Origin of the sequence: Aquiflexum gelatinilyticum, from assembly GCF_024741135.1 — a bacterium.
Classification (GTDB): Bacteria; Bacteroidota; Bacteroidia; order Cytophagales; family Cyclobacteriaceae; genus Cognataquiflexum; species Cognataquiflexum gelatinilyticum.
This window is the reverse complement of sequence record NZ_JANSUY010000006.1, coordinates 1-55173: the sequence shown is the minus strand read 5'-3', so window position 1 is coordinate 55173 and position 55173 is coordinate 1. Positions and strand designations below refer to the sequence as shown.

At 40.7% G+C, this 55173-nt stretch carries 44 protein-coding genes; 37 read left to right on the top strand and 7 right to left on the bottom strand.

Annotated elements, in window-relative coordinates; all coding sequences use genetic code 11:
* Positions 1-139 precede the first annotated feature (139 nt).
* Positions 140-271, top strand: a complete 132-nt coding sequence (locus NU887_RS10365; protein ID WP_258423295.1) for a hypothetical protein — start codon at positions 140-142, stop codon at positions 269-271.
* A gap of 57 nt (positions 272-328) precedes the next feature.
* Here the strand turns inward: NU887_RS10365 and NU887_RS10360 are convergent, their stop codons facing one another.
* Both NU887_RS10360 and NU887_RS10355 read right to left on the bottom strand, forming a co-directional pair.
* Entirely contained in the window at positions 329-2314 is a 1986-nt protein-coding gene (locus tag NU887_RS10360) for a sensor histidine kinase (RefSeq protein WP_258423294.1), read from the bottom strand.
* A gap of 410 nt (positions 2315-2724) precedes the next feature.
* The gene (locus NU887_RS10355) at positions 2725-3672 is read right to left on the bottom strand and encodes an alpha/beta hydrolase (protein ID WP_258423293.1); all 948 of its coding nucleotides are present in this window, start codon (positions 3670-3672) and stop codon (positions 2725-2727) included.
* Positions 3673-4318: 646 nt separating this feature from the next.
* Here NU887_RS10355 and NU887_RS10350 point away from each other — a divergent pair.
* Entirely contained in the window at positions 4319-4660 is a 342-nt protein-coding gene (locus NU887_RS10350; protein WP_258423292.1) for a hypothetical protein, read from the top strand.
* Positions 4661-5433: 773 nt separating this feature from the next.
* Here NU887_RS10350 and NU887_RS10345 read toward each other — a convergent pair.
* Positions 5434-6051 (bottom strand): hypothetical protein, encoded by a 618-nt coding sequence (locus tag NU887_RS10345; protein ID WP_258423291.1) that lies wholly within the window; start codon positions 6049-6051, stop codon positions 5434-5436.
* A gap of 396 nt (positions 6052-6447) precedes the next feature.
* Entirely contained in the window at positions 6448-7752 is a 1305-nt protein-coding gene (locus NU887_RS10340) for a hypothetical protein (protein ID WP_258423290.1), read from the bottom strand.
* A 295-nt stretch (positions 7753-8047) separates the two neighbouring features.
* On the opposite strand from NU887_RS10340, the gene NU887_RS10335 reads away from it, so the two are divergent.
* From NU887_RS10335 to NU887_RS10285, 11 genes are all read left to right on the top strand, one after another.
* Complete coding sequence (locus NU887_RS10335) at positions 8048-8938, top strand: dioxygenase family protein (RefSeq protein ID WP_258423289.1); 891 nt, start codon at positions 8048-8050, stop codon at positions 8936-8938.
* Positions 8939-9035: 97 nt separating this feature from the next.
* Positions 9036-10103 carry a DUF3500 domain-containing protein gene (locus NU887_RS10330; RefSeq protein ID WP_258423288.1) on the top strand — a complete coding sequence of 356 codons (1068 nt, stop codon included), beginning with the start codon at positions 9036-9038 and terminating at the stop codon, positions 10101-10103.
* Positions 10104-10108: 5 nt separating this feature from the next.
* Positions 10109-11497 carry a sulfatase family protein gene (locus NU887_RS10325; RefSeq protein WP_258423287.1) on the top strand — a complete coding sequence of 463 codons (1389 nt, stop codon included), beginning with the start codon at positions 10109-10111 and terminating at the stop codon, positions 11495-11497.
* Between the two features lie 37 nt (positions 11498-11534).
* Positions 11535-12224, top strand: a complete 690-nt coding sequence (locus NU887_RS10320) for a hypothetical protein (RefSeq protein WP_258423286.1) — start codon at positions 11535-11537, stop codon at positions 12222-12224.
* 249 nt (positions 12225-12473) lie between these two features.
* Positions 12474-12635: a hypothetical protein gene (locus tag NU887_RS10315; RefSeq protein ID WP_258423285.1), complete on the top strand. Its 162-nt coding sequence runs from the start codon at positions 12474-12476 to the stop codon at positions 12633-12635.
* A 73-nt stretch (positions 12636-12708) separates the two neighbouring features.
* Positions 12709-13647 (top strand): NAD-dependent epimerase/dehydratase family protein, encoded by a 939-nt coding sequence (locus NU887_RS10310; RefSeq protein WP_258423284.1) that lies wholly within the window; start codon positions 12709-12711, stop codon positions 13645-13647.
* A 4-nt stretch (positions 13648-13651) separates the two neighbouring features.
* Positions 13652-14317, top strand: a complete 666-nt coding sequence (locus NU887_RS10305) for a DinB family protein (RefSeq protein ID WP_258423283.1) — start codon at positions 13652-13654, stop codon at positions 14315-14317.
* 52 nt (positions 14318-14369) lie between these two features.
* The gene (locus NU887_RS10300) at positions 14370-15545 is read left to right on the top strand and encodes an alpha-hydroxy acid oxidase (RefSeq protein WP_258423282.1); all 1176 of its coding nucleotides are present in this window, start codon (positions 14370-14372) and stop codon (positions 15543-15545) included.
* 68 nt (positions 15546-15613) lie between these two features.
* Positions 15614-16099 carry an ester cyclase gene (locus NU887_RS10295; protein WP_258423281.1) on the top strand — a complete coding sequence of 162 codons (486 nt, stop codon included), beginning with the start codon at positions 15614-15616 and terminating at the stop codon, positions 16097-16099.
* Complete coding sequence (locus NU887_RS10290; RefSeq protein WP_258423280.1) at positions 16096-16989, top strand: alpha/beta hydrolase; 894 nt, start codon at positions 16096-16098, stop codon at positions 16987-16989. Before NU887_RS10295 ends, NU887_RS10290 begins: the two co-directional genes overlap by 4 nt.
* Before the next feature lie 9 nt (positions 16990-16998).
* Positions 16999-18174 (top strand): DmpA family aminopeptidase, encoded by a 1176-nt coding sequence (locus NU887_RS10285; protein WP_258423279.1) that lies wholly within the window; start codon positions 16999-17001, stop codon positions 18172-18174.
* A 228-nt stretch (positions 18175-18402) separates the two neighbouring features.
* Here the strand turns inward: NU887_RS10285 and NU887_RS10280 are convergent, their stop codons facing one another.
* Positions 18403-20136 carry a hypothetical protein gene (locus tag NU887_RS10280; protein ID WP_258423278.1) on the bottom strand — a complete coding sequence of 578 codons (1734 nt, stop codon included), beginning with the start codon at positions 20134-20136 and terminating at the stop codon, positions 18403-18405.
* A 582-nt stretch (positions 20137-20718) separates the two neighbouring features.
* Positions 20719-24816 (bottom strand): hybrid sensor histidine kinase/response regulator transcription factor, encoded by a 4098-nt coding sequence (locus NU887_RS10275; protein WP_258423277.1) that lies wholly within the window; start codon positions 24814-24816, stop codon positions 20719-20721.
* Positions 24817-25353: 537 nt separating this feature from the next.
* Here NU887_RS10275 and NU887_RS10270 point away from each other — a divergent pair.
* The 20 genes from NU887_RS10270 to NU887_RS10175 all read left to right on the top strand — a co-directional run bounded on the left by NU887_RS10270 (position 25354) and on the right by NU887_RS10175 (position 45500).
* Complete coding sequence (locus tag NU887_RS10270) at positions 25354-26667, top strand: APC family permease (RefSeq protein ID WP_258423276.1); 1314 nt, start codon at positions 25354-25356, stop codon at positions 26665-26667.
* A gap of 495 nt (positions 26668-27162) precedes the next feature.
* Positions 27163-28416, top strand: a complete 1254-nt coding sequence (locus tag NU887_RS10265; RefSeq protein ID WP_258423275.1) for a LamG-like jellyroll fold domain-containing protein — start codon at positions 27163-27165, stop codon at positions 28414-28416.
* Positions 28417-28674: 258 nt separating this feature from the next.
* Entirely contained in the window at positions 28675-29730 is a 1056-nt protein-coding gene (locus tag NU887_RS10260; protein ID WP_258423274.1) for an Lcl C-terminal domain-containing protein, read from the top strand.
* A gap of 477 nt (positions 29731-30207) precedes the next feature.
* The gene (locus tag NU887_RS10255; protein ID WP_258423273.1) at positions 30208-31116 is read left to right on the top strand and encodes a hypothetical protein; all 909 of its coding nucleotides are present in this window, start codon (positions 30208-30210) and stop codon (positions 31114-31116) included.
* A gap of 519 nt (positions 31117-31635) precedes the next feature.
* Entirely contained in the window at positions 31636-33282 is a 1647-nt protein-coding gene (locus tag NU887_RS10250) for an arylsulfatase (RefSeq protein WP_258423272.1), read from the top strand.
* A gap of 15 nt (positions 33283-33297) precedes the next feature.
* Positions 33298-33735 carry a nuclear transport factor 2 family protein gene (locus NU887_RS10245; RefSeq protein ID WP_258423271.1) on the top strand — a complete coding sequence of 146 codons (438 nt, stop codon included), beginning with the start codon at positions 33298-33300 and terminating at the stop codon, positions 33733-33735.
* A gap of 4 nt (positions 33736-33739) precedes the next feature.
* Complete coding sequence (locus NU887_RS10240; RefSeq protein ID WP_258423270.1) at positions 33740-34513, top strand: hypothetical protein; 774 nt, start codon at positions 33740-33742, stop codon at positions 34511-34513.
* Positions 34514-34516: 3 nt separating this feature from the next.
* Positions 34517-35293, top strand: a complete 777-nt coding sequence (locus NU887_RS10235; protein WP_258423269.1) for a hypothetical protein — start codon at positions 34517-34519, stop codon at positions 35291-35293.
* A gap of 2 nt (positions 35294-35295) precedes the next feature.
* Positions 35296-36057 (top strand): hypothetical protein, encoded by a 762-nt coding sequence (locus tag NU887_RS10230; RefSeq protein WP_258423268.1) that lies wholly within the window; start codon positions 35296-35298, stop codon positions 36055-36057.
* A gap of 31 nt (positions 36058-36088) precedes the next feature.
* Positions 36089-36856, top strand: coding sequence for a hypothetical protein (locus NU887_RS10225; RefSeq protein WP_258423267.1), 768 nt, complete (start codon positions 36089-36091; stop codon positions 36854-36856).
* An 8-nt stretch (positions 36857-36864) separates the two neighbouring features.
* Entirely contained in the window at positions 36865-37623 is a 759-nt protein-coding gene (locus NU887_RS10220) for a DUF6090 family protein (RefSeq protein WP_258423266.1), read from the top strand.
* Positions 37620-38381, top strand: coding sequence for a DUF6090 family protein (locus NU887_RS10215; protein WP_258423265.1), 762 nt, complete (start codon positions 37620-37622; stop codon positions 38379-38381). The genes NU887_RS10220 and NU887_RS10215 overlap by 4 nt, the downstream gene beginning before the upstream one ends.
* A 2-nt stretch (positions 38382-38383) precedes the next feature.
* Positions 38384-39115, top strand: coding sequence for a DUF6090 family protein (locus tag NU887_RS10210; protein ID WP_258423264.1), 732 nt, complete (start codon positions 38384-38386; stop codon positions 39113-39115).
* Positions 39112-39891 (top strand): DUF6090 family protein, encoded by a 780-nt coding sequence (locus NU887_RS10205; protein ID WP_258423263.1) that lies wholly within the window; start codon positions 39112-39114, stop codon positions 39889-39891. The genes NU887_RS10210 and NU887_RS10205 overlap by 4 nt, the downstream gene beginning before the upstream one ends.
* The gene (locus NU887_RS10200; protein ID WP_258423262.1) at positions 39888-40631 is read left to right on the top strand and encodes a DUF6090 family protein; all 744 of its coding nucleotides are present in this window, start codon (positions 39888-39890) and stop codon (positions 40629-40631) included. The genes NU887_RS10205 and NU887_RS10200 overlap by 4 nt, the downstream gene beginning before the upstream one ends.
* A 90-nt stretch (positions 40632-40721) precedes the next feature.
* The gene (locus NU887_RS10195) at positions 40722-41444 is read left to right on the top strand and encodes a hypothetical protein (RefSeq protein WP_258423261.1); all 723 of its coding nucleotides are present in this window, start codon (positions 40722-40724) and stop codon (positions 41442-41444) included.
* 27 nt (positions 41445-41471) lie between these two features.
* Entirely contained in the window at positions 41472-42224 is a 753-nt protein-coding gene (locus tag NU887_RS10190; RefSeq protein ID WP_258423260.1) for a DUF6090 family protein, read from the top strand.
* A gap of 310 nt (positions 42225-42534) precedes the next feature.
* Positions 42535-43011 carry a (2Fe-2S)-binding protein gene (locus NU887_RS10185; RefSeq protein ID WP_258423259.1) on the top strand — a complete coding sequence of 159 codons (477 nt, stop codon included), beginning with the start codon at positions 42535-42537 and terminating at the stop codon, positions 43009-43011.
* An 11-nt stretch (positions 43012-43022) separates the two neighbouring features.
* Positions 43023-45248 carry a xanthine dehydrogenase family protein molybdopterin-binding subunit gene (locus NU887_RS10180; RefSeq protein ID WP_258423258.1) on the top strand — a complete coding sequence of 742 codons (2226 nt, stop codon included), beginning with the start codon at positions 43023-43025 and terminating at the stop codon, positions 45246-45248.
* 60 nt (positions 45249-45308) lie between these two features.
* Entirely contained in the window at positions 45309-45500 is a 192-nt protein-coding gene (locus tag NU887_RS10175) for a hypothetical protein (RefSeq protein WP_258423257.1), read from the top strand.
* A 330-nt stretch (positions 45501-45830) separates the two neighbouring features.
* On the opposite strand, the gene NU887_RS10170 is transcribed toward NU887_RS10175, so the two are convergent.
* Positions 45831-46934 carry a serine hydrolase domain-containing protein gene (locus NU887_RS10170; protein WP_258423256.1) on the bottom strand — a complete coding sequence of 368 codons (1104 nt, stop codon included), beginning with the start codon at positions 46932-46934 and terminating at the stop codon, positions 45831-45833.
* A gap of 104 nt (positions 46935-47038) precedes the next feature.
* Between NU887_RS10170 and cysQ the strand changes: the two genes are divergently transcribed.
* From cysQ to NU887_RS10150, 4 genes are all read left to right on the top strand, one after another.
* Entirely contained in the window at positions 47039-47824 is a 786-nt protein-coding gene (cysQ, locus tag NU887_RS10165) for a 3'(2'),5'-bisphosphate nucleotidase CysQ (RefSeq protein WP_338080992.1), read from the top strand.
* Positions 47825-48051: 227 nt separating this feature from the next.
* Positions 48052-48576 (top strand): nuclear transport factor 2 family protein, encoded by a 525-nt coding sequence (locus tag NU887_RS10160; RefSeq protein WP_258423255.1) that lies wholly within the window; start codon positions 48052-48054, stop codon positions 48574-48576.
* Between the two features lie 455 nt (positions 48577-49031).
* On the top strand, positions 49032-49415 hold the full coding sequence (locus NU887_RS10155) for a response regulator (protein WP_258423254.1): 384 nt from the start codon (positions 49032-49034) through the stop codon (positions 49413-49415).
* 109 nt (positions 49416-49524) lie between these two features.
* The coding region (locus tag NU887_RS10150) for a nuclear transport factor 2 family protein (protein ID WP_258423253.1) at positions 49525-55173 on the top strand (5649 nt) is incomplete at its 3' end.

Below are 55173 nucleotides of genomic sequence, written 5' to 3'. Positions count from 1 at the left end.
TTTTTGGTTACTTTTTGTTTCAAGACAAAAAGTGACACAAGAAATTAACGCGAGTCAATTAATCACAAGAATTGTAGAAAAAAAATAATAAGATTTTCCCAACCATTTCGGTTATGAGATTCTCTACTTTAGAAAATTCGTGACCGAAATACAGAACAAACCTCCTTCTTTACCATGGGCTGCGGTGCATGAAGATTATAGTGAGTACAAATATCAGAGCAGCACCTTGACCTTGGCGATTGTAGTTTCGCCTACTTCGGGGCTATACTAAAAATATTTGATCAAGTTGAAGGAATTACTGAATCCAAATAATGAACCATCCAACAATTTAGACCTTGGCCGTTGCCTGCCTTTCGAAATTAATTAAAATCAAAGTCCCGTTGCTGACATCCTGTATCAGTTTGCCATCAATCTGACGGGTCAGCAAATCCACCAACTGCGAGCCAAAACCTGTTCCTATCGCTTTTCCAAACAGTGGTTTCCCAACTCCGTTATCACTGATTTTAAGCTGGAAATTGTCATTGTCTACATTTTTCAGACTCAGTTCAATTTTACCTTTTACTCCTTTTGGAAAGGCGTATTTCAGAGAATTTGTCAAGAGCTCATTGACTATCAGACCCAAAGGCACAGCGGTGTCCACATCCAATTCAATTTCTTTCATTTCAATATCTACCTTGATCCTGTCAGTTTCATTATAGGAGTCAAGAATGTTTTCACAGAGGTTTTCAAAATAATTTTTCATCTCTATAAATGCCAATTGCTCACTTTGATAGAGTTTCTGATGCAATATGCCCATTGACTTCACCCTGTTTTGGCTGGACAACATGACTTCCTGCATATTGGGGTCATCGATCTTTGCAAACTGCAAAGCCAACAAACCTGAGACTACCTCGAGGTTGTTTTTGACACGGTGATGGATCTCTTTCAGCAACAATACATTTTCATCATTTTTTGTGGAAAGTTCCTTTTGGGTTTTGGTCAGGTTGAGTACCATGGCATTGAGTTGGTGGGTCCGTTCTTCCACTTCCTGTTCCATGGCTAAAAAGAGCCTGCCGTATTGGTTGGTGATGTAAATGTAAATTCCCAATGGATAACTGATATACAGCAATATCAGGTCCAGGTAATAAAGCGATGTGCTAAGCGAAATGATGTCAGCATTGACCATCCTATTGACCAACAGGAATACGGAAGTACCGACTGCCCCGAAAGTCACATAAAGCGCTCCTTTGTTTTTTTCCCGGATGGCAATCCGCATGATAACCACCATTAGAATGATGACCGCAAGGATAATGGTAGCATCAAAAAGAATAAAGTTGAATACATTGACAAAATAATTGGCTGTCCTCAATAGGGCTAACCAAACCAAATGTTTGGTCCAATAGAACTTTTTGATCCTAAACAAGGAGCTGAGAGAATAGGGCAAAAAGCTGTAGCCCAAACCAAAAGCAGTTGAATTTAAGATACCACTGAAAATTGGATTGGTGAAGCCATTCAGATCCACAAACAAAAGGATGTGGGCACAGATGGCGGCGCATAAAAAGAAAAAGGTAATGAGCGTAATCACCAGGTACGGCTCTTCTTTCCTGAATTTGATGTACAGTAAAACATGCAACAACAATAGGATAGAAAGCACGACCACAATCACGGAAAGAGTAGCAAAACTGTTGGCATACCGAAAGTCTGAATATTCTGCCCGGAGGGAATTCGAAAAGCCGATATTAAAGCCTAGGTTTTCAGAAAAGTACCTGAAGATCTGATGGTTTGTTTTGGCTTGATGGTTTGAAAACCTCACAGCAAGGGTGTGCAAATCATTTGGCGAGATTTTCAAAGGCCTGTCCCCGGCATAGTTGGGAGAATATGTTTTTTCATTTTTGCTGTCCGGTGAAAAATTTCCAAATGAAGCCACAAGCTCACCGTCCAGGTAAATTTCTGCTGCACCCCAAGAATAGAAATATAGCCTTTCTATTTCGGCAACTGTTTTTGGGTCGGCCGTGAAACTGATCCTCCACCATCCATATCCCGACCAAAGGCTGTCGGGCATTTGGTAGGCTTTCAGTTCGATCGGGTTTAAATTATACCAATTGCTATCATCAAAATCCGGCTTTGCCCATTCAATATTGTCACCGGGTTGGTACTTCCAATTTTCTTTGAATTTTAATTCCAGCAAACCTTCCTTAAACAGGCCACCTTCGATGTGAGGTTTTTGGGCATAGCAATCTAAAGTACTGAAATTGAAAATTATGAAGGCGAAAATAAAAAAGTATGGATATTTCGATATTGTAAGTTTCAATTGATTCAAGTGACCTATCAGCATATACCAAACATAAATTTATTTTTTGAGATTTGTAAAAAAAAGTAAACCATTTGGTAACGAAAAAATAAAATAGAGGCGAAAATACAAGGAGAAATTATGATTTGCGTAAAAGGAAATCAGAAATCAAACCATTTCCATGACTATTATAATTTAGCCCACTAAAGGGCTTAATTCCAAAATCCCCAACCTCTTGGTAAAAACTTCCTATGGTACCCCCGCGCAAAGGAAAATTCGCCGCCGCGGACCGTACTGTCGATGGGAGACCAGGAAATGGTCCAAAAAAAAATAACCACGGGTCTCAACCCGTGGCTTAGTGGATATCAAAATGTCTTTTCGACCCCGAAGGGTGTCTAACTTTTTTTCGGACTTGGTACTAGTCGATTGAAACCAGCCATTGAAATTTCCCGGCTTTATTTTGCAGCAAGAAACTTATTGACATCCAACCAATGGATAAAGGCATCAAACCATTTATTACTGGTCCTGCCGGGATTACCCAGACCAAATCCATGTCCTCCATTCTGATACAGATGCAATTCCACCGGGATACCTGCTTTGTACCAGGATTCAATCACCCCAAACTGTCCCTGAAACAGAAAATCATCCGTCGCAATCGCATTGAACATCGGAGGGGCATTTTTGGGAACGTCTACGGGACCCATGCCTCCATAAATAGGACCGATAAAGGCAAGCTTCATGGTTTTGGAGTGAAGGGTAGAATGCATCGTTAATCCAGCACCTGCAGAGAAACCGATCATTCCGATCCTGTCGGTATCCACTCCCCATTCCTTTGCCCTGTCAACGATCATGGCATAAGCTGCTTCTGCATCCTCGAGTTGGTTGGATAAGTCTCTTTGCGGTGGACGGGGAGGAGTGGCAGGTTGTGCGGAACCGGAAGCTGGTGCTGCAGGTGGTGCAGTTCTAGGACGGTTCATCCAAGCCGAAAAATCCTCTAAAGACTCCGGAGTAGGGTTGAGCCGGTACTTGAGAACGAAAGCCGCGATTCCCTGTTTCGCAAGTGCCTCTGCGACTTCCCAACCTTCATTGCCCATTGACAACCAACTGAATCCTCCTCCCGGTGCCACGATCACGGCAGTACCTTTTCCTTTTCCCGGTTCGGGGAGGAAAGGAGTAAGGGTGGCAACAGTGATGTTTCGGGCCATCGGATCGCCCCATTGTTTGAACCAACTTTCTTTTGCAGGTTGGTTTTCGACGCCTCCTGTACCAAGTAAAATGGCCCGCGGTTCTGCAGGTGCTTCAAGTGGGTAGATCGTCCCGTCCTGTGCCAAGGCTGCAGTGCCAAACGCAAGGAAACAGACCAAAAAGGCTTGAAAAGTCAAGGATTTAAAGTTGTAGTGCATGGTTTTTTAGGTTTATTGTATTTAGCTTAATAGGTTATCTATATTGTGAAACCTCCAACAGGAGGTAAAATGGCAGTTTTGAATGATGAATATAAGGAAAGATATTAAAAAAAATGTCAATTGTACACTTATTATATTTTGATCTGCTTTGAGATTACAAGAATGGTGTGAAATCATGTCCAATCTGCAACGTCATCCTCTATGGAAGACCCACCGTTAGACCCTTTAGGTCGGACGGTTCACCAAAAAGCCATGTGAGTTTACTTCAGAAGCGACTCAGTTCACCAAATTGGTGACTCAGTTAGGTAAAAAGTGTGACCCCATTTTTCAAACGCTACAACCCTTCTTCATTCCATCAATTCTAGTCAACAAACTGCTAACCGTTATACAAAACTATCTTTTTTTAAAATAATTTACCTAAACCCTTTTTTCTTAATCAAACAATAACTACATTTTGTTCTAAGTACATGGTACTTACAGTTTTTTATTATTCACCCCTGATTTTCAATGTATGGATAACAGAAACTCCATCGAGATCCCAGAAGCGGATTTCCAGGCCATCAAGGCCAACCTTCAGAATATACAGAGCCTCTTGGCTCCGTATGTCATTGCCCTCACGCCGGAACAGCGCAAGAAGCTTCCCAAAATGAGTGACGGCACAGAGCCTTTTGTCGACAAGGCCTTGGACTACTCCATCAACAGCCCGGAGTTTCTTCCGGCTTTTGTTGATCAGGCAGAGTTCCAAAAAGACTGGAACAACAGCAGCGGTCTGATGGCTTTGATCCGGATCATGGCGCAGATTCAGGACACCATGAGCGATACCGCCATGCAATCGGGATCATCTGCCTATGTCAGCGCCCTGAGCTATTACAATTCGGTCAAGCAAGCTGCGAAAGTCAATGCCCCTGAAGCCAAAGCCATCTATGAAGACATGCGGAAGCGGTTTGAAAAGAAGCCCCGAAGCACCAATGGCGGATCGGGTGTGTAAAAGAATTCCATTGATTTGAACTATTTAAGCATTAAAAGCCGGACCGTATGGTTCGGCCTTTTTTATGAAATATCAAAAATACCTAATCGAGAATTTACGGAGACCAACTTTGAATCTCAGAAGACCAAGTTTGATACTAAAAGATGCTCGCTTGATATAAAAAGACTCAACCTTGATATAAATAAATCCTCGCTTGATAAAAAAAGACCCAACCTTGATATAAATAAATCCTCGCTAGATACAAAAAGAGTCAAACTTGATACAAAAAGATCATCGCTTGATATGATTAGCATCACCGACGATATAAATAGAGTCAACTTTGATACTAAAAGACTCAACTTTGATACTAAAAGGTCCTAGCTTGATATAATAAGGTGCCTGCTAAATTAAAAGAACGAAAGGGTGGGTAAAAAGATAAGCGAGTTTGTACCTCGCTAGGCGTATTTGGAATTACGGCTTTCTATCAATTAGAATTTGTAATTCAATTTTTTAGGTGGAGCGCATTGTTTGTCGATAATGGTAGCCAATTAAAATTGGCAGAAATATAAGAGTGGAATTACAAATTCTACCTTGACCACGATAAAACGTTTAACTACACCCAGAGGGTAATATTCAGTTTCAAAACGGTTGTCAACGGTTTGCAGCTACCCGAAGGTGGCGATTTCGAAGCACTTCACGGTCAACCAAGCGCAAACTTTGATAGAAGCACAAAGCTTGATTTAACCACTTAACCGCCACTTTTGGGTAGGTGCTGTTATGTGTAGCCTTTCTTTTCATTCGTTTAGTACTAGTTTTCCCTTTAATTCTGCTTCTGTCGTTGTCCAACCGTCCTTGTATAATTTGTCCCAACCCCTTTTACCGTTGTCAATGAAAGTTTGTGCGGCAAACGGCTTTAAGTTGCTGTCAAACATTTCTATTTTGTCAAACCAAATTCTTATGTCAATTGTCTTTTTACTGTATTTGTCTTCTTGAAAAAGGTCAATTGTATGTTGCTTTTCAAAGGAGTCACTAAAAATTTCGTCAAAGCTCACATTGTCTTTCCATTGCTTGAAAATTAACTCTTCATCATTGTCTATAAACTCCCAACCATAAAGCGATTCATTTTTAAATTCACTCATTTTGTTAGAAAGTTCGTTTGTGTCAAATTTTATAGCTTTTGTTTCAGGTACAAGAGTCAATGAAGAAGCAAGACGTCCAACGTTTCTAAAAGCAAACAGAAATCTATTGTCATTGGGAATTGTCCCGTCTTGTTGAATGGCAATCGGATAGAAAGTAAGATAAACAGTTCTAACTTCCTTGTCAAAATCAAGTCCGACAATAATTGCTTCGTTTAAAGCAAGGTTAAGTCCGTCTTTTATGTCTTCGGTGATGTCTGTCATACGGTTACACATAACGATTGTATATCAACAACACTTGTTGATATCTACCTGATTTGGGCTGGTATCCACAATATTGTTGTTATTTTTCAATTACTTAAACATAAAACTAATTCTCTAAATAACCAATCCACCTGAAAAATATCCCCCACGCTAGGCTTAATTAGAAATAACGCCTTTCTATCATTTTGATCTTGTACAGCTTGTCGGGATGTAATTCAATTTAGAAAAATAAATTAAGAAAAATAGATTTGAAAATAAATTGCAAATTGGGAAAATAAAAGGGTGGAATTACAAATTCCACCCAGTCCCACGAGCAAACCTTTAACTACACCCAGAGGGGGGAGGAAGCTATCGGTGTTTAATCAGTTTAAGTATCAAATGGAGTAATACCCCGAAATTAATTTAAAATCATTTTTTTTCTTTTTGGGAGTTATTTTTAATAAAAGTTTCATTTAGATTAATTTTTTCAAAAGTTTCAAGTACTTTTTTATGAAGTTTTTTATCATTTCTTATTTCATTAAAAATCGGCCAATCCTCATATTTTTCTATTGTTAAATCGTCTGCAACAATAGCTTTTTCCACTAGTTCGACAGCTTCAAAATGTCTGTTATTTAAGGTTAAATGAGCGATTTTATATAGTGGTGTTAAAGCACCTGTTTTAATTGTTGATAAAATAAGGTTTAATTCTTCTAATTTATTTAGTCTCTTTAGTGCTATGCATTGATTAAATTTAATTTTATAAATTATATCGTCCTCTTCGTCATTTTTTGCTTTAATTCTTTTTTCAGTGTAAGAACAAATTTTCTCAACGAAAACATGATTTGAATTTTTTAAATTATTAAAACTTATATCTACTATTTCTTTAATAGCATTTGTAGTATCATTTTTGTCCCAATTTCCCCAACAATTTAAACATAAAAGAACTCCAGCAAGTTTAATTTCACTTAAAGCATTAAGAAAGTATTCTTTTTCGATTTTTACTTCATCATTTAAATTAAAGTTAAATGGATTTTTGGAACGAGAAATATATTTATTATTTACTAATGAATTGTTGTGAATAATTATGTTTCTTCTTTCTCTAATTTCAGTAATTAAATTCCAATTTATAATTTCAGTTTCTAGATTGATTTTTAATTTCTCGCTGAAATAAGTTTTTAATTCCTCAAAGTTCATTTCAATTAATAAAGATTCAACTTCTTTGTAAATTAAATCCTCATATGCTTCCTCAATTGAATTATATTTCTTTAAATCATCAAAAGAAATATTTAACTTTTTACTATCTATAGTTGTAGTATTTTTTTTAAAGTTATATGTCAGCAGATCAGAGAATAAAAACTCAAAATAATTATTTAGCATTATAAATGCTCCTTTTGTCAAGGTTCCATAATTCTTTGCAGGAATTTTTGGTGATTGTTTAATTTTATGAATTATTCTTTCAACCTCTTCTTTAGTTAGCTTTATTTCTAATTTTTCTGTTTTGTTTCGATTTTCAAAATCTTCACCAAAAATCTCTTTTAAAATATATTCCCTATATTCTATCCTTTCTTTTTCAATTACTTTGTCTTCATTCTCAGCTACCGGTGCAATTCTCATAAAAAAAACCTCAACACTTGTAAAATTATTTAAAAATGATTCATATATGTCTTTGATTCTTTTCATTTGATCTTTTTTTTGTATTTCATGCTTTACTGTATCTGAATTGCCCTTTTTCATATTAAATATTTATAATTTAATTTAAAATTTTAGATGATTTTATTTGAGGCTTAATCATTTTAAATTGATCACCATAAGTATAAACTTCAAGAACATAAACATAAAACTATTTTCCTAATTATCCAATCTTGCATCCTACCTTTCTTTAATACGCCCGAAAAATATTTCCCTTGTTTAGGGAAGTATCTTGGGATGTTGGTACTTGATTCTTTGGTCAGAATCGGATTTGCCCAAATATTTTTTTAGATTGGAATTGGATTGTCAAAGATGTTTTTCCAACCAAAACCCAAAGGCCATGAATAGAAGAGATTTTATCAAAACATCAGCCCTATGCGCCACTGCTGTGAGTGCATTCGGATTTATACGCTTTGACGGGACAAGGTATGTGGGAGATTGTGCTACGACTTCTGATATTTTGGGGCCATTTTACAGACCCGGCAGTCCCGAGCGCAGCAACTTGGTTGTAGCCGGTTCGAAGGGCCGCAAAGTACAACTCCTCGGGAAAATTCTTCATCAGGATTGTACTACGCCTTACCAAAACGCAAAGGTTGAGCTTTGGCATTGTGACGAAGCGGGTGTCTATGACAATGCCACTGCAGCCTTTAACTACCGAGGTACTGTTTATACAGACACCGAAGGCAATTATTCTTTTCAGACCATCATCCCTGTTCCCTATGATGCGGGTGGGGGCTTGATCCGTCCGGCACATTTTCACATGATGGTGACCGCGGAGGGCTATCAGTCTTTGGTGACGCAGCTGTATTTTACGGGGGATAAAAACATCCCCAAAGACCCTTGGGCCAAGGCTGCCAAAGACCGTCAGTTGAAAGTGGAGGACGATCCAAAGGGTGTCAGCAAAGTAGTCTTCAATGTGGGAATGGCAAGGACCTTGGCTGTAGAACCTGCTTCCCTCGACAAGCTGACAGGAACCTATGTCCATGAAAATGACCCAAAAAAAACTATCACCCTTTTTAATAACCAAAATACCCTTTGGCTCAAAAATGAGGTTTTTGGAGAAGAATATGTGTATGCAGGTAACAACCTCTTTGTCTATCCAAGCAATCCTGAGGGAAGTTTCGAAAAGCTTGAGTTTGACATCAGTCCCACCGGGGCCATCAAGCTGACGCGGTCTTTCCAATATGTTGATCTGGGAAAAGGTACCGAAGTGTATGTCAAAAATGCTTGATAAATAAAATACAGAAAGGACAGAAGACGGAAGTTCCCGAAATTTAAGCAATTAAGCAGTTAACCATTTAATCCAATTCATAACCTCCGATTCTCTAATGAAAAAAACCATTTTCCTTCTTGTCTTCATTTTAACATTTTCAATCGGACTCTTTGCCCAATCCAAAACAGACATGGTCAAAGTCACTGTGGATTTTATGGAAACCCTTTCTGCCAACCAAAAAGACAGTGTCCTCTTCTCGATGGATGACAGCCTCCGCACCAATTGGACTAACCTTCCGATAGGTTTGGCACCACGGAAAGGACTCCGATACGGGGATTTGTCTGAGGTCAGCAAGGAAAAATTCCACAAAATCCTCAGCACGATTTTCAGTTCACAGGGATACCTCAAGACCTTTGCCATCATGCAGGTGGATGATATTTTGCATGAGATCTTTGAGATTGCCCATCAACGAAAAGAAATTGACGACCGGACGATCGGGTTTATCAGGAAACTGGATTGGGATTACGGTAATTATTACCTCGCCATCCTCGGCAATCCCGGGATGGACACGGCTTGGGGTTTCAAGTTTGAAGGACACCACATCTCCATCAACCTGACGGTGACCAAGGATTCCTTTTCGATGACACCGTTGTTTTTTGGTTCTGATCCTGCTGTGGTGCAGGTTACCCAATATTCAGGTTTGCGGCCGCTGAGTAAGGAGGAGGATTATGGTTTTTGGTTTGTCAATACCTTGGATGAAAATCAAAAAGCCAAAGCGACCTTGAGTCAGGAAGTCCCTAAGGATATCCTGACTAATCCTGACCGACCACAGTGGTATGAAGAGTTTATGGGGATCAAAGGTTCAGAGCTCCGACCCGAGCAGCAGAAAGTGCTCCATTACCTCATCGAAGAGTATATGAACAATATGGAAAAGGAGAAGGCAGAAGAATACCTCGCCATCCTGCATGCAAGGGGAATGGATGAAGTGTATTTTGCCTGGATCGGAAGCTATGAACCCATGAAAGCGCATTACTACATGATCCACAGTCCGGATTTTATCATCGAGTATGACAATGTCGGTTTCCTTGACAATGCCAACCATATCCATTCGATTTTCAGAGAAAAGGGAAATGATTTTGGAGAGGATATCTTGAGAAAACATTTGATGGAGCATAAGCATTAAAAGAAATGAAAGGAAAAATTCAATTGATATTTTTGGCAATTCTGCTTTATTCCTGCGGAAATGAGGCAGAAAAAAAGAGCCAATCTCCACTACCAAACATCGTTTTCATCTTTGCTGATGATCTTGGATATGGGGATTTGGGCTGTTTTGGTGCTACGGATATTGCCACGCCAAACATTGACAGAATAGCAGCAGAGGGGATAAAATTCACCTCTTTTTTGTCCGCGTCGCCCGTTTGTAGTCCATCCCGTGCAGGACTTTTGACAGGACGGATGCCCCAACGTATGGGTATAAATTCAGTGTTTTTCCCTGAAAGCTTTACAGGGATGGATCCCGAGGAAATCACCATCGCTGAAATCTTAAAAGATAAAGGTTACCGCACTTCAGTAGTAGGAAAATGGCACTTGGGCCATATGGAGAAGTTTCTTCCCCTCAATCAGGGTTTTGATGAATACTTTGGAATTCCGTATTCCAATGACATGGAATCCGTCGTTTACCTAAGGGGAAATGATGTCGTCGATTTCAAGGTAGATCAACAATATACGACCAAAACCTATACTGAGGAATCTTTAAAATTCATTGATTCTGCAGTGGGTAATCCCTTTTTCCTTTATTTAGCCCACAATATGCCCCATGTCCCGATTTATGCCTCTCCGGATTTTCAGGGAACTTCCAACAGGGGACTTTATGGAGATGTCATTCAGGAATTGGATTGGAGTGTGGGAGAAGTTCTACGAAAATTGGAGGAAAAGGGAATTCTTGAAAACACACTGATTGTATTTTCATCAGACAATGGGCCTTGGCTGGTGATGGAAGACCATGGAGGTTCGGCCGGTCCACTCAGAGAAGGCAAGCAATTTACCTTCGAAGGAGGAGTACGCGTCCCGACCGTGGCGATGTGGAAAGGGAAAATCGAACCGGGTCAAGTCTATGAGGACTTGGCAACACAAATGGATTGGTTTCCTACTTTTTGTAAACTGGCCGGTGCTGAGATACCTCAAGACCGTGAGATCGATGGAAAGGACCTCAGTCCAGTGCTTTTTGAAAATGGCCGCAGGGAAGGGGATACTTTCCTATACTACATGCTTTCGAGTCAGGAAGGATATCGGGAGGGAGATTGGAAGATCAAACGTCCCTATGAGGGATTTGCCGGTACGAGAGGTATGAAAAAAGTGGATGCCCACGATACGCTATTATTTAACCTAAAAACCGACCCGGGAGAAACCACAAATCTACTGAGGGAAAACCCGGAGAAAACCGCCCAAATGATGCGGGCAATGGAATTGGCGGTAAAGCAATTGGGTCCTTTGCCGGATAATAAAGTAATCAGAACTCCTGCGGACAACAGTCATTATGAATATTTGGATCAAAAGCGGAAGCCCAAAGATAACTGATCATTTTATTTAATATTTCACATAAAAATCTGACAGGATGAAGTTTCAAAATACAGGATATTATTATCTAGCCTTTTTGGTTCTGGCCTTTGTTGGGTTTTGGCCCTCTTACTTCTCTAAGTTTTTTGATGGGTCAGCAGACTTTAACCAATACTTTCAGTTTCATGTGGTTACAGCCCTCTTGTGGGTGGCGATGTTGGTGATCCAACCGATTTTGATTCGTAAAAAGAAGTTTGCGCTGCATAGAACGATTGGGAAGTTTTCTTATTTCTTAGTTCCGTTTCTGTTTATTTCTGTTTTGCTTTTGGCCAATAACCGAATCAGCCCCGATTTGGAATTTGTTGGTCCTGAGTTCTGGATTCCGTTTAAGGATTTGGTGATATTCAGCTATGGCTTTGGAATTGCTATTTGGTATAGGCATTCCATGGCGATTCACGCCAGGGGGATGATAGTGGCCGGATTGGCATTGTTGGAGCCTGTGATGGTGCGTGTGATGTATAATGTTTTAGGCCTTCAGGGAACATATCCCTATATACTTGGGATATCGTTGGGCTATGTGGTCCTTATGGTCCTGATTTTTTTGGAACGAAATGAAAAACAGGGGAGATGGGTATTTCCAGTTGGATTAGGTGTTTTCCTTATCGTCCATATTATTCGAATCACTGGTTTTAACCCTGATTTTTGGGAGAGATTTTCGCATTGGTTTGTTTCTCTGCCTTTGACTTGAGATTGAATTAATGGAAGGTTGTCCAATAATGTTTTCTCTTTATTTCTTTACGACCTAAAGACCTTCCTCTGAAAAGAAATCCTACACTTTGGGGAAGAAATAAACAGGTTTCGTCCTAAGAGGGCATAAGGTAAGGATTGAGTTTTTTAGATTGTAAGATTGGCGAATCAAGGTCAAAACGCCACATACAATAATTCGATGAACCTGTTGGTATTTTATTTCACTTAATTTCCTTTTTTCCTATTTCCAATGATGAGAACTAAATCCCTCAAAAGTTTCCCTGACTTGTTTTTTTTCTTGCAGGTAGGAGATGAAAATGCATTTGTAAACGGGGCTTTTATTTTGAAAGATGGGGAGACCGTTCCCAATGTTTTTCCAGGGCAAGGGGTGTATGGGAAGTTTAAGAAGTGATTAGCAGGCATTCTTTAAAATAAATTACGGGAAAACCCAAAAAATATAAGACGAACTATAAAAATAACCAAATATGAAAAAAGTAGGCATCATCGGGGGTTCTGGCTTTATTGGAAGCTATAACACCCAAAAGTTTTTAAGCGAAGGATACAAGGTAAAAGTATCAACCACAGACCTTTCTAAAAAAGAAAAGTATGAACATTTGCTCAGTCTCAAAAATGCTGAGAACCTGGAGATCGCCCAATTGGATGTGGAAAACAAACAGGAGCTTATGGATTTTCTGAAGGACTGTGACATTGTGATTCACGGAGGAACTCCCTTCCAATTGGATGTGAAAGACCTTCAGAAAGAACTGTTTGACCCGACCATCAAGGGAACGGAAAACTTTCTCGAAGCAGTTCTCAAAACTCCAGGAATTGAAAAAGTCGTATTCATTGCATCCGTGGCAGCATACAACACAAGCTTTCCATTTTTACCTGCAGGAAAAAAGGAAGGTGATCAAATTACTGAGGAAGATGCACCATTTATGAGCGAAGAAGGCATTCCTTATGCCCAAGCCAAGTTTATCGCCAATCAGGCGGTCAATAAATTCATCGGAGAACACCCGAATCTGAGTTTTGAAATTACTTCTGTTTCACCGACGGGTGTAATGGGAAAATCTTTGTCAAACAGACAGGATTCCACTTCCACGGGTATTCAATTTCTGTTTAAAAATAAAATTGCTCCTAACCCTTTTATACAAATGATCTACGACATGGATGTATTATGGGCATTGGTAGATGTAGAAGATGTTGCCGATGCAATTTTCAAAGCAGCCACTGCCAAAAACATCCATGGAAAAAATTATCTCTTATCAGGGGAAAGTTATAGGGTATCAGATGTGACATTGATGCTCAACAATCAACCTCCATTAGGCAAGCCGGAAATTATTTACAGTTCTACGTTGGCAACAAAGGACTTGGGAATAGCATTTAAGCCTGTCAGCATTCCTTTGAATAACTATTCCTCGTAAGAAAATGAAAAATACCAAACCTTCTACACGCAGAGATTTCATGAAATCTGCTGCAGTCCTTACCTCGAGCACACTTGCACTCTCCTTGTTGCCGCAATTTAGCACAGCTATCCCTCTCCCGACAGAAAATCGGAACAATGTAATCGGACCCAGAGAAGGTTTTTCTCTTCATATAGGAACCTTGTTATCCATGATGACTTGGATGAGGGACGTGATTCTGATGCCGGTAAGAGGAATGACTGTGAAAGAATTGGATTTTCTATTGGATGAAAATTCTAACTCTATCGGTGCGATGTTGCTTCATTTGGCCGCTACGGAGCGGTTTTATCAGGTCCATACATTCGAGGGAAAGGCATGGGGAGATTTTAGCAAAGAAGATTTGAACCGATTTGAGGTGGCGATGAACCTAGGTGACGAAGCCCGAAAAACCATCAAAGGCAATAATCTGGATTACTACCTTGATATTATGACCGAAGTGAGGGAAAATACCATCAGGGAGTTTAAAAAAAGAGACGACAATTGGCTGTTGGCGGTCGACGAAGATTGGCCTTGGGGTCCGACCAACAATTACTGCAAGTGGTTTCATGTCTGTGAGCATGAATCCAACCACAACGGACAATTCAAATACATCAAAAGCAGGCTTCCGGGAGGTAAATTCAGTAGGGGGTAATCGGGCTACAAATCAAATATTTTATTTAAAAAATAACATCAAAATGGATAATATGGATCCCTTCCAAAATTCTGATCTTCAAAGGCGCAAATTCCTTGAATGGATCGGTTTATCGGGTTTGGCCTTGGCTTTTCCGGCGATATCGCTCTCTGGATGCCAATCTAGTCGATTCCATGAAGATGAAAAGCAGGAGTTTAAAAATGTCTTTGACTTGGAAGGTTTGTCCGAAAAAGTCATGGGAAAAGACGCCATTGATTATTTGAATGGAGGAGCTGATGATTCAAAAACCGTAAAGGCAAACGTTGTGGCTTATCAGAAAATTCAGATTAGAGCGCGCAGATTAATTGATGTCAGTACGATCTCCACAAAGGTTGAACTGTTTGGACAGACCTATGAAACTCCCATTATTTTAAGTCCCGTCGGATTTCAGAAATTCTTTCATCAAGACGGGGAAGTAGCAACAGCAAAAGCATCAGTCAAGAAACAGCATCAGATGATTGTTTCTTCAGTTTCCAACTATTCCGTGAATGAAATTGCAGCGCAATCCCAAGCCGATCTTTGGTTTCAGCTTTATCCTACGACAAATAGAGAGGTTACTAAAAAACTCCTTGAACGGGCAGAAAAGGCAGGATGTAAGGTTTGTGTATTGACTGTGGATACTCCTGTGATAGGAAACAGAGAAAGAGGTGGGACAACACTTACCAAATTGATATATTCCAAAGAACTCAAAATGGGGAATTATGAGGGAATATTAACTGAAGGAACCGGGATTGATGACCCGGGATTGACTTGGGAAATCATATCATGGTTAAGGGCAAACTGTGACATGAAAATTGTACTGAAAGGAATTGTTACCCGAGAGGACGCTACGCTCGCCCTTGAGTATGGTGTCGACGGAATTATTGTCTCCAATCATGGGGGAAGGCAATTGGAAAGCCTTCGGTCCACTATTGAATGCTTACCCGAGATAGTTGAGGAAATCAAAGGCAGAATTCCAGTTTTAATCGATGGAGGAATCAGAAGAGGGACAGATATATTCAAAGCATTGGCAATAGGCGCAAATGCAGTTTGTATCGGAAGACCGTTCTGCTGGGGACTTGGTGCCTTGGGTCAAGAAGGAGTAGAAATCGCGCTGGATATTCTTAAGGCTGAGTTAATCCGGGACATGCAACTCGCCGGGACGCCTTCTATTGAAAAAATTACGTGTGATTTTGTAATCGGATTCTAAATAGAATTTGAATTGGTCCATTTGAGTTGCATGTAAAAAAAGCCTCAGTACTTTAAACAAACACCAAAATGAAAAAATCTTTCTGTGCAGGTCTGATGCTTATAGTATGCATGTTTATTTACAGTTGTGGTTCAGAACCAAATCAAATAGACCTTGACGCCAACCGTGATGTTGTAAGAGATTTTCACCGGATTTGGAGCGACGGAAAAGTAATGGAATTGGAGAAAATAATATCTCCCGATTTTGTATGCCACTTTATCAACGAAATTGAGTGGAGGGGAATTGATGGAGCAAAACATTCAATTACAAGCCATAGAAAAATATTTCCGGATTGGAAAGAAGAGATAGTCGATATGGTAAGTGAAGGCGACAAAGTGGTGACAAGATATAGATCGACAGGTACCCAATTGGGAGCATTCGAAGGACTTGATGCTACGGGTATCAAAGTAACCATCTATGAAACCTCCATATACAGAATAGCGGATGGGAAAATTGTAGAGCAATGGGGTTTTCCCGACGCATTAAGTTTGAAAAACCAACTTACCAAAAAATGAAAAAAGCCAGCTTAAACCTATTCCTTATTTTTTTATTTCTGCTTTCCTCCTGTTCCAAAAAAATGACATCTGCGGTAGAATTATCCGCTACAGAAAAGGAAACTGTTTACCAGATTTTAAAAGACGTTTCTTATGGTTCAGATGTGGAACAGGTGATGGATATCTACCTGTCCCAAAAAGCAAAATCCTTTGGAAAGCGGAATTACACAATCGTATTCCTTCATGGAGGAGGCTATTACTTCAGCGACAAAAGTCAGGAGGAAAGGTACATTGAACCTTACCTCAAGAAAGGTTTGAATGTCGTCAACCTGAATTACAGACTGAAGAGAGGGATTCCCCTTGCAACAAGCGACCTTACAAATGCCCTGAATTTTCTCAAAGCCAACAACGCTGACTATGGTTTGAATTTGAAGAATGTGGTTGTGTCAGGCTTTTCGGCAGGGGCTCATATTGCGACCAATGTGGGCCTTGCCCAAAACAATCCGGAGTATCCCAATAAACTTGACGATGGCATCCAAATCGTAGGAATCATCAATTTTTCTGGGCCAGTGGATGGATTGGATGTGGTGGAAAGGATTTTTACTGAGCATGAGAATGAACAGTTTAAAGCCTTAGGTCTGGCACTTTTCCCTGCTGAAGGTTTTGAATCAAAAGAAAACTTGGCTGTTTTTGAACCGATTACCTACTTTGACCCAAAAGACCCGCCCATTTTTTTGTGGCATGGGGGCTTGGATGATCAGATTCCGGTGGTGACTTTCAAAAAATTTATTCCCTTGCTGAGAAATGATAAAGACCTTAGGATATTTATACCCGGGGGAAAGCACAGCCCAAATCAAGAGGAATTTGAAAATGCTTATATTGAGATATTTAAGTTTTTGGATGAATTATAAGCCAACAATATGAAAAACGCTATTCTACTTCTTATCCTTTCCTTCACACTTTCAGTTTCTTTCGCCCAAAAACCAAGGGCCAGAGATTTGGGAGTTCCATTTAACGGCACAACAGGTCAATTCAATGCCATCACTGATGTCAAGGGTGTGGAAGTGGGATATAGCACCATCATCTCAGGAAGTGGTGAAAATATCGTTGGCAAAGGTCCGGTCAGAACTGGAGTCACAGCCATTTTCCCACGGGGCAAAGCTCAAAAATTCAGTCCTGTGTTTGCGAATTGGTACAGCCTCAATGGAAACGGCGAAATGACAGGAACCACTTGGCTGACCGAATCCGGCTTCCTGGAAACTCCGATTATGATTACCAATACCAACAGTGTTGGCGTCGTCAGGGATGCGGTATTGAAATGGTATGTGGATACCGATTGGTATAAGGGGGAAGAATGGTGGTACACCTATCCTGTGGTGGCAGAGACTTATGACGGGTTTTTGAATGATATCTATGGTTTTCATGTCAAGGAAGAACATGTGCTAGAAGCGATTGAAAACGCCTCAAGTGGCAAAATAGCCGAAGGAAATGTAGGCGGAGGTACGGGGATGATGTGTTTGGGTTTCAAAGGAGGAACTGGAACTTCCTCGAGAATTGTCAAAGTCAAAGATTCCTCTTACACCGTGGGTGCTTTGGTGCAGGCAAATTTTGGCAGAAAACCTTCACTGACCATTGCAGGAGTTCCGGTAGGAAGGGAGCTGTTGGATACTTTGAACAATGAACTGAAATTGCCGCCACAATCTTATCGGAAAGAAGGGGACGGTTCCATCATCGTGGTCGTGGCGACCGACGCACCTTTGCTTCCCCATCAGTTGAAGCGGATTGCAAATCGCGTTCCGATCGGAATCGGCAATACCGGAGGAATCGGGACCAATGGTTCGGGGGATATTTTTATCGCTTTTTCCACCGCCAATCCTGACGCTTTTCAGCGGGATGATTTTTCAGAAGTGGAGATGCTGCCAAATGACCTGATTGATCCTTTATTGGAAGCTACAGTTCAGGCAGTCGAAGAAGCCATCATCAATGCCATGATTGCTGCAGAAACCATGGAAGGCATCAATGGAAACAAGTCTTATGCTTTGCCTCATGGATTACTGGTAGAAGTGCTTAAAAAATACAATCGGTTGGAAGAATAATAGTGGATAGTTCTGCGGCTTCTCCTGAAGCAGTATTTGGATAAAACTTAAAGTCCGGATTCCGGAGAAGTAGGACAACCGGGAAACAGGACAGCTTATAGCGGTTGGAAAGATCAAGTGGAATAAAAAACTCCCCCTTTTCGCAATGGAAAAGGAGGAGTTGGTCGCTTGAAATGGTTAAAAAAATGAAAATCGTTTACTTATGGTTTTCTATTGTCGAAAAGAAACTCAATTTTTTGAGATGCGGTAAATCACATTCTTGCCGCCACCCGAAACATAGATATCACCGGTTTGGCCGACTGCTACACCGTCAAATAACCAAGTTGGAGGGAAACCATCCAGACCAAATGCAGGTGCACTCAGTTTGAGACCATCTGCAATTTTGCTGACAGTTCCTGTTATCAGATCAATTCGTGATAGCTTGGAAGCTCCTGATTCAACAACAAACAAACCGCCTTCTTTATCCCAAGCCAAACCTTCCGGATTCATTAATCCAGTCGCTATTGGAAAAGGTGTGCTTGGCGTATCGCCGTTAAATCCTACCTGCCAAACAATGCCTGTACCCCAGTCAGCTACCCATAACGTGTTGCCGTCAGTAGCCAGACCACTTGGCGCAAATACATTGACACCGTCTATCGGAAGTATCATCGACTTGTCACTTGCCCGGACCACTCCGCCAAGTCCAAGATCAGACACTGCAATGTCATTTTTAAACCGGATGGCATCTATCGGAGCACCCATCGGGAAAGTTTCAAGAACTTTGTCAGTTTGAGGGTTCCATATTTGCACAACCGCTCCAAACCAAGAAGATACGATCAGATTTTCTCCATCTGCTGAAAGTGTAAATGGCGTTGTCAGATTACCGGCACCATTGAGTAAATCACCTTTAAATGCATTGGTTTCTTTGCCGGTGAGGCCATCCAATTGATGCAGGCGATAAACGCTCGGAACATATAATGCATCTTTTTTATTTACCCCAGGTAATACCGCTAAGCCCATTGGGGAGGTTATACCCCCACGACTAATAGTGCGGGGCTGTCCACTGGGAAGAATTTCTACTATTGTACCAAAATCATTATTAGAAATAAATAGATTGCCATTTGAGTCAAAGGCCAGGTTGTCAAGTCCTGCTTGAATTTTTATGAAAAGTGTTTTTTCGCCAGTTGATGGGTTTACTTTGAATACTTCACCTGTTTGATCCACTACATGCAGGATTCCTTTGGAATCAAACTTTGCAGCAGCAGGAACTGTGAAGCCTCCTGCCACGAATTCTGCGGTACCATCTGCAAAAGGATTGGTTGAGGGTGGGGTTCCTGGCCCACCTACATTTACCCTGATCACTGAACCTCCTGCAAAGAGAGGTCCGTACAATTTCCCATCTGGACCGAAATCGAATCCATTCAAAAAACCAAGTGGGAATGGATTCAATGGCGGTGATGCAACAATAATCGGTCTAGGTGGTGCTTTAAGTTCTGGATCCACCTCATAAAGTCCATCACCTAGAAAGCAAAGTCCTACAAACATACGCCCATCATCTGAGAAAGTAATGGGATTTACCCCCGGGGCTACAAACTGTTTTGTCAAAGTTCCATCAGGAGCTATTCGGCCAACCTCTCCGATAAAAAGATCAGTCCAATAAAGCGATCCGTCAGGGCCAAATACCAAATCATCAGGAACAATCACCCCGTCTTCATGACAAATCCTTTTGATGATCTTGCCGTTTTGTTTGTTCATCACGATTATTTCCTGACCAAGAAACGAAGCAACATATAGATTGCCGTCCGGTCCAAAGTTGATGCCGTTGGAGCCTTTTAAGGCTGCACCTTTAGCAATCTCCTTAACTAGGTATTGGTTATCAACTTTCTTGGCATTGACACTTACTTCTTCCTCTAAATCGTAACAGGCAGTAAATGCTAAAAATGTGGCTAATAGTGCCACAAGGGAATACATTTTAGATTTCATTTTTTTTGGGGTTAAATGGTTAGAATTTTGAAAAGCAGATTTCATGTTTACTCTATACTTCGGTTTTTAAAAAGGCCTTTACTCCTTCTCTAATGGAGTCAACGAAAGCGCTTAATAAACATGAAACTAAGGTATGTTTGAGGAGATGATCGAACCGTAGTTATTGTTCCAAATGCTTTATATTTTGTTCCAAATCCATAAAAATGCCTTTTTTGACTGTTTTTTAAGCAATAAGAGATAATTTCATAAAAAGTTGAAGCCCCATCAGGTTTAAGGACAAGCCGTTAGACTTGGAAAAAAATCACCCTTTTTTAAAAAGCCTTGGTTCAAACTGAGAATAAAAAAACCATTGCCGATTTCACGCCAATGGATTTTTGTATTACCCGATCTATGTTTTTATTGAATCTAAGGTAAGTACATGCCTAAAACATTGGATTACCTATTGATTCATAAGCTTTAGACTTTGTTCCAATTCTTGCGAAAAGCTTATTTTGCCTTTTTCTTAAGCCGAAAAGAAATCCGTTAAAAGTTGTATCCTAAGAACAGCTTTGAAAAATCGGTTCTTTTATTTAGAATAAAGAATTACCCTTTTCTAAAAAAGCTCGGTGCTTCTCCAAATTCCTTGGTAAACTCCTGGGTAAAATGGCTGGGATTGCCATACCCGACCGCGTAGCCGATTTCTGAAATATTCAAGGCAGGATTCTGCAAAAGCTTCTTTGCTTCCTGCATCCTGATCGTCCGAATGACTTGGGAGGTGGATTTGTTGGTCAGCGCCTTAAGTTTGCGATGTAATTGAGTTCGGCTAACCGCCAGTTCCTTGCATAGCTCCCCAATGCCAAACTCCTCACTTTCCAAATTTGCATCTACAATTGACCGGAGCTTTTTTAGGAAAGCATCCTCTTGTATTTCCGCCGGTGTTTCTGCAATCCCTTCTGGGCTCAGTGTTGCATAACGTGCCGTCAACCTTTGCCTCAATTCAATCAATTTCCGGAGCCTTACTTCAAGCTCCTTCTTTTCGAAGGGCTTAGAAAGGTAGGCATCTGCGCCTCTTTCCAATCCTTCCAATCGTGATTCCAGATCTGCTTTGGCAGTAAGCAGGATGATGGGAATATGACTGGTCCGTTCATCTTTTTTTAGCCTTTCGACGACTTCGTAGCCGTCCTTCTCAGGCATCATTACGTCACTGACGATAATGTCCGGAATCAATTCTATGGCGAGTTGGATTCCATGGAGGCCATTTCTTGCTTTTTGAATTCTGTATTTGCCTTGGAGGCAGAGTTCCAGGTAGCTCAATACATCTTCATTGTCTTCTATCAGCAATGCCATCGGAAGGCTTTCATCGTAATCTTCTTCGATCCCTAAGCCCGCTGCTACCACCAAATCTTTGACATTTGTAAATGATTCTTGGGCAAATTCACCGGCATTTCCTTTTGGTGCCTCATTTTTTATGGGAAGTCTAAGTATAAATTCCGAACCTTTTTCCAATTGGCTATTGACTTCTATCGTACCGGACATCAGTTGCACCAGTTCTTTCGTAAGGGCCAAGCCAATCCCGGTCCCTTCTTCTGACCTGGTTGATGAATTGTCCACCTGATAAAAACGGTCAAAAATGTAGGGCAAATGCTCAGAGGAAATACCTTTGCCTGTGTCCTTCACTTTGATTTCCAAAAATTCCCCTAATTCTTTGGAGGTATTCTTTTCAATCTTGATGTAAATATTGCCTCCAGGTGGGGTGAATTTTACTGCATTTCCTACAAAATTGGAAAATATGGCCTGGATTTTCTCCGGATCAAAATCCATATATAATTCATCAAAACCCGGAAGTAAGTGCAATCTGATGTCTTTGGAATCGGCAAAGGAATGAAAGGATTCTGTCAGGTATTTTAAATAAGTCAGGATATTGTCATGGATCATTTTTGTGGTCAATCTACCTGACTGAAGTTTGGATAGATCCAGCATCTGATTGATCAGTCTCAGCAATTGCGCGCTGTTCCGTTTGATCATGGGCAGCCCGTCTTTCAAATTCTCTATTGAAGGTTGGGACAAAATATGGTCCGCAATACCCGAAATCACAGTTAATGGGGTGCGGAATTCGTGGGTCAAATTGGTGTAGATTTTGGTTTTGACCTGATCGAGGTCTTGGAGCCGGATGACTTCTGCTTGGGCAAGTTTTCTACGGAGTAAGAATCCATAAACCCAATACAGCATTAAAAACAGCAACAAAGCATAGGAAAGCCAAGCCCACCATTGGGTATACCATGGCGGCATCACGGTAATTGCTAAAGACCGCTGCCCAATATTTCCAAACCTGTTGGCTGATTTGATTTGAAATACATACTCTCCGGGAGGTAAATTATAATAATCTGCCACAAGTTCATTCCCGTTTTTCCAATTTTGATCATATTTGTCTAATTTGAAAAGGATGTTTTTTTCCGATTCTCCGGTCACAAAATCTATAATGCCAAATTCTATTGAGATGGTATTTTGGTTGTAGGAAAGATTGATGTGTTTGGTTTGTTGAAGCTGTAAGGGCAGGATTTTGTTAGTTCCTGGAATAAGTTCAGAATTAGAAAGAAAAAATCTGGTAAAATAAGGAATTGGTTGCGCCAAGTATTGGTCCGCGAGATCCTGAGGAAAGAAATGAAAATATCCGGAGGCATCCCCGGTAAAGATTTCAGCACTTTTGGAAATAAAAGTCCTGAATGAATTGAAATTATTCTCAGAGGTCTGTTTCCAGCTTTGTCCAAACAAGACGGCATCTCTCGTCTCAGGTTCCAGTTTAATAAACCCTATATCTGTATTCAACCACAAATACCCAGACTTATCTCCCACCATTCCTTTGACCAGCATCCTATCAGTGATCAAACCGGAGGCATCATAAAAAGGGACAAACTCTTCAGTGTTTTGATTCAACAAAAAAAGGCCTGAACGATGGGAATTTACCCAAATTCGTTGTTTGCTATCCTCAAAAATACTGAGGATAGCTGCTCCTGCTGAACTTAAGACCCTTTTGAAATCTCCTGAATCCGGTTGATAAAGATCAAGTCCTTTGTTTGTCGCTACCCAGATATTTCCCTTTGAATCTTGAAAAAGATCTGAAATAGAATTGCCACTGAGGGTTCTTAAATCATCCAGTTTATGTTTATGACGTTTGATTTTCCCCGACTTAATATTCAGGATATCAAGACCATTGTTGGTACCGATCCAAACAATTTCATCTTTTAGGGGTAGCACAGAAGTTGCCGCAATGGAGGATAGGCTTTCCTTGTCTTTCTCGTTAGGGCCGAGGAAAGTAGCGCTCATTGACTTTCTGTTAAAAAAGTAAAGTCCACCTAGCGTTGTCATCCATAAATTTTCTTGTTCATCAAAACCTAGGTCTGTAATGTATTTTGAGCCTATGTTACTTTTTACAAAAGAGAAAAAACTGGCGGTTCCTTCGTCCTGTTCTTTTCCATAGAGTCCATTTGTAGTCCCAATCCAAATTCCTTTATCTGATCCTTGTGCAAAAGTGATTACTCTGGGGCCGGTTTCGGTATGATCATAATGGTTTTGAAGTGTTGAAACTTGAAATAAAACCTGATTTTCCGTCTGTGGTTCCCATCCGGCAATCCAAAGAAGCCCGTCCTTTGTCTTCAGCATTGTCCAAAAGTCATTCTTCTCCAAATGATGTGACCCTATTCCGGAAGTTCCAAAAAATTCCATGGTTTTCAATTTTGGATTGTATCTGTTGATTCCTCCGCCATAGGTTCCGATCCAAATGCAACCTTGGAAATCTTCATTGATAAATGTGATATGATCTAAAGCATAAATGGCTTTGGGATTGACGGGCGGACGGGAGAGCGCATTTGGGTTATTGGGATCGTTTAGCATCCGTCGGAAGGTACCTTGATGACGATCCATAATATGGAGTCCGTCTCCGTCTGTACCTACGTAAAAATTACCTTGGCTGTCTTCAAAAATGGCCCTGACATTATTTCCAATAAGTGATTGCTGGTCTTTTGGATCATGCCTGTAATGGGTGATCAAGCCTGACTTTCTTTCAAATTGGTACAATCCTGCTGAAGGGTCATTATGTGGGCCAAAAGCATTTCCGGCACCTATCCAAATAGTACCTGTCCGATCCTCATAAATTACCCTGACTCCCGCATTTTTAAGCAAAATCCCAGCAGGAGAAGTATCTTCGATGGGCACAAATTCTCCCGTTTTTTGGTTTAAGGTGTCAATTCCTTTTCCTGTCCCTACCCAAAGTGTACCCGAGGGATCCTCTAAGAGCGCACTAATTTGATCATCAACAAGTGTTGAGGATACATTTGAATCGTGTTGGAAATGGGTGAAAGTCTCTGTGCCAGGATCAAAGCGGTCAAGTCCGTTTTGGGCACTGCCAATCCAGATGATACCTCCCTTGCCTGATGTTATGGTTTCAAGTCGATTTGAAAACAGGGAATTGGGGTTATTGGGATCAGTTTTGTAGAATTTTTTAGAGGAGCCATCGTATTTGATTAGTCCGTTGTAATTGTCGGCAAACCAGATAAAACCCTCCTCATCCTGACACATTCCTACCATATTGGTGAGGAATTGATCCAATGGATAAGGTATGGGAGTGATTTTGACTTCTTGACCTCTACATAAAAATGAAATATGAACAAAAATAAAAAAGAAGAAAAATTTTGGGTTAGGCATTGGTTTTCAGGTGATTTCTATTCACCAACTTAAATCATATTTAATTAAATTCCAATATCAAATTTTTACAATTCTAAAATGTTGATGAAGGAATGTTTTCTGCTTTGAAGTTCTAGGGATAGACAATTCTTGTTCGGAAAAAAATTCTACCCATTGGGGAAAAAATACATGCATTTCGTCCTTGTTCGGATGTCTGAAAAAGTTTAATTTTTTTACCTTTTCCACCAATGCATTTAAAATACATATTTTATTTCTTCACGCAATGATGCCCTTAAAAGCGTTAACCCAAAATAATTCAAGGTTGGAGACTGACATGTCCGGTACATCCCTGCCCGACGACAGACGGGGGGCTTTCGACTTCGGTCTTCCGTACGGACTGAAGTTGATTACCGGGTTTCTTGCAAAAAAGCATTTATCCCTTAAAATTTTTTCCAAAATCAACAAAACCCATTCTTTTCTCTGCCAAATTGTATCTACTGGATTTCTGATTAAATTGAAAAGATGAAAATCCGTATAAACTAAATTCTAGAAATTTTTATGAAAATTGCCCAAGAGGGATTAAAAAGAGAAGTTGGGGTGTGGGGGCTTTCGGCTAATATTGTCAATATCATCGTCGGGGCAGGGATTTTTGTTTTGCCGGCTATTGTTGCCGAGATCATGGGAACCCAAGCAGTGATTGCCTACCTGTTTTGCGGGTTTTTGATTGCATTGGTCATGTTGTGTTTTGCGGAGGCGGGGAGTAAGGTGACCCACTCCGGCGGGGGATATGCTTATATAGAGACAGCATTTGGGCCATATCCCGGTTTTTTGGCGGCCATATTTTTGTTGATGGGCAGTATATTCTCGGATGCAGCGGTGTCCAATGCCCTTGTGGAAATTTTGGGATTGGTATTTCCGGTCTTCAAAAATCAATATATCAGGGTTCTGACCCTGTTTGTGATTTTTGCAGGCTTGGCTACCCTAAATGTCGTCGGAGTCAAACAGGGCATCGGTTTGGTCAAAATCAATACTGTCGCCAAATTGATCCCGCTTCTGTTGTTGGTGACGATTGGATGGAAGGACGTCCAACTGGCCAATTTATATTGGGAATCAGCCCCGACCATCCAACAGTTTGGCGAGGCCTCATTGATTTTGTTTTTTGCTTTTCAGGGAGGAGATGCCGGACTGACGATAGGAGGGGAAATCAAAAATCCCCAAAAGACCGTTCCAAAAGCGATTTTCATCGGAATCTCCTTTGTGCTTTTGCTTTATATCCTGATCCAATTGGTTTCTCAGGGAGTGTTGGGCAATGAATTGACCAACTTCAAAGAAGCTCCTTTGGCCGAAACTGCCCGGATTGTCTTTGGTCCTGTTGGGTTTACCCTTCTTTTTGTCGGTGCTGGAATCTCGATGTTTGGGATGCTAAGCGGTCAGATTCTGAATTTACCGAGGGTGTTTTTCAGGTTGGCAGTGGATGGGGTGATCCCAATCGCAAAGCTGGCCTCTATCCACCATAAATTCAAAACCCCTTATGTTTCGATTTTGCTCTATGCAGGACTCGGTTTTACCATAGCTTCTTTGGGAGGATTTAGGCAATTGGCCGTCATCGCCTCCGCGAGTATTTTATTGGTGTATTTTGGGGTGTCCCTTTCTGTAATCAAACTTCGAAAAATAAAGCCTTCTGCTCCTTTAGAATTCAAAATTCCATTTGGATACACCGTCCCGATCCTTTCTGCATTGATCATCCTTTATTTTTTATCTAACCTTTCAGGTTTTGAAATATGGGGAACCTTGATATTTACAGGAATATTGTCAGCCATTTATTTTTTTATTCAATATTTTCAAAAGAAAAAACCTAACCAAAATGTCTAATTCTTTTATACATAGGTAATTTTTTCCAATAATAGGAACCGGAATTTCTTCTCCTATTTTTGGTTAATTCGAAGAGGCTACTTTCTTAAAAACAATGGGTATTTAATGTAAAAATTATAAGTGCTAAAGTTTAGGTGATATCGATTTTTGAGGATTGAAAATAAGAAACCCCAGTCTTGTTAGGTAGATTGTGAGACACCGATCCATTTTAAAATAATATGGAAGTAGTTTTTTATCACCTTACGGTTTTCGCATGCCGATAGCACTTACTCCCAAATTAAGTCCTTGGTGTCGATGTAATTTTTCGGTAAACCGCAAGCCGTAAAATCAAAGCTTAAAAAAAAATATAATAATATTTAGAAATTATTTTATAACCTTCTGATTTTCAATAAATAAATGACAAAAATCACCCTTGATATTGGATAAAATCATTACTTCTATTTACTTCGGAAAGTAGCTTTGGAAAGAATTTATTCACAATTAAACCCAAAAAAAATGGAAACTCAAAAACGGTTCAGCATCCAAAGCTACTGGGTAGTTTTGTTTGTATTTGGTTTGCTTTTTTCCTGCGAGCAATTAGATCCCATGGAAGAGCCTCTAGCAGTATTGGAAGAATTTCAAGACCTCTCCGGATTAGCACTTGAACCTGAAGATGATCCAATCAATGGTAGGTTAGTATACACTTCGGATTGTGAATCTGATTGTATAGAACCTGGAAGTGGAAATTATTTTGCCATAAAAGATTCGAAAAGCCAGAGCTCAGGAATCAATACAAAAAAAGTTTCCTACAAGGCATACAATACCGAGGATAAGTTTGTTGTAAAGGTAAAATATGAGGTTACCTCAGGGCCATCCCAAGCGAAAGCCTCCATTACGATCCAGATAAATGGGAAGAAAAAGGAGTTTAAAGCTGTTCCCTCAGGCTATACCGCAACCTTTGCCATACCGTTGGAAAATGGATGGGAGAAATGTGAGGAGGTTATATTTTCCATTGTCCAAAAAGGACTCGGGACTCCCATATCATTTTCAGAGGATTACAATCTGATACTTGTTTGTAAGAATATTGATAAAGGCCTGATTCTATGGAATAAATTGGGATCCATTGAGGAGGTCTTGAACAGTGAGGTAGGACCGGATCTTGCTTTTTTTGATGAAGACGATGGATTGAATATCTCAGCAAACAGAGCTTTTGTTCCTGGAAAAATTGGAAAAGGGATAACCATTGCACCTGGAGATTACTTCATAACCTCAAGAATACATAATTTGGTTTTGAACAACTTGAATTCGGTACTTAATCCTGATAGGGGCACTATTTCTGTTTGGTTCTACCAAAAAGAAACTCCGGTTGGCTATGAACATAATCCCTATAGAATTTTTGATGGTCCTTATGGATTAGAGGCTGGGATAGGATTGTCAAGTTTTGATGATAGTAATGAAGGGAAAACCAATGTGCTATTATTTGAACTTGGAAAAGAAGAGTCTTATGTTTCAATCAAATATGATGATTTTAATAAATTCAACGGTCAATGGGTGCATATCGCAGCAGTTTGGGATAGAGAAGGGATTTCTGGCTCAAATGAAACCATGCAACTATTCATCAATGGAACAAAAGTTGCGTCAACAACCAAAAATAATTGGAATTCAGGCTTTGGCGAAAGGGCTGATATAGCAGGGGCTAATGATTTTCCTGAAGGAAAATTCATTTTAGATGAAATTAAGATTTATAATGTAGCCAAAACCAATTTCTAAAAGTTTCTCATTCCGATCCCGAGGAAGCTCTTCTTCGGGATTTTACTTTGTAATTTTTTACTCACATTATCAATTTAAAGATGTTAGGATTAGAGACGGATTAACTGGAGTGAAATAAGCTATTTAATGTCATTTAATAAATTGGATATCAATAATTTAATGATAGAAATCACTATTTAGATTGTATAAAATCATTCTTGTTTATTTCCAATGAAAGTAGCTTTATAGAAATTTATTCACAATCAAACCCAAAAAAAAATGGAAACTCAAAAACGGTTCAGCATCCCAAACTACCTGATAGGTTTGTTTGCGTTTGGTTTGCTTTTTTCCTGTGAGCAATTAGCTCCGGTGGAAGAGCCTGGAGCTTTTTTGGAGGAATTTCAAGACATCTCCGGATTAGCACTTGAACAGGAAGATGACCCAATCAATGGCAGGTTAATTTATTCTTCAGATTGTGAATCTGATTGCATAGAATCCGGAAGTGGAAATTACTTTGCCATAAGGGATTCCAAAAGCCAAAGTTCCGGAATCAACACCAAAAAGGTTTCCTATAAGGCCTACAATACCGAGGACAAGTTTGTGGTAAAGGTTAAATATGAGATTACTTCTGGACCTTCGCAAGCAAAAGCCTCTATTGTGATCCAGATTAACGGAAAGAAAAAGGAGTTCAAGTCCGTTCCTTCGGGCTACACCGCCACTTTTTCTATCCCACTTGAGAAAGGATGGGAGAAATGTGATGAGATGACATTTTCTATTGTCCAAAAAGGGCTTGGGTCACCGATTTCATTTTCAGAGAATTACAATCTGATAGCTGTTTGTAAGGATTATGTTATCGGTCAGGAATATGGGGGAGGAATTATTGCCTACCTGCTAAAATCTGGTGACAGGGGTTTTGATCCAAATGTAGTCCATGGTTTGATTGTGGCAATGGAGGATCAGAGCAGTGGGATTGAATTTGATTTCAATTGTTGGAATGAGGGTGGCTCATATGCCTATTTTACCAGAATTGGTTTTGGGTTTGAAAACACCAATGTTGTTCTGAACAATTGTGCAGAAAGACCTATTGCTGTGTCAATTACCCGGAATTATGAAGGTGGTGGCTTTTCAGACTGGTTTTTACCAAGTTTGGAGGAGTTGAAACAATTGTATGTCAACAGAAAAGCAATTGGAGGTTTTGGGGATTCAGACTATTGGAGTTCGAGTACTTATGATGCCAAAAAAGAAACTGCCTGGTATGTTAATTTTAGCAATGGTGAAGAGAGCGTTGAATTCAGGAATGAAAGAAAGCGGGTAAGGGCTATTAGGGCTTTTTAGTATAATCAGATTTTTTTCAAAAATTAAGCCATCAAAAATTTTTTAGGTGGCTTTTAACTTTGAGTCGTAGCATCTTTGTTTGAGTTAACTAGTTTAACTACTGTTTCGGTCATCTTAATTTCCACAATCAGTGGGTAGGTATCATTTATCCCTGTTATGATCAATTTTTTTCAGCAAAACCTGCTCCCCGGAAAAGACAATGTAAGGAAGGGTCTGAAATATGTTTTATCAGGAATTTTTGAAATCACCTTGAAATTTGAAGGCAAATATTAATTAAAAGATTGGGTTTAAGACTCCAAACTTTCGAAAGGATTTTTCTTTTTAATCCCTCTGGAAATAAAACCCTAATGTTGGGGAAGAAATCCTATCATTTCATCCCAAACCAATGATTTCAGATGATTGATTTTTTTATCTTTTCCCATAGTCTTCGCTATTAAAAGACTATTTTATTATTTATAACCTTCATATTTAAAAACAATGAAAAAACTCATTTTACCTTTATTGGCTGTTTTAATCCTAGGTTCCTGTGGAATGGAAAGCATGACCGACACACAACCCAATCAAAACCTGGAAAACAATCTCCTGCTCAAAAATGGTTTTATAGCCCAAGAGGAAAGTTCTAGCCTGACGGACCTGAATTCGGCGAGAGTTCAAGTTACAGACCAATATACCATTTTAGGAACAATGTCTGAGGGACTTGCCACCGGATTTATACTGAACGAGAGTGTTCCTGCGGTTATCACAGCTTCAGGAGAGGTAGGATTTTACTTTGCAGGTCTTGGTGACCCGGCTACCCCAAATGGGCGTCCCGATGTGGGTTCCTCTAACGGTTTTCCGGTAGTTTCTCTTGTTGCGCGTGTTGGTGGAGGTGACCTTCAGTTTGTGGGAACAGGGCCTACACAGTTGACTGGAACTGGAGAAGTGGTTTTCTATGTCAATGATTCATTTTTTGGAGATAACTCCGGCTCTTGGAATATACAAATTGCCTATGAATGCTACCCTGGACCTGGATACTGGAAGACACATTCAGAGCTCGGCCCTGCCCAGTATGATAAGACGTGGGCCCTACTGTCAAACGGGGCGAGTACCTCGTTCTACCTCAGCGGTTCGACCTGGCTTCAAGTGTTCAACACGGCACCCGCGAGGAATGCCTACTACCAACTCGCGCACCATTTCATGGCGGCGAAGCTGAACGTGCTGAGCGGTGCCAATCCATCTGCGGTCTCAGCTGAACTCAACACGGCTGAGGCGCTGCTCAATACCTACACTCCTGCGCAGGTAGGCGCGTTATCCATGAAAAGCCCGGTCCGCACTCAAATGCTGACCCTCGCATCGAATCTCGACAATTACAACAACTCCCTCTCCTCTCCGGTATCCTGCAACTGATGCAGAAAGGCCCGAGATGACGGTACGCCAGACTATATATGAAACGGGGAACGCGAAGGCGCTCTCCGTTTTGCATTGGAATACCTAATTAAATTCAAACCTACCTTCCATAATGCGTTCACTTTGTGGTTTTTTAGGTGGAATAGGATATTATTTTTAAGTTTTTACCAACTCAGAAAGCCTTTCTGTTGCCAATGAGAAGTTAATTTTCAAAATCAAATACATACAAGTCCAAAATTCAACCATTTCAAATTTTACTTATCATATTGAATTCAGTTTTCTTGTAAAACCTCCTTCGGGAAATAAAATCCCCCATTGGGGAAGAATTTCATACGTTTCGTCCTCGATCTAGAGATTGGGTCCTTTTATTTATTTAAATTTTTAATTGATCTCGGTCACAGGAATTAGGATCAGTAGGCAATAAGGTCAAAATTAATAACAGGTTAAAATTTCGGTAATTTTGGTTAAGTTGACTTTAAATCATAATCCTTTACCAAGTTTGAAAATTTTAAATCAAGTATGAAAAATAAATTTAGGATAAACCTTTTATTGACACTTTTTGGATGTTCACTTTTTTCCTGCCAACAAGAAATTCACCAGACACAGCCCCCTAATATCCTTTTGATCGTCGCTGATGACTTGGCCTATGCGGATATGGGTTCGTTTGGAGGGGATATTTCTACTCCCAATTTGGACCAACTTGCCAAGGAAGGGATTCGATTTAACCGTTTTCATACGGGTCCATTATGTGCTGTAACCCGGGCAATGCTCCTTTCCGGTAATTATAACCACGTGGCGGGAATGGGTTCTCAGGGCCTAGTTACGGCTGTGCTCGGATACGAGGGACGGCTCAGCGACAGGATTATCCCAATTCCTGAACTTCTCCGGTCAGCAGGTTACCACACTTATATGGCAGGGAAATGGCATTTGGGAGGAATGAAAGGTGCAAATCCTGCTGACAAAGGCTTTGAAAAATCTTTTGTCATCCAAGAAGAGGGAGGGGCAAATCACTTTAGCGACAGGGGTATATTTCCGGATTTACCTACCACCACCTACACCGAAAATGGAAAAGTCGCCAATTGGCCGGAAGGTGCATATTCCACTGATTTTTATACAGACAAACTGATCGAATATATCAGTTCCAACCAAGGCGAGGGAAAGCCTTTTTTCGCATTTGCCGCTTATACTTCACCGCATTGGCCATTGCAAGTGGATTCAACCTACTGGAAAAAATATGAGGGAAGATATGATGCCGGTTACGAAGTCCTCCGCAAAGAGAGACTGGAATCCCTCAAAAAAGCAGGGATGATATCCCCAACCTCAGAACTCCCACCGCTTCATCCCCGGGTCAGACCTTGGGATTCTCTTTCTCCCGAGGAGCAAAAAAAGGAAGCCCGAAAGATGGAACTATATGCAGGCATGGTAGACAATTTGGATCAAAACATCGGAAGACTGATAGCCTATCTCAAAGAGATCGGGCAATATGAAAATACACTGATTGTCTTTATGTCCGATAATGGTGCAGCAGCTGAAGACTTCTATTATCATGACTATTACGGTCCCTATCTACAAGAAAATTATTCTGATGGATTTGAAGATATGGGTAAGGAAAACTCCTATATCTCTTACGGCCCACAATGGGCAGAGGCAGGATCCGCTCCATTTTTCTATTATAAAGGTTTCACTACAGAAGGGGGAATGATTGCCCCCTTGATCATTGCAGGCAATGGAGTAGAAGGCAAGGGAAGCATCAATCCTGCATTCCTCACGGTGATGGATCTCGCTCCGACATTTTATGAGTTGGCGGGGGTAAGCTATCCTGAAATCTGGCAAGGAAAAGCAAGAAAACCCTTGGGAGGGAGCTCCCTTTCCCCAATACTGACGGGAAAACAAGATCATGTCCATGATTCCAATTATGTTTTTGGTCTGGAACACCGGGGCAATGCGATGCTTAGGAAAGGAGATTGGAAGATTTTAAATACCAAAAGCCCATTAGAATTGAAAAATTTTGGGCTTTTCAATTTAGATTCTGACCTATCCGAACAGAAGGATCTGAAAGAATCCTATCCGGAAAAATACCAAGAGCTTCTACTTGAATGGGAGAAATATTCCAAAAAAGTTGGGGTAGTTACACCTACTCCAAAAGAAGGTGAGGGGCTAAACTGATGAATTATTAATACTATGAAAAAAACGATCCTTTCCCTGATAGGGATTTTTCTAGGGGCTTTCTCTTTTGCTCAGGAGGCTGAGATACCTCAGATTCTTGCAAAACGTGAAGCGTCTAATCAGGCCCTTCGCGCTTTTGACGAGGAGTTGAATGCGACTTTTTCCACAGAAGATTCATTTGTTACCACCGGAGCAGGTACACTGATCGCAGGTAAGGAAGCACTATCAGCTTACATCAAATCCCAATCAGGCCCGATAATGTATTGGATCCGGACTCCCGATGAAGTGTTGGTCAATTCTAAAACCAAATTGGCATGGGAAACAGGAACCTGGAAAGGATATTTAGAAGGTTCGGATGAGGCAGTAGTGGGAGGGAAGTACTCCGCTCAATGGACCAAAGCCTCTGGGACATGGTTGATCCATTCCCAATTGTTTGTCACACTGGAAAATTAAGCTGATGGAAGAAAACCAAGTCCCCAAAACTGAGAAAGACCTTTCCAACATAGAGGTGATCAGCTCCTTGAAAAAGAGAAACTGGAGTACTTACATCAAGGAATTCTTTATGCTTTTTCTGGCGGTTTTTTGTGGATTTCTTGCCGAAAACTATCGGGAAAGCAGGGTAGAAAAGCAACAGGAAAGACAGTTTATCCAATCCTATATTGAGGATTTAAAATCCGATACTGCTTCAATTAGACAAGTTCTTGAAATAGGCGAATTAAAGAAGTCCAAAATGGACTCGCTTATGCTGCTATTAAAAAATCAAACCATTCAAGGGCATGAAAATGAGTTGTATTTTTTTGGAAGAATACTTGTAAGAGGATTTAGTTTTCGAAGTAATGACCGCACCTTTTCTCAATTAAAAAACTCAGGATCTATACGATTGATCCGAAATGAACAGGTGACTGATAGCATTATGGCCTATCAGTTATTGGTAGATCAATTGGAAACAAATTACGAAGACGAGAAAATAGAACGTTACGAAGCACTGAATTATATCATTCAGATTTTTGACCCCTTTGTTTTCAACGAAATGGTCACAGAAACCGGTATCCGTAGAACTTCCGGCAATCCACCGCTCCGTTCCTATGACCCATCACTTCAGCAAGACTTAGCCCACTGGGCTCACCAATTAAAAGGAAGTGATTACATCATCTCTGCCAAGTTGAAAAGGCTCAATGAAAGTGCAATTGAGCTGATTGCTATGCTTACCAAAGAATATAACCTAGAGTAAAAAATGAAAGAAAATCAAGCCCTTATAAATGAGAAAGACCTTTCCAACAAAGAGGAAATTGACTCCCTGAAAAAGAAGAACTGGAAATCCTATTTCAAGGAATTCTTTATGCTTTTTTTGGCCGTATTCTGTGGATTTCTGGCAGAGAACTATCGGGAATCCCTAAGTGCACGAAACATTGAAAAGGAATATATCCTCTCTTTGATTGAAGACTTGAAAACGGACACGACAAATCTCAGTCTATACATCTCTTTCCGGAAAGAAAAAAGTGTACTCATGGATTCCTTGGCAGATATGATGTTATCTGATAACAGGAGCTTAATGGGAAATCAGATTTATTTTTTAGCCCGGCAGGTATTCAATGAACAGGCATTTATCTATTCCGATGGGACAATACAACAACTTAAAAATGCAGGAAACCTTCGGTTACTTCAAAAAAGAAACATCGTCAATGAATTGTTAACCTATGAAAAAAAGGTAAAGGTTTTGGAGGAATGGTATGAAAATGACAACCGCACCAAAACCACCTTCCGCGAAATGGGAGGGAGGGTTTTTCACTCCACGGAAATGAATGCTACCATGGATTCAGAAATGAAATCAGTTTTGCCAACTACCAATCCTCAATTGATCACAGATGATTTTGCCACCATCAATGAGATCGCTTTCCAAATTCATTACCTATCCAAGATGACTATGGGTAATAGCCTCAGGGCAGAATCTTTAAAGTCCGACGCAGCTCGCTTACTGGAATTGATTCATTCAGAATATAAACTCAACTGACCATGGAAAAGCAGCCTATAAACCAAGATCAGACTATTGAAGAGCGCAATCCAAATGAGCCAACCGTCTCTAAAAAGAGAAAATGGTCATCTTATTTCAAGGAGTTCTTTATGCTGTTTTTGGCTATTTCTCTTGGGTTTTTTGTAGAGAACCAAAGGGAAGCCTATGTTGAAAACAAAAGTGCCGAAGTCCTCGCGCAATCCATGTTGGAAGATCTGGAACGGGACAGAAAAGCCTTGCAGGAAGGCATCCGGTTTATGGAGGAGAAAGACCAAAACATGGATAAATTCCTCCGCATGCTTCGTGCTCCCGGTGAGGATTGGGATACGGTGGCTTTTTACAAAAGTATGACGATGGTTTTCTCAACCTTTCCTTTTTCCCCGACAGATGGTACTTATTCCCAGATGAAATCCTCGGGTACCCTTCGCTATTTTGATCAGAGGCTGGTCAATAAAATGAATGCTTATGACAATCAGTTGAAGAAAACAATTTTCCGGGATGAACTTGTGGAAAAGGGAGAATGGGAATTGGTCCCTATTGCAGCCACACTGATCAATTTTGAGGTCACAGGTGAATTGCGGTTCAATAAGCCCATTACCAAAGAGACCTACATCAAGATCCGGGACCAAGACACCTTGGATTTATTTATCAATAAGGTAGTCACCGTCCGGACCATGATGGGACGATCCCTTCAGGAATATAGGGCACAGCTGCTACTCAGTGAAGACCTGATCAAGGAGATTAAAAAGAAATACGATTCATAAAAAAAATTGAACTGAAAATCAAAAAAGACCTATGATCTCTTTCTTCCGCAAAATCCGCCAAAAACTCCTCGCCGAAAACCGGGTGACACGCTATCTGATCTATGCCATTGGTGAAATCGCCTTAGTCATGGTTGGAATCCTTTTGGCACTCCAAGTGAATAACTGGAATGAACAACGCAAAATCCGTATCGCTGAACAAAGCATACTCCAAAACCTTCGGACTGAACTCATTTTGAACATTCAAAATCTTCAAACCAATATTTCCTACCATGAGCTTGCTCATACCTGTAGTTTCGAGCTTTTAACTCTTTTTGGAACAGATATATCCACTATCCCTACCATTAGACTGGACACCCTGCTTTTCAATTCCGAAACGGTGTACACGTTTGAAGTCAGAAATGGTTATATCAAATCAATTATCTCCTCGGGTAATTTGGATTACATTCAAAATGAAGAATTGAAATCCATGTTGACTTCCTTTGAAGGCGAAGTAGTCGATGGATTGGAGGAATTTGATGTGGTTAAAAGCCTAATAATCAATAGGCTTTGGCCTGCCATAGATGGTAAAATCAGTTCCTCTAATCGAATCTTGGCAGATGGTGAGTACAAAGATTTTCCTAAAGGATCTTACACCTCCGATTACCATTGGTTTTTTGAGAATAGGCTTATTGAAGATATCTTAAGCAATGTGGATTCCTGGAGAATTGACGGGATAAATGATGAAAAAGCTTTGTTGGTTTTTTTCAATGAACTCCTTCACATAATTGATCAAGAAATTAATTCAAATACAAAATCTTAGCTATTCAAATGATCTCCTTTTTTAGAAAAATCCGCCAAAAACTCCTTCAGCAAAATCGGGTGACCCGGTACCTGGTCTATGCTCTGGGAGAAATTGTACTTGTGGTCATCGGGATATTGATTGCTTTGAGCATCAATACCTGGAATGAAAATTTGAAAAACAAAAACAAAGAGAAATTGATCCTGCAAGACCTTCATCTGGAATTTCAAAAAAACAAAGAAAAACTTCAAGCCACGATTAAGCTACATCGGAATGTCCTGAACGGTACCAATGCGGCGCTGGCATTGATCAATGAACCGGAAGATGTTCTCGCAAAGCATAACCTGGACAGCCTTATTGCGATAAGTCTGGATTATGGGGATTTCAGTCCAAGTCAATCCGTCCTTGCTGATTTGATATCTTCAGGCAATCTCAACCTGATTTCCTCAGAATCGCTTCGCCTATTGATTTTTGACTGGGGAAGTGCCATCAAAGAAAAGGAGGAAAGCTACGAAACAATGGATGAGACTAGTCAAAACCTGTTTCTCCCCTACCTCACAAAAAATGCCTCGATGAAGAACATCGATCAGTATTCCCTCTTGGAGGGAACGGGAAAATCCAAACTAAACCCTCAATTACAAAAGTTGTTTAAGGACCTGGAATTTGAAAATCATTTGGACAATCAAGCCTGGGGAACTGTCAATTATCTCATTAAATTAGAGCGACTTGAGGCGCTCGGAGACCAAATCATTTTTTTGTCAGACCCTGATTTTGAACCCAAACCATGATAGTTTTCTTTAGAAAAATTCGCCAAAAACTCCTCTCCGAAAATAGGGTGACCCGATACTTGGTATATGCTATCGGAGAAATCTTCCTTGTTGTCATCGGGATTTTGATTGCTTTGCAAATCAATAATTGGAATGAGGAGAGAAAACAGAATCATTCGATTCGTTTGACTATCCAATCTTTAATTGAGGATTTCAAACAGGATACAATTCAATTAAAGGTTGATATTAAAGGAATTGAAGAAGATCTTGAAAGACTTGAGGGATTTAAGGATAGACTATCCCAACCGACTAGTACAATCGATACCTTAAGGCATATTGCCCGCTATGAATATATCCCTTTCTTTGATCCAAGCAATGAAATGAACAGGAATACGATAGTTTCAATTTTGAACACCGGAATTATCGAGTACTTTGATCACGGGCTAAAGGCAAAAATCCTTAAGTTTAACTCTGACCAACTTAAATCCATAAAAATTATGGATGAAAACGTTTCAATCTATTTGAATACACAATATTCATTTGGGCTTGGAATAGCTTCACAAAGTGGTAATCCCAATTCCATGCTGACCTCAATTACAATAGACGGACCCTTATCTGAACAATACTGGTCAACTATTGACGATAAGCAACTTCTCCAATCTATGCTCAACACTTTATCAGGGAAAATGGCAATGAACAAAATCCTTTTGTTTACAAAAAAAGATCTTTTTAACAATACAACGGAAATCCTCAATTACCTCCAAAAAATTAACCTTTGATCATGCTAAAATTTTTCCGCAAAATCCGCCAAAAACTCCTTTCCGAAAATAGGGTAACCCGATACTTGGTATATGCCATCGGAGAAATCTTTCTTGTTGTAATCGGAATTCTGATTGCCCTTCAAGTCAATAATTGGAATGAAGGGAGAAAAGAGAAGGCCAGAGAACGGGAATATTTATTATTCGCCTTGGAAAATATCAAAGCGGATTCCTTGAGCTTAGATAGCATCCTCTCCAGGACCAAAAAAATAATCGATGTTCATCAAAACTTGATAGATTATTCGGAAAATAAAATTTCCCAAGAAGCAGTAGGGAATCTGGATTTGGTTCGGTATTCAGAGCCTAATATTTTGATTCTGAAAAAAAACAATCCCAACCTTCCCAATGTAGTAAAAGAGCAAGAACTGAGGAAAGTACTTTTGGATCATTACTTAGCTATAGAATGGCTAGAATACACCATAATTAATCAAAATGATATAGTTGAAGACATGCTAAGACCATTTCTGGCGGAGAAAAAGCTCCTCAACTTTAGCAAGCACCTAGAAACTGATAGAAGTAAATTTGATTTAGTCAATGATGAAAGATTTTTTGAAGAATTTAAAAATGAGGAGCTCAGACAAATCCTATTTGAATCAGGAATTAAACTGAGAATCTTGAAAAATAACGCCGAAAGAGTTGTTGAAAAAAATGAAAATCTAAAGAAAGCTATCACCTCCTATCTCGATAAAATTTGATCTCCTTCTTCCGCAAAATCCGCCAAAAACTCCTCCAAGAGAACAAAGTCACAAGATACCTTGCTTATGCGATTGGGGAGATATTTCTTGTTGTTATCGGTATTCTGATTGCATTGCAGGTAAATAACTACCGGGAAGCACAGCAAACCAAAGCACGAGAGACGGCTTTTCTCCACGGTTTGCGGTCAGACCTCTTACTCAACCTCGATGAACTGCACCGTAGCATCGACCGCTACAGCAGGGCCGGAAGATCAGCCGGGGTGATGATCAGCTATTTTGAAGGTGCGCCTATTACCAATACGGATTCTCTAAATTTCCACACCATGGAAGTATTGTATTGGGATCCATTTATCCGAAATAACAGTACCCTCAGAGAAATGATCAGTTCGGGGAGCCTCGGCGTCCTATCGGATGACAGTTTGAAAAATGAACTGCTACGCATGGAACTCAGCTATGACAAAATCGACGGTGATCAGGAGCATATGCGCTACGACTACCAAGAATACCTTTATGGCCCATTCTTCCGAACCGGGGATGTGGGACAAGCCTACAAAGATTACATGTCCATATTGGATGGAGTGGAGCAAGCAACGGAAAATGCAAGAAACGCGGATGTTATTAAAGTATTGCTAAACGATCCAGCTTATAAAAATGGGTTTTTTCTTTGCCTCCTCAATGCCAAAGATTTGATCAGCAACTTGGAAGAATTGGTGATTTCCACACAGCGCTCACTGACAAGAATTGATACACAGCTAAACAAAACCGATACCCTATGATCAAATTCTTCAGAAAAATCCGGCAAAAACTCCTTCAGCAAAACAAGGTAGGCAGTTACCTCAAATACGCCATCGGAGAAATTTTCCTTTTGGTAATCGGAATTTTGATAGCACTACAAATAAACAATGCAAATGAGGCATACAAGGCGAGGCAATCTGAACGGGTAGTTTTAAACAACCTTGTACAGGATTTGCAAGCAGATTCCCTCTCATACCGTGAAAACCTGGCAAGCCTGGTCAAAATCAATGACCTACACCAAGCACTTTATGAAATCGGAGTCAAAGGAATGAACTCGGAAATTGAAAACCCCAACTTGATCAGGTTCATGATTTATTATAATCCAATCGCAATCAATAATGATCCTTCTATTGCCTCTAAAATAACCAGCGAAGCTATCAGGAAAGAGATTACCACATACGCCAGATACTTAAAGGATCTTGATGATGCTTATTTGCAATTCTCAGACTTGGTAGAAAAAAGAATCCGGGTTTATTTGGCTGACAAAAAAGTCCACCAATTATCGAATTGGTTTGATAACAAAGCCTTCAAAACCAAAGGAGAAATATCAATTGACTTTATTGACAACCCAGATTTAAGCCAGCTTTCCAAAACACCTGAATTCCAACAGTTGATTTTGGAAGCCTCCATCAAATCCAAAAACACAGAATTCAATTTAGAAACAGTCCTTATCCAAAACGAGAAACTAAAAGAACTGATCCAAAAAGAACTCAAACAATGAAATCGAGCATGAACCAAAGAGACACGCAAAGGGAAGACTATAATACATGCGAAGATTCCATGTGGCCTTTAAAAAACAAATTATAAACACATGAAACGAATCCTCTCCACCCTCAAAGAAAAATGGCCGGAATACTTTTTTGAGATCCTTGTGCTCATCATCGGTATTTATGGGGCTTTTGAATTGGCCAACTATGGGGAAAACAGGTCCAAAAGACAAGCGGAAATCGAAATCCTGAAAGGTTGTAAAACTGAATTGGTGACCGATCTGGCAGAAATCAATTTCAATATGAATGAACTCAGAAAAAGCCAGCAAGCATTAAACCTGATCATTGAAGTTTTGGAAAATGACGGATCTTACCACGATTCTCTGGCTTTCCACTTCAATTACACGCTCTTACCCATGCATTTTGTGCACTCCACCAGCTCCTTCGAAACCGCTAAATCCAGGGGATTGGATATCATCTCAAACACCGATATCCGCAGTAAGCTGATCGCTGTCTATGATTCCCAATATGATTTTTTCCTAAAAGCGGAGTCAGAAGAATTGGCTGAAGTGCAATACAATATGAGACATATCCTGCCGGGTAGATTTGAATCAGGATGGAATTATTCGGGCAAACATTCTTTTGAAGGAAAAATGGTTCCTTTGGACTTTGAATCCCTCAAAACTGATCAGGATTATAGCTACTTTATCAAAACCCAAAGAAACCGAACCCATTCCTATATCGGCTTCTTTTATGAAAATCTAAGAAAATCGGTGGAGTCAATGATTCAAGATTTAGAGGTGGAATTAAAAAGAATCGACAGATAACACCAACACTAAACCCCTGCCAATAAAATGATCTCATTTTTCCGAAAAATCCGCCAAAAGCTGCTCTCTCAAAATCGGGTAACCCGATACCTGGTCTATGCTTTGGGCGAAATCTTCCTGGTTACTATCGGTATTCTCATCGCCCTTCAAATCAATACCTGGAATGAGAGTCGGAAAGAAAAAAACTATCTACTCAAAGTTTATACACAAATAAGGCAGGACTTACAGGCAGATACGCTCAATTTGCGGCTTTCCATAGAGGATTTGGAAGCAAAAAATGCAAGGATTACTGAAATTATTGAGCGCACTATTCCAGTTACCTATTATGATACACTTAACGAATCCAATTATGCAGCTTGTGATAAGTGCGTCAGTGACATTACTAATCTTGAACCCTTTCAATATTTGGACAAAGGCTATCAATTATTGAAAACTGTCAATACTGCTCAAAACTTCAAAGAGGATTCGCTTTCCAACGCCATCACCCAGTTTTATTCAAACTATCTCCCTCAAGTTGACGAATCACAAACCTTACTCATTGACCTTTCCAAAAACATATTGGCGGAATACCAGCAATATGACTGGTTTATCAGCTATGCGAATTTTGGCAGGAAAACTTATAACAAGGAATTTATTTTATACATTTTTGAAAACGAAAAACACCGCAGAGCATGTGCGCACTATATGATTTTTTCCAAGTTCGGACTTAGAATTTTAAGGGAGTATAGAGAAAATTCCATTCAGATTCTCCAATTAATTGATCAAAAATTAGCCGAATAAAATGATCTTACTCTTCCGAAACCTGCCTGCCGGTTAGGAATCTGGCAAAAACTCCTCTTCGAAAGATGCATCTGCGCTTTTTTATTTTCTGGAATTTTAATTCCGATTTCGTTCAGGAAATTTTCCCGATGGAAGGATACAAGGAACTTCTTTTTAAACTTCCTTCAAGCCGGTTCATTGCACTTTCAAGTCATAGAATTCAAAAATCATAAAGTCCAACTTTACCTTGCAGAAAATATCATCTAAACCATTGAAGACCTTTATTTTCTAAGAAAATTCCGATATTGAAAAAAAATCAAAACCCTGAATCATGACTAGTTTGACGATAAATGGAAAGGAATACAAGGTAGATGCTCCTGAAGGGATACCTTTACTTTGGGTGATCCGCGAACAGTGCGGTTTGACAGGTACAAAGTTTGGATGCGGTATTGCCCAATGTGGTGCATGTACGGTTCACTTGGATGGCCAACCTGTTCGTTCTTGCGTCACACCGGCGATTTCGGCAGAAGGAAAAAACATCACCACCATTGAAGGGATCGCTCCTGAAAAAAATACGCTTCATATCGTTCAAGAAGCTTGGATTGAAGAGCAAACGCCGCAATGTGGGTATTGCCAATCCGGACAAATCATGTCGGCTGTAGCCCTTTTGAATGAGAATCCATCTCCAAGCGATGAGGAGATAGATGCAGCCATGTCCGGGAACATTTGCCGCTGTGGCATGTATGGACGCATTAAGTCAGCCATTCATCGCGCTTCAGCAGCTCTTCAATCCTCCTCCACACTCTAAAAAATATAGCTATGAAAAAATGGACTAGACGGGCATTTATAGGAGCTGGAGTTTTGGCAGGAGGGACCTTGGTGATTGGAATAGCCATCCGACCGGGAAACCGCTCCTCCAAAGTAGCCGGATTGATAGCTTCAGAAGGAGAAACGGTCATGAATGTTTGGCTCAAAATCGCTCCGGATAATACGGTCACGGCCATCATTCCACATGCCGAAATGGGACAGGGTGTGCATACCGCCTTGGCGATGATGCTCGCTGATGAAATGGATGCTGATTGGTCTAAGGTGAAGTTTCAGGAAGCTCCGGCTGATAAAGAATATGCCAATTTCACCTTGTTGAAAGGTTTTGTTGCAGGCAATGCAACTTTCCCCAAGTTTATAGAAGGAACGATCGATGGGGTTTTCCTCACTGCCGTCAAATCCCTGAATTTCCAGATTACAGGCGGAAGTGCTTCGGTGAGATTTACCGGTCAGCAAGCCATGCGGATCGCAGGCGCTGCAGCCAAATCCATTCTTATGCAGGCCGCTTCAGATACCTGGAAGGTGCCGATAGAGGAGCTTATCGCCAAAAACAGCATCATAAGTCATCCGAGGAGCAACCGTAGTGCCACTTTTGCGGAGCTTGCACCTGCTGCAGCCAAGGTCAATATACCCACCCAACCAAAGCTAAAATCACCCGAAGAGTTTACCCTCATGGGGACTTCTCAGCCACGATTCGATATTCCGGCCAAGGTGACAGGTGAAGCCCAGTTTGGAATGGATGTGCAGGTACCCGGAATGAAATACGCCACGATTAAGGCATCTCCGGTTTTTGGAAGTAAAGTAAAATCTATGGATACCACAGTTTCCTCTAGCCAACAAGGTGTTAAAAAGATTTTAAACTTGGGAGATGCAGTGGCTGTCATTGCGGATAGTTTTTGGCAGGCAAAAACTACATTAGATGTACTTCCCATTGAATTTGAAACCACAGAAAATAGTGGCTTGAATCAGGAAGAAATCATCGACCGCTATCGCAATGCAATGGATAGCGATTTGGCAGAAGGAAACCTGGATACACACTTCAAAGACGGTGACGCAACTACCGCATTCGAAGAGGCAGCTATCCTTGTCGAAGCAGAATACCAACTTCCTTTTCTCGCCCATGCCACGATGGAACCCATGAACTGCACTGCTTGGTTACACGATGGTAAATGTGAGATTTGGTGTGGCAGTCAAAATCCTCTTGGAGTTAGGGCTGCCGCTGCAGAAATCCTTGAAATAGATATCGATCAGGTGACAGTCCACAATCAACTTTTGGGAGGTGGATTTGGAAGGAGATCCGAGACAGATGTGATTAAGCAGGCAATCCTGATCGCAAAGGAAGTGGACTTCCCGGTTAAATTAATCTGGTCAAGAGAGGAAGATACACAGCACGATGTCTACCGGGAGGCAACTATCAGTAGGATGAAGGCGGGCTTGGATCAATCGGGACTTCCCATTGCTTACGCCCACCAGTTTATCTTCAAGCACCATCCCCCTGAAGCAGCGGATATTCCGTATTCGATTCCTAATCAGTTGATTCATTATTCCAGCCCTGCCTCCCATGTGCCTTGGGGCAACTGGCGAAGTGTCGACCATTCGACGCAAGGATTTTTGACAGAATCGTTCATTGATGAAATGGCGCATGCTGCAAAGCAGGATTCTTTTGCATTTAGGAAAAAACTAACCAGGGATAATTCAAGGTTTCAGCGTGTTTTGGACTTGGTTTACGAAAAGTCAAATTGGGGTGCACCACTGCCTGCAAATTGGGGCAGAGGCATAGCAATTGCCCAATCTTTTGGTTCCATTGTGGCTGAGGTAGCAGAAGTGGAGGTTGGAATAGACGGAAAGGTGAAAGTTCATCGTGTGGTCTGTGCAGTGGATCCGGGTTTTGCTATTCACCCAAATGGATTCATTGCCCAAATGGAAAGTGGAATAATCTACGGATTGGCCGCTGCCATGACCGGAGAAATTACTATCGAAAACGGTGCAGTGGCACAAAGTAATTTCCATAATTATCCCGTTACCCGAATGAATGAAGCGCCAAAAATCGAAACCCATATCATCAATTCCGGAAATCCTCCCGGAGGAGGTGGAGAACCAAGCACTCCAGTCATCGCCCCGGCTGTGACTAATGCCATCTTTGATGCTACCGGAATCCGGATTCGCCAGCTTCCGATTTCCAAAACCGATTTAAGAGCATCGATCAGGCAAACGACCTGATAACTCTCTACAGCGTATCCTAAAACATTGATTTATCAAAACACCTAATCCATAGAAAACATGGGACTATTTTGGAACCTTATCCAGCAAAGCCAAATTTCAGACCAAAAAGGCAGGGCAGATACTTTGGAAGCGAGAGTAGCTTATTTAGAATATGAACTTCAAAAGACCAAATCTCTTTTGATCAACACATTAAAGATCCTTGAAGAGCAGAGTGGAAAAGATATTGATGGGGATGGAAAGATAGGATGATGATAGTTTTTTCTAAAATTAAAAAAACAAATATGACCTCACTTTTCCTCAAAATCTGCCATAACCTTCCTAGAGGGCAGGAAACCAGCTAACCCGATATTTAGCTTATTGTCTTGGGGAATTCTTTTGGTAATAATCGGAATTCTGATTTCGCTTCAGATCAATATCCGGTATGAAAACACAAAAAACCGTGTCTTTATTCTGGGGATAGATTGATTTGGTGAAGGCCTCAATAGTTTGATTTTCTGATCCAATTCCGAAAAACTAAATACCGGTATTTGTCTTGAATTCTCTTTTTAGAGAAGGTGATTAAAAAATGATGCTTACCTATCAAAATCCTTTTAATGCGGCCACAGCACTTTCTACCAATTCGGTGTTGGCTTCATGGTAATTGTTATTTAACAAAATCAGGGTTTTGTTTTGATCAATAAACCGCATGATCAGCGTTTTGTATCCGGGATTATCACCGGTGTGAGAAACTATTTTTCCCAAAAGTTCATCTTTGCCCAAGTCCCAGCCAAAGCCATAGTAACTTAATGTACAATCGTTCAGAGATTGGGGAGAGAATGCTGATTTCAATGTTTTTTCACTGACCTGTGTGCCATTGTATAATGCCTGATCCCAGATCAATAAATCCTCTGCAGTGCTGCTGATCCTTCCCGGACCTTTTCTGTTACCTAACCATACGGTGTAATCTGAATCATGGAATTTATTGGCATTGACATATTCCCCATTTTTGTTTTTGATATGGCCTGCGGCAAAGTTGCTTACCTTGGCTTTTTCTTCCAATGTGCGGATGTCTGTGTCTTTCATCCCTAAGGGCTTAAAGATCCATTCTCTAGAAAGGTCGATAAAATCCCGTCCTGTTACTTTTTCCACTATGCTTGCAAGGAAAACGTATGCAGTATTACTGTACTCGTATTTTTCTCCGGGTTCAGCAAGCATTGGAGGATGGTATTTGCGGAGATATTCCAAAATAGCTTGGTTATCGGCCACTTTATTTTTATCCCAATGTTTGTCCATGACTGCCTGATAATCAGGAAGTCCATTAGTATGGGTTAGTAATTGCTTGATGGTGATTCCCTTATAGGGAATATTAAGGTATTTGTCAGCATTGTCGGAATACTCAAGAAGGCCTTTTTCCTGACACATCATGACCATCATAGCAGTAAACTGCTTGGAAACAGAGGCCATTTCGAATATATCTGTTGTCAACAGGGGGATTTTCTGTTCATAGGAACGGTAGCCTGTCGCTTTTTCAAAAACAACTTTGCCATCTATGGCCAATAATAATACACCCGAAAATCCTTTGGATTCGGCTGTTTCAAAGGCGCTTTCCACAACAGAGACCTGGGCTGAGGCAATATTGGAAATCAAAAGGATATTTGTGATCAGACACAGGAAAAAGAAAAGTTTGATAGATTTGGCGTTCATGGCTGAATTTCTTGGATTAAGAATATTGCGAGATATAGTTATTTCAAATTAAATAAAAACCTCGGTCAAAAGCTATGGGTTTGATACATAGATTACATTTATAAATGATGGACAGGCAATCAATTGATATTTCTTCATTGACAGAATTGGCAAAAACAGCGGCCTTAAAAGCTGGAGATAAGATTCTGGAAGTTTATTTTTCGGATGAGATTGGATTGGTTTCTAAAGATGACAATTCACCACTTACCTTGGCAGATCAGTCAGCCCACTTTGAAATCCTTGGGCATTTGGAAAAAACAGGACTGCCGGTTCTATCAGAAGAAGGCATCAATATTCCTTATGTAATTAGAAAAGAATGGGATTATTATTGGTTGGTAGATCCGCTTGACGGCACCAAGGAATTTGTCAAAAGAAACGGAGAATTTACTGTCAATATCGCATTGATCCATAAAGGTACTCCTGTCATGGGTGTAGTTTATGCCCCGGTTTTGGATTGGATGTATTGGGGAAGTAAATCTGTTGGAGCTTGGAAGCAGGTGGGAAATGGGCAGCCTTTCAAGCTGACTGAAGTATCCGATCACAACATCAGGACCATAGCTGCCAGTAAATCTCATATGAATCCTGAGACAGCTGAGTTTATTTCCCAATATCCGAAAGCCGAAATTATCAGTATGGGCTCTTCTTTAAAGTTTATGTTGGTAGCTGAGAATAAAGCCCAACTTTATCCACGCTTTGGTCCGACGATGGAGTGGGACACCGCTGCTGCGCATGCCATAGTAAAAGCAATGGGAGGGGAGGTAATTGCCATGAAGGAAATGAATTCACTGCCTTATAATAAACCAAATTTACTGAATCCCGATTTTTTGGTTCGGTCTTGGCATAGTCAGTGATTTAGCTTTTTCATCTTTAAATAGATAATTTAATCATAGTATTTTTGAATTTTCGGTCTTTTGGATCAAGAACTATAGATTTCAATTTTGATTAGAAAAAAAATCCTGTCTGTTGGGACAATAGAACCGCTCGTTGGTCCTTGATAGGTTTTATTAATCTTTTATTATCCTAAACTTCATTACGGTAATCAAAATGGTTGCTTTCATTAAATCTAAACAAACATCGTATGAAAAATTATAAAGTAGCTATTGGTTTGGTTTTGCTTGTAATGTGTATGCCTTTGATTTCAAATGCTCAGGAACCCGCATCGACTCTGGAATTTCCCAACGCGGCAAAAGCCTTAGAGGTCGTACAGAAATATACGAAAGCTCTTCAAGCAGGAGATGTTGCCACGATGGATGCCCAACTCGCACCCGGGGCAATGGTTTATGGTTTGGGAGGCGGTTTGGATTCCCTATCTAAAGCACAGCACAAAGAATATTACACCAACAGTACCAGTCAATACAAACACACCCTTTCAGGAGAACTTTATTTGCCAGTCAAAGTCACCAACAATTGGAATGAGGGTGAATGGGTATTATCATGGGGTACCAACACTATTCAGGACAAAAAAACCGGTAAAACCATTCCTGTTCCTTACCATACTGCCGGAAGGGTAGTGAATGGTAAGATTGTGTTTTTGCGATATTGGTATGATATGTTAAATATTTTGGAAGCGCAGGGTTTTGAGGTTCGACCACCCTCGAAATAGGCGCAGCCAAATTATTTTTTTGTTATTTGAGGTTTACAGGAATTCATTTTTTACCTCAATTTTTTTACCTCTTTCTTTTTAAAAAAGCTTTTTTATATAATACTTTAATGCCTAATCCCGAGATAAACCTCGGGAATTTTTTTTATACATTGGGACAATATATCCCTGCGTTCGTCCTAAATAGGATTAGATTCCTCTAGTATTTTTTAAATTATGTTATCGCAATTTTCAAGTGAGAGGAAATAGATTTTTCCTTTTAAATGAAAATTTTATCTGAAACTATTTATACCAAATTTCATTTCAATATTTGGTCGCTAATAGTTATAAAAGATGGATAAATGGAAATTGATTAAAATGAATTAACTTCAAGTTGATTAAAAAAGTCAGGCCCTTCCATTTTTAAAAAAATTTTGTAAACAATTAACCAAAATTTAAAAAATAGAACCAATATGTCCATGAAATTTTTAATTGTAGATGATGAAAGAGATGTCGAATTGTTGTTCCGACAGAAACTCCGAAAGGAAGTCCGTGAAGGATTGATTGAGCTTGAATTTGCCTTCTCGGGAAGTCAGGCATTGGAAGTTTTGCGTAGTCATCAGCCACCTGAGGTTATGTATATTTTTTCGGATATTAACATGCCGGGAATGACAGGATTAGAGTTATTGGAAAAGGTCAAATCCGAGTTTCCTCAAATTCAGGTCAGCATGATCTCGGCTTATGGCGACAGTGAAAACCACGACAAAGCCATGAGTTCGGGGGCAAAAGAATTCTTCACCAAACCAATAGATTTTATTTCTCTCAAGGCGGAATTACAAGAAATACTGTCCGGTTCCAAGTGAAAATAGGTCTATGTGAAAATAGTTTTTGGAATTTATAGGATAGTTTTTTGGACGAATCTGTAAAATTCAAAGAGTAGACCTCAGAATATTAATTACCCAAAAAGCCAATATGAAGAAATCCAATAAGGATCGGGAATCCGAAGTTTTGAAAGTCTACAATTTGTATTGGGACAGCTATTTAAACGGATACCTTGAGACTTTTGCATCCACCATGGATGATGCTTTTGAAATGATCGGAACATCAGAATCCGAAGTCTGTCATTCCAAAGAAGATGGCATAGAATTTTACAAAGCCCAAATCCAAGAGGTAGTGGGAAAGACAGAAATGAGAAATAGAATCATTTCTTCCAAACCTTTGGGTGACATGTTTCTCGTGAATGAAGCTTGTGATGTATATATTTTAGGTACACCGGAATTGACTTTTTATTCCAAACTGAGATTGTCGACGATTCTTCATGAAACCAAGTCAGGGTGGAAAATAATACAGCAGCATGGTTCTCTCCCTGACATGCGTGTGGAGAAAGGGGAAACAATGGCTTTTGAGAAAATCACAAAAGAAAACCTTGAACTCCGTGATGCGGTAAAGCGCCGGACGGCCGAACTGGAAAGGAAAAACAGGGATTTGCATGTAGAGGCAGCGTTGGAAAAGGTAAGAGCCTTAACAATGGCCATGCACAGTAGCGAGGATGTAGGAAAATGCATCGTCAAGATGTTCTCTGAACTCACTGCATTAGGTGTCGATGAAGGCACCCGATTTGGCATCGGCATCCTGAACCATGACAACGAAAACAACCAACTTTGGACGGCCCGCAAAAATGGAGATGAAGTCAACATGCATATCGGCAATATCGATATGACCTCACACCCCTTGCTGAAAAGCGCCCGCAAAGCCTGGAAAGAGCAGACTCCCTTCCACAAGTATGTATTGGAAGGAGAGGATTTGCTGGATTATTATCGAATGCTCAATAAAGCACCTGATTATAAGATTCAGATCCCGCTTGAAAAATTACCCAAAAAAGAAATACAACATTGTTTCATCTTCGAACATGGATTTTTTTATGCCTTTAGTCCCCGTGAATTCCAACCCGAATTGATTCACATAACCAAGCGGTTTAGTTCTCTGTTTGCACAAACTTACCAAAGGTATCTCGATCTGGTAAGAGCTGAAGCCCAAGCCCATGATGCAGAAATCGAATTGGCTCTCGAACGGGTAAGGGCAAGAACGATGGCCATGCAGCACTCTGATGAGCTGACCGAAGCCTCAGTGGTTTTGGACCAGCAGGTCAGAGCATTGGGTATCGAAACCTGGGGCTGTGCTTTTCATATATATGCTGATGATCCTGAAGGGGATTATGAGTGGTTCAGTAGCCGTGAAGGGACTTTGCCATTTTACAAAACTCCCAGAGAAAATTTCTTCTTGAAGTTTTACGAAAAAGGCAAAGCCGGAGAAACTTTTCATGTGGAAGAATTCTTAGGTGAGGATTGCAAAGTTCATTATGATTACCTCATGACTATTCCCGTCATGGGTGATGCACTACGTGAAATTGTGTCTTCTGGTGCCTCCCTTCCTGAGTCGCAGTATGACCATATTGCTTTTTTCAAGCATGGATTTTTATTATTCATTACCTATAAGCAAGTTCCCGAATCACATGCCATTTTCCAGCGCTTCGCTAAAGTTTTCGAACAGACCTATACGCGTTTCCTCGATCTCCAAAAAGCCGAGGCCCAGGCAAGAGAAGCAAAAATAGAAGCAGCTCTGGAAAGAGTTCGGTCCAGAACCATGGCCATGCACCATACCGAAGAACTCAAAGAGGTTATTCAGGTCGTATTCGAGCAAATGGTGGGTTTGAGTATCCATGTAGAACATGCAGGGTTCATTCTTGACTACAAGGAAAGAGAGGACATGCATATCTGGTTGGCAGATCTCCAACAAGGAGTGCCAACCGAAATCACCTTTCCCTATTTTGATTCCCCTCATTGGAACAGTTACCGGGAGGCAAAAGTCAGGCAAGAATCTTTCTTTGCCAACCTGCTCCCCTTTGAAGTAAAAAACAAATTCTACCGGGATCTTTTTGAATTGATTCCCGAATTGACGGAAGAAGCGCAGCAAGCAATTTTCAACAAACCTGGACTTGCCATTTCCACCGTATTGCTGGACAATGTGGGCTTGTATATCGAGCATTACTCAGAGACACCTTTTAATGCCGAAGAGAATGCTGTTCTGATGCGGTTTGGAAAAGTATTCCAACAAACCTATACCAGATTCCTAGACCTCCAAAAAGCCGAAGCACAAGCAAGGGAATCACAGATAAACCTTGCAGTGGAAAGAATTCGAGCGATGGCCTTGGCAATGCACCAAACCTCCGAATTAAAAGAAGTCATTAAAATAGTTGATGACCAAATAAAGGCACTCAATGTGGACAATTCCGGAGGAGCCTTTATCGTAATCAATGAAGATTTACAAGATGGTTTCAGCTGTTGGGGTGCGGGAGGAGTTGGTAACTATATCCGCAAAGTTGACATTCCTTTTTTAGACAGACCAATTTATAAGGAGCTAAAAAAAGGTATAGAAAACAGAATTCCATTTTTCAAGGAGAATTACGGCTATGAGGAAAAATGGGAATTCTTCAAGCATCTTTTCAAGCATGCCCCTTTTGACGAAACTCCACCTGAACGCCAGAAAGCATTGCTGTCAAATTCCATGGGCTATGCAAGATCTTGTGTTGTTTCAAACAATACCAGCATTTTCATCATCAATCACAATGGAAAGGCTTTCAAAGAGGATGAAAATAAAATCCTCCGGGAAATAGGGAGAGTGTTTGAGCAGGCTTATACCCGGTTCCTAGATCTGCAAAAGGCAGAAGCTCAGGCGCACGAAGCCAAAATAGAAGCAGCCCTAGAAAAAGTCCGCTCCCGCACCATGGGAATGCAGAGCAGTAAAGAACTGCCTGAAGTTGCCAACCTCTTATTTTTGGAAGTACAGGGATTAGGAGTACCTGCCTGGAGCAGTGGGTTCAACATTCTGGCCGAAGACGGCAAATCTGCCGCCGCTTGGATGAGCAGTGAAGGCGTACTTCAGGAACCTTTTAAACTTCGCTTATTTGGTGAATCATCCTTTGATGAGATGGGAGCGTTCATCAATAGCAAGGATACTTTTATGGTGCAGGAGCTTGGGGGAAATGCACTTGTAGAACACTATGATCACATGAAATCCTTCCCGGATTTAAAACCCACTTTTTCTGCTATTGAAGCGCAGGGACTTTCCCTGCCCACCTACCAAATCAACCACCTTTGCAAATTCTCCCACGGTTTTCTGCTGTTTATCACCTACGAACAAGTTCCGGATGCCCATGATATTTTCCGGCGTTTTACCAAAATCTTTGATCAGACCTATACCCGTTTTCTTGACCTGCAAAAAGCAGAAGCCCAAGCCCGTGAAGCTCGTATTGAAGCTGCTTTGGAACGTGTAAGATCCCGAACCATGGGAATGCAAAAAGCCGAAGAATTGGGTGAAGTAGCCACGATATTGTTCGGTGAAATGAATACCTTAGTGGACAATCTTTGGACATGTGGTTTTGTGCTTTGTGAAAAAAACCGAAAAGAAGACGAGTGGTGGCTCAGTCTCACAAATGGATTGATTGAGCCTTTTTCTCTTCCAAATGTGGGGGATTATGCACATGAAGTGCTTTATGAAGGTTGGGAAAAAGGGAAACTATATCGTACTGTGACGCTGGAAAACGCACAGCTTCAGGAGCACTACAACTGGCTCATGAAAATCCCAATTGCAGCCCAAATTTTTGAAGACATGGAAGCTTCCGGCATTCCACGTCCAAACTGGCAACGCTTACATGCAGCCTATTTTAAGACTGGATATTTGGTCATTATTACTGAAGTGCCCTGTGAAGAGGAAGAAATATTCAAACGCTTCGCTCAGGTATTTGACTTGACCTATACCCGATTCCTTGATCTTCAAAAAGCGGAAAAACAAGCCAGAGAAGCCCAAATTCAAGCAGCATTGGAAAAAGTCCGTTCTCGCTCTTTGGCTATGCAAAGTCCAGATGAACTGATCGAGGTAGCCCAACTGCTCCGAGAGGAAATGGGGGAATTGGGTGTTGAAGAGCTGGAAACAAGTTCTATCTACATCCAGGATGAGAGTAGCGGATTGACGGAATGTTGGTTTACTATCAAGAACACATCGAATCCCGGTAAGGCTGTTGCCGATCAAATGACCATCAAGTTGGAAGAAACTTGGGTTGGCAGGCAGATGAGGGGTTTTTTCCAATCCTCAGCTGAGAAAACTTCCATTTTGATGCAGGGAAAGAACCGCATAGAATGGATCCGATACTGTGAGGGAAAATCAAAATTATTTGGAACAAGTAATTTCTATGGGGAAACCATTCCAGAGCGTACCTATCACTTGTATAAATTTTCAAACGGCTACATCGGAGCAGCCGCTCCGGGGGAGATTTCCTCAGAAAGCTGGGACCTGCTAAAAAGAGCCACCTCTGTTTTTTCCTTTGCCTACACGCGTTTTCAGGATCTTCAAAGGGCCGAAGCGAGCGCACGGGCGGCGATGAGACAGGCTTCGCTTGATAGGGTAAGAGCAGATATCTCCTCTATGCGCAGTGCCAGTGACCTGGACAGAATCACGCCACTGATCTTTAAAGAATTGACCGTACTAGGTGTTCCATTTATCCGCTGTGGGGTTTTTATTATCCGGGAAAAACAAAAAATAGTAGAAGCCTACCTTTCCTCACCGGAGGGTAATTCGCTAGGGGTTTTGAGGCTTCCCTATCGGGCGAGCGAACTCACCTATCAGACAGTGGAGGCCTGGCGAAAAGGAGTGGTTTACCATCAGCATTGGAATAAGGAGGACTTTATCCAATGGATCAACCAATTGATGGAACAGGATCAGATCCAGGACAGTAGCACCTATCAGGGGGCTGCGGCACCACCTGAATCACTTGATCTGCATTTTGTCCCTTTTGCGCAGGGGATGCTTTATGTTGGCGCAGTCAATCCATTGGATGAAGAGGAATTGGAATTGGTTCAGGCATTGGCCAAAGCATTTTCCATCGCCTATGCCCGATTTGAGGATTTTGTCAAGCTGGAGAAGGCCAAAGCCGAAGTGGAATCCGCCATGAGCGAACTCAAAGCCACGCAATCTCAGCTCGTGCAGCAAGAAAAACTCGCCTCCCTCGGCCAACTTACCGCCGGTATCGCACACGAGATCAAGAACCCGCTGAATTTTGTCAATAACTTCTCGGAGGTGTCTATTGAGATAATTGGCGAGACCTTGGAAGAGATGGAGAAGAGAGAGACCAGAGACGAGACAATCATCCTAGAAAACCTTGAGGATATCCAGTCCAACTTGCAGAAAATCCATGAACATGGCTCTCGTGCCAATACCATCGTGACTTCCATGCTGCAACATTCCCGCGGAGGTTCGGGAAAAAAAGAACCCACCGACCTCAATGTCCTGATCCAAGAATATGTCAACCTGAGTTTTCACGGGATGCGGGCAGGAAAGAATCCGATCGATGTGGAGATAGTCTTGGATTTGGACCCTGAAGTAAAGGAAGTATCCCTGATCAAAGAAGATTTCACAAGGGTAATCATCAACCTGTGTAACAATGCTTTTGATGCCCTAAAGACTGTAAAGACGCTGCATGCTCCGTCTCTAAGAGTACGCACCAAAAAGCAGGGAGATACAATAACCATCGAAGTGGCGGACAATGGCCCCGGCATCCCCGATGAG

Bases quoted from the DNA above. Each gene is read 5' to 3' on its own strand.
- NU887_RS10360 (WP_258423294.1), bottom strand. From the start codon at position 2,314: ATGCTGATAGGTCACTTGAATCAATTGAAACTTACAATATCGAAATAT.
- NU887_RS10355 (WP_258423293.1), bottom strand. From the start codon at position 3,672: ATGCACTACAACTTTAAATCCTTGACTTTTCAAGCCTTTTTGGTCTGT.
- NU887_RS10350 (WP_258423292.1), top strand. From the start codon at position 4,319: ATGAGTGACGGCACAGAGCCTTTTGTCGACAAGGCCTTGGACTACTCC.
- NU887_RS10345 (WP_258423291.1), bottom strand. From the start codon at position 6,051: ATGTGTAACCGTATGACAGACATCACCGAAGACATAAAAGACGGACTT.
- NU887_RS10340 (WP_258423290.1), bottom strand. From the start codon at position 7,752: ATGAAAAAGGGCAATTCAGATACAGTAAAGCATGAAATACAAAAAAAA.
- NU887_RS10335 (WP_258423289.1), top strand. From the start codon at position 8,048: ATGAATAGAAGAGATTTTATCAAAACATCAGCCCTATGCGCCACTGCT.
- NU887_RS10330 (WP_258423288.1), top strand. From the start codon at position 9,036: ATGAAAAAAACCATTTTCCTTCTTGTCTTCATTTTAACATTTTCAATC.
- NU887_RS10325 (WP_258423287.1), top strand. From the start codon at position 10,109: ATGAAAGGAAAAATTCAATTGATATTTTTGGCAATTCTGCTTTATTCC.
- NU887_RS10320 (WP_258423286.1), top strand. From the start codon at position 11,535: ATGAAGTTTCAAAATACAGGATATTATTATCTAGCCTTTTTGGTTCTG.
- NU887_RS10315 (WP_258423285.1), top strand. From the start codon at position 12,474: ATGATGAGAACTAAATCCCTCAAAAGTTTCCCTGACTTGTTTTTTTTC.
- NU887_RS10310 (WP_258423284.1), top strand. From the start codon at position 12,709: ATGAAAAAAGTAGGCATCATCGGGGGTTCTGGCTTTATTGGAAGCTAT.
- NU887_RS10305 (WP_258423283.1), top strand. From the start codon at position 13,652: ATGAAAAATACCAAACCTTCTACACGCAGAGATTTCATGAAATCTGCT.
- NU887_RS10300 (WP_258423282.1), top strand. From the start codon at position 14,370: ATGGATCCCTTCCAAAATTCTGATCTTCAAAGGCGCAAATTCCTTGAA.
- NU887_RS10295 (WP_258423281.1), top strand. From the start codon at position 15,614: ATGAAAAAATCTTTCTGTGCAGGTCTGATGCTTATAGTATGCATGTTT.
- NU887_RS10290 (WP_258423280.1), top strand. From the start codon at position 16,096: ATGAAAAAAGCCAGCTTAAACCTATTCCTTATTTTTTTATTTCTGCTT.
- NU887_RS10285 (WP_258423279.1), top strand. From the start codon at position 16,999: ATGAAAAACGCTATTCTACTTCTTATCCTTTCCTTCACACTTTCAGTT.
- NU887_RS10280 (WP_258423278.1), bottom strand. From the start codon at position 20,136: ATGAAATCTAAAATGTATTCCCTTGTGGCACTATTAGCCACATTTTTA.
- NU887_RS10275 (WP_258423277.1), bottom strand. From the start codon at position 24,816: ATGCCTAACCCAAAATTTTTCTTCTTTTTTATTTTTGTTCATATTTCA.
- NU887_RS10270 (WP_258423276.1), top strand. From the start codon at position 25,354: ATGAAAATTGCCCAAGAGGGATTAAAAAGAGAAGTTGGGGTGTGGGGG.
- NU887_RS10265 (WP_258423275.1), top strand. From the start codon at position 27,163: ATGGAAACTCAAAAACGGTTCAGCATCCAAAGCTACTGGGTAGTTTTG.
- NU887_RS10260 (WP_258423274.1), top strand. From the start codon at position 28,675: ATGGAAACTCAAAAACGGTTCAGCATCCCAAACTACCTGATAGGTTTG.
- NU887_RS10255 (WP_258423273.1), top strand. From the start codon at position 30,208: ATGAAAAAACTCATTTTACCTTTATTGGCTGTTTTAATCCTAGGTTCC.
- NU887_RS10250 (WP_258423272.1), top strand. From the start codon at position 31,636: ATGAAAAATAAATTTAGGATAAACCTTTTATTGACACTTTTTGGATGT.
- NU887_RS10245 (WP_258423271.1), top strand. From the start codon at position 33,298: ATGAAAAAAACGATCCTTTCCCTGATAGGGATTTTTCTAGGGGCTTTC.
- NU887_RS10240 (WP_258423270.1), top strand. From the start codon at position 33,740: ATGGAAGAAAACCAAGTCCCCAAAACTGAGAAAGACCTTTCCAACATA.
- NU887_RS10235 (WP_258423269.1), top strand. From the start codon at position 34,517: ATGAAAGAAAATCAAGCCCTTATAAATGAGAAAGACCTTTCCAACAAA.
- NU887_RS10230 (WP_258423268.1), top strand. From the start codon at position 35,296: ATGGAAAAGCAGCCTATAAACCAAGATCAGACTATTGAAGAGCGCAAT.
- NU887_RS10225 (WP_258423267.1), top strand. From the start codon at position 36,089: ATGATCTCTTTCTTCCGCAAAATCCGCCAAAAACTCCTCGCCGAAAAC.
- NU887_RS10220 (WP_258423266.1), top strand. From the start codon at position 36,865: ATGATCTCCTTTTTTAGAAAAATCCGCCAAAAACTCCTTCAGCAAAAT.
- NU887_RS10215 (WP_258423265.1), top strand. From the start codon at position 37,620: ATGATAGTTTTCTTTAGAAAAATTCGCCAAAAACTCCTCTCCGAAAAT.
- NU887_RS10210 (WP_258423264.1), top strand. From the start codon at position 38,384: ATGCTAAAATTTTTCCGCAAAATCCGCCAAAAACTCCTTTCCGAAAAT.
- NU887_RS10200 (WP_258423262.1), top strand. From the start codon at position 39,888: ATGATCAAATTCTTCAGAAAAATCCGGCAAAAACTCCTTCAGCAAAAC.
- NU887_RS10195 (WP_258423261.1), top strand. From the start codon at position 40,722: ATGAAACGAATCCTCTCCACCCTCAAAGAAAAATGGCCGGAATACTTT.
- NU887_RS10190 (WP_258423260.1), top strand. From the start codon at position 41,472: ATGATCTCATTTTTCCGAAAAATCCGCCAAAAGCTGCTCTCTCAAAAT.
- NU887_RS10185 (WP_258423259.1), top strand. From the start codon at position 42,535: ATGACTAGTTTGACGATAAATGGAAAGGAATACAAGGTAGATGCTCCT.
- NU887_RS10180 (WP_258423258.1), top strand. From the start codon at position 43,023: ATGAAAAAATGGACTAGACGGGCATTTATAGGAGCTGGAGTTTTGGCA.
- NU887_RS10175 (WP_258423257.1), top strand. From the start codon at position 45,309: ATGGGACTATTTTGGAACCTTATCCAGCAAAGCCAAATTTCAGACCAA.
- NU887_RS10170 (WP_258423256.1), bottom strand. From the start codon at position 46,934: ATGAACGCCAAATCTATCAAACTTTTCTTTTTCCTGTGTCTGATCACA.
- cysQ (WP_338080992.1), top strand. From the start codon at position 47,039: ATGATGGACAGGCAATCAATTGATATTTCTTCATTGACAGAATTGGCA.
- NU887_RS10160 (WP_258423255.1), top strand. From the start codon at position 48,052: ATGAAAAATTATAAAGTAGCTATTGGTTTGGTTTTGCTTGTAATGTGT.
- NU887_RS10155 (WP_258423254.1), top strand. From the start codon at position 49,032: ATGAAATTTTTAATTGTAGATGATGAAAGAGATGTCGAATTGTTGTTC.